We start from the raw sequence: 57,671 nt of genomic DNA on the forward strand, positions 1-57,671 counted from the left end.
TACACCAATCTGACATACTATAAAGCCGGTAGTAAAGTAAATGGTGAAGAACGTTTCAAAGCATATTTCTCAGTCAACGCAAATAAGCAGTTGGCTTTCGGTTTCAATATCGATTACTTATACGGACGAGGATATTACAACCATTCGAGTACCTCCTTTTTTAATGCCGCTCCTTTCATCAGCTATATGGGAGAGCGATATGAAGGAACACTGTTATACAGCTATAACTATCTGAAAAACAACGAAAATGGAGGAATCACGGACGACAACTACGTCAAAGATCCCGAAGCCGTATCCGGCGGGCAGCAAAGTTATGAGTCGATCAATATGCCAACGGTTATGAGTACGGCTACTTCCCGAAATTCAGATAGCTATGTTTTTCTGGCACAACGTTATAAGTTAGGTTTTCACCGCGATCTGCCACAAGAAGAAAACGACACGTTGCCACCTGTGCAGGAGTTTGTCCCCGTCACCAGCTTCATCCATACGATGCAGGTAGAATGGAGCAAGCATAAGTTTACTTCAGAAGACCAGTTGAAAGACTATTATCAAAATACATACATCAAGCCGGGCGTCCCTTATATCGTCGACGATTCCACCTCCTATATAGGAGTAAAAAACACATTGGGAATCTCCCTTCTCGAAGGTTTCAATAAATACGCCAAAGCCGGACTGACCGGTTTTATCTCACATAAATTAAGTAAATACGAACTGATGAATAAAGACTCGGTCAGCATAGATCGCTATACCGAGAATGAAGTCTTTGTAGGCGGTGAATTATCTAAACGGCAGGGCAGCATCCTTCATTATCATGCCATTGGCGAAGTGGGATTATTGGGAAAAGCCATCGGACAGTTTAATGTAAAAGGCGACCTCGATCTGAATTTCCGTTTGGGAAAAGACACGGTCAGTTTGATAGCACGCGCAACGGTAAGTAATACATTACCCTCATTTTATATGCGACATTACCACTCCAAGCATTTCTATTGGGATGATGATAATATGGATAAAGAATTCCGTACACGCATAGAAGGCGAACTGAACATCGAACATTGGAAAACAAACTTGAAAGCCGGTGTAGAAAACATTAAAAACTACACTTATTTCAACCAACAAGCCCTTCCGGAACAATTCGGAGGCAACATCCAAGTACTTTCGGCCACATTATCCCAAGACTTCAAACTTGGAATTCTTCATCTGGACAATGAAGTTACCTGGCAAAAATCGAGTAACAGCACAATCTTACCCTTACCGGATCTCTCGTTATACCACAACCTGTATATAGATTTCAAACTGGCGAAAAAAGTACTGAGTGTTCAATTGGGTGCTGATGCACGTTACTTTACCAAATACCATGCACCGGCTTATATGCCTGCTACGGGACAGTTCCACCTACAGCCAACCAATGATCAAGTGGAGATAGGCGGCTATCCCATTGTCAATGTATATGCCAATCTTCATCTGAAACGGACACGTTTCTTCGTTATGATGTATCACGTAAACGATGGATTGATCAATCGTCCGAATGCATTCTATGCACCTCACTATCCCATCAATCCCCGACTGCTGAAATTTGGTGTATCCTGGAATTTCTATGATTAATCCTACCATGCATCTATGAAGCCCATCCAAAGGAAATATCTGAAATATCTGCTTATTGCCATCGTCTGCTTCCTCGTATTTGCTTTCTGGCCTCAAAGAAAGGAAAAGGAAGAAGGACATCCGCGCGATTATGCGGAAATAGCGGCAGACGGTATTCTCCGCGCGGCAACAGAATACAATTCCATCAGCTTCTTCGTTGACGGCGATACGGTGAGCGGATTCCACTATGAACTGATAGAAGCCTTTGCCCGTGATAAAGGAATTCAGGCACAAGTCTCTCCGGTGATGAGTTTTGACCAACGTCTGAAAGGACTTGAAACCGGTAAATACGATGTAATAGCATATGGCATTCCAGCCACCAGCGAATTGAAAGACTCGCTGCTCCTCACCTCGCCCATAATCCTAAGTAAACAGGTATTGGTGCAGCGAAAAGCAACGTCCGAAAACGATTCGCTCTTTATCAGAAACCAACTCGATCTGGCAGGACGAACCTTGCATGTCGTAAAAGCCTCTCCATCCATCCTTCGTATCCGTAATTTGGGAGACGAGATCGGGGATACGATTTATATCAGTGAAATAGAAAAGTACGGTTCGGAACAACTGATTGCAATGGTAGCTCATGGAGACATCGATTACGCTGTCTGCGACGAGAGCATTGCACAAGCGGCCATAGATTCACTGCCCCAACTGGATATCAGTACAGACATCAGTTTCACGCAATTTTACTCTTGGGGGGTAAGCAAGCAATCGCCTGTCCTGCTGGATAGCCTGAACACATGGCTTACAAGTTTCCGCCAAGGAAAAGAGTATAAAGAAATATTGCATAAATATTATCCTGTTAAGTAGAGAGTAGTTTAGTAGTAAGTAGTTAAGTAGTAAGTAGTTAAGTAGTAAGCAGTTAAGTAGTAAGTAGTTAAGTAGTAAGTAGGAATGACTTGCGTGATGTGTTTCTCTTAATGACATACTATTGGACATGAATTATTCAGACTAAAATCAAAAGTACAAGTGTTTCGGTCAAAAACAGCACATTTATAAAAAGCGAAAAGCCCTATTTTTGCCAATATTAAATTCTGAATATGAAAGACCGGATGATCATGAAAAAGATTTGCCTTATCAGTTTACTTTTTATTCTATATGGCTGTGCCCACACCAATCCCCATCGCCAATCAACCCTGTCCGATGCCTTGTATGGTTTCGAAAATATACAAGATTCAGCCCGCACGAAGGTATGGTGGTTTCATGGAGAAACAGAAACTACCCGGGAAGGAATTACTGCCGACCTGGAAGCCTTTCGAAAAGCGGGTGTCGGTGGGGTCGTCTTCTATGATCAGGTACACTTAAAAAAGCCTGTGGCATTGGATGCCTTTTCCGATGAATGGTGGGCAATGCTCTATTATGCAGCCCGGGAAGCTGAAAGATTGGGGTTAACTTTTGAAACGCATATCTCCAACGGCTTCGTAGCAGGAGGTCCATGGATCACAAAAGAGTTAGGCATGCAGATGCTGACAGCATCCGATACACTGATTCAAGGCGGAAAAAACTTTTCGGGCAATCTCCCTCTTCCCGCAAATGCAAACGATTATTATCGTGATGTAGCCGTATTGGCATTCCCGGTTTCACGCGAGCAATGGTTAACCAGTGATGACATCAAGCCAACAGTAACATCGAACCTGACCGAACTTCCGGCAGCCGACCTCTTTTCCCCAAATGCCCCAGCAGTAGAGATACCGGCTCAACCCTCCGGAAAATCCGTTTTCGTAAACCTCGATTTCCATAAAGATTTTACAGCCCGTAGCATTACCTACCAAGTACGCCCCAGAGGAAAAGCAACCACAAGCGCCACTAATGTCCCCGCCCCTCCGGGAGATACGTTCGTAGGAACCGGTTACCGGGTATTACCGGATTTGGGTAGTCTGGAGGTGTCGGATGACGGTATTCATTATAGCACGGTATGTGCACTGAAACCCATTTACAGAGCCCACTCCCAGTGGAAACAAAAAACAATCGCATTTCCTCCCGCTACCGGACGATATTTTCGTCTGAACTTACACGATTGGTACATGGAAGACGACCGACGCCCCGGTATGCAATTAGGGAATGTCACCTTGTCTCCACAAGCAAAAGCCGACCAATGGGAAGAAAAGAACGGACTTTTTTCCGAATACATCGAAAAGGACAACACTCCGTCCTATACAACCAACGAAACGATACGCCCGGACCGGATAACGGACCTCAGCCACTTGTTGAAACCGGACGGATCCATCTCTTGGGATGTACCCGCAGGTGACTGGGTAATCATGCGGTTTGTGCATATTCCTACAGGAAGTAAAACGAAACACGGGCGTCCTAATCTGATGGGACTGGAATGTGACAAAATGTCCTCTTTGGCGGCCACCGTACAGTGGAACAACTATTTCAAGGTCATATCAGATTCATTGGCCAAACATCATTTGCCGTTACATGGCATGGCTATGGATAGCCATGAAGCCGGCTCGCAAAATTGGACTCCGGGCTTTGACAAAGAATTCCATAAAAGACGGGGATATGATCTAAAACATCTTCTACCAGCCATGATGGGGCACATAATCGGCACATCCGAAGAGACCAATGGAATATTATATGATGTCCGTCGCACCATAGCCGATCTGATTGCAGACAATTATTACGGGACACTAAATAAGCTCTGCCAAGAATCCGGTGTCAATTTTACAGCACAGGCCACCGGAAATGCACTTTGCATCGTAGCCGACCCTATCCAGGCAAAAGGAAAAGTAGACATTCCTCAAGGAGAATTCTGGGCCATACATCCGGATGGTAATTATGACATCAAGGAATCCTCCTCCGCAGCACATCTCTATGGAAAAAAAACTGCTTCTGCAGAAGCCTTCACGGATGCAAAGTTCAGCCACTCACTCGCCTATCTTAAAACATTGGCAGACTACGCTTATTGTTACGGCATCAATGAATTCGTCGTGTGTGCATCAGCTTATCAACCCTGGCTGGACAAAATTCCCGGAAACACAGGAGGAGGCCGTCACTATTGCCTGAACAGAAACAATACCTTTTGGGATTTCAGCAAACCTTTCTGGGATTATCAGGCACGTTGCGCCTATATCATGAGACAGGGGATGCCATTGATAGACCTCTGTGTCTATCTGGGAGAAAATGCGCCTGTGAAGATTCTCACACACCGTTTACCCGATATCCCCGGTGGCTTCGACTTTGATGCTTTCACTTCGGACGCCCTGTTTACGAGAATGTCGGCAAAAAACGGACAAATCGCATTACCGGATGGTATGAGTTACCGAATGATGATCCTTCCCGGAAATGGAGAAATCACTTTAGAAGCATTAAAGAAAATTGCGGATTTAGTCAATCAAGGAATATCGGTATATGGCACAAAAGCCAGATATTCAGAAACATTTGCAGACATCGGCAAGAAAAAAGAATACGAAGCGTTGGCCCATAAACTATGGGGAAAAGAAACACCTTCGTCCGGATATCGGCATTATGGTAAGGGAACTGTATACTGGGGAATGCCTTTGGAAGAAGCCGTCTATCAAGCAGGTCTACAACCCGACATTAAAATGGAGCATGCTTCCATCAAACAGAAAAAAGTGTGGTTTGCACATCGCCAACTAAAAGATGCGGACGTCTATTTCTTAAACAATCACAAAGATACGGCAGTCGACGATATATTCACCCTCCGTTCATCAGGCAAAATTGCCGAATTATGGAATCCCATGTCCGGCCAAAGATATACCCTGCCCACAAGTAGCGACAGACAAGGACATATCTCTGTTCGTTTGAAAATGGCCGCTTGGGAGTCCTATTTTCTGACACTATCAGATATCGGTTCCGGGAACCTTCCCCTTCTTCATTGGGACCGGCAGGAAACCGTAACTCCGGTTAGCGACGATTGGAGTATATACTTCGATCCGGCTATGGGCGGACCGGGAGAAGTAAAATTCGATTCACTATCAGATTGGGCTTTGCACCCCGATCCATCGATAAAATATTATTCCGGTACAGCCCTCTACCGGAAAACACTGAATCTGCAAAAAACAGAAAAAGATGAAAAAGCATTATTGCGTTTTTCGGAATTGGGATCAGTAGCCCGAGTTATCATAAACGGACAAGATATGGGTATCGTATGGTGTTCTCCCTGGGAAATAGATGTCACAAATGCTATCCATGACGGAGAAAATGAATTGGAAATCCATGTGGCCAATTCATTAATGAACAGAATGATTCTCGATTCTCAACTACCGGTTGAAAAACGCATTACCTATTCATATCCGGAGATAGCTTCTCCGAAAGACGCGCTAATACCGTCGGGCATCATCAAAGGAGTAGATATTATTTACAAAAAATGAATTGAATAGAAAATAGTCTTAATTCCACTTTTTATTCTTATTTTTGTGATTCTTAAAAACAAAATAGGTATATGAGTGAAAAGATTATTAAGTGGGGCTTCATCGGTTGCGGTGAAGTGACAAAGAAAAAAAGCGGCCCGGCATTTCAGAAGGTAGAGGGTTCGGAAGTCGTGGCCGTGATGAGCCGTGACGGTGCCAAGGCAAAAGCCTATGCAAAAGAGAGAGGTATCAAAAAATGGTATGACGATGCCCAAGAGCTTATCGACGATCCGGAAGTAAATGCTATCTACATCGCCACTCCTCCCTCATCACATGCTACCTATGCCATCATGGCCATGAAGGCTGGAAAACCGGCTTATATAGAAAAGCCGATGGCCGTTACCTACGAAGAGTGTACGCGTATCAACCGCATCTCGCGTGAAACCGGAGTACCTTGTTTTGTGGCATACTACCGCCGTTATCTCCCTTATTTCATCAAGGTAAAAGAATTGGTAGAAGAGGGTGCCATAGGTAACGTGATCAATGTACAGATTCGTTTCGCCCAGCCTCCCCGTGATCTGGATTATAACCGGGATAACTTGCCTTGGCGGGTTCAGGCGGATATTGCCGGAGGTGGATATTTCTATGACCTTGCCCCACACCAGATAGATTTGTTGCAGGAAATGTTCGGCTGTATCCTTGAAGCCAGTGGATATAAAAGCAATCGTGGCGGACTTTATCCGGCAGAAGATACATTGAGCGCTTGTTTCCAGTTCGATAACGGCCTTGTAGGTAGTGGCTCCTGGTGCTTTGTAGCACACGATTCCGCCAAGGAAGACCGCATCGAAATCATTGGTGACAAAGGCATGATCTGTTTTTCCGTATTCTCATTCGATCCCATCGCTTTGCATACCGAACGCGGACGCGAAGAATTCTACATTGAAAACCCGGAACATGTGCAACAACCGCTCATCCAAGCCGTAGTAGATCACTTATTAGGAAAATCAATCTGTACCTGCGACGGTGAAAGCGCTACGCTGACAAACTGGGTGATGGACAAGATATTGGGAAAGATATAAAAATTAATGATAAATACATTAGTGATAAGTGATAAGTGTCATGCCGGTATATCGTGCAATCTACTTATCACTAATTACTAATTCGCTAATCACCAATTCATTATTTCCCCTTTTTCCTCCTTTCTCAAAAAAAGTTCCATTCACATGTCACGTTTTCCCTACCTCTCCGTCTTATAGATGTAAATGGAACTCAAACAATTTAAAATAGACGTGCTACCCCTCCGCGATAAGTTATTAAACTATGCGCGGAAATTGACAGAAGATCCCTCCGATGCAGAAGATGCAGTGCAGGAAATCATGCTGAAGCTATGGAACATGCGGCAAAAGTTAGATGAATACCAAAGTATCGAAGCTTTGGCTATGACAATGACACATCATCTTTGTATGGATATCTGGCGAGCCAAACGACCGGATTCTCTTTCGCTGGAACAGGTACAAGCCCCCAGCCAGTCAGCCACACCGGAACGGCTACTCGAAGAGAAAGATGAATTCCGGCTGATGAGAGAAATCATCGACTCGCTGCCTACCCTGCAACGTACCATCATACAGATGAAAGACGTGCAAGAATACGAAACAGAAGAAATAGCCGAGATCACCGGATGCAGTGCCGAAGCCATCCGCAGCAATCTGTCAAGAGCACGGAAAAAAGTGAGAGACATTTACTTGCAAACCATTCAAGAAGAAAAAAGGAGAAGAAAGGTATGAATATAGAAGAGTTGTTAAACAAATATTTTGACGGTGACACCACTTGTGAAGAAGAACGGGAATTACGCCGCTTTTTCACTCAGGAGACCGTTCCGGAGCATCTGAAAGAGTACAGCCCATTGTTTGCCTTCCTTGATAAAGAAAACAAACAGGCAAAAGAGGCCTGTACCGATCATTCCTCTCTGACAGTCTCCTCACGAAAAACAGTTTTTCGCCGTCGACTGATATACTGCATGAGCGGAATAGCTGCCGGATTACTGCTTCTATTGGGCATTGCCGGCATTCATCGCCACTTCAACGCAATGCCGGATAGCTATGTCATCATCGACGGCAAATGCTACACCGACGAGAATCTGGTACGTGAACAGGCGATGACTGCCTTCCGGAATGTGAGTCTCGATGAAGACGAACTGCTGAACAGCCTTTTCGACGGAGAATAAAAGAACCTAAAAAATAAAGTAACCAACACATAGAAAGTATGAACACAGTTATTCGCACAATATTCATCATCCTGCTGCTCTCTGCCGCCACCGCAGAAATAAGGGCACAAGAGGGATTACACAGTGCTTCCATATTTCAGAAATATGGTAAACAGAAGGGCGTGACAATGGTGGAACTGTCTAAAGACATGCTGGACTCTTATCGTATAAACCTATACAAAAGTTTAGTATTCAAAGATGTAACGGAAGAACTGCCCTACATCCTCGACTGTCTGGAAAAAGACAGAAAAGAAGGAACCATGAAGAAATTGCAGGAAATTGTAGAAGACGGCAAACTGCTGACAGCCTATTACCAGTTGCCGCAACTAAAGAAAAACAACCAAACGCTCAACCGGTTCATCCTCTTCAAAGTGGGTAAGAAGAACAGCGCCACCTTTATTTATATCGAAGGCAATCTGAACTCGGACGAACTGGTCGCCCTCCTATTTCAAAGAAAAAATTAAAACTATAAAAATTAAAACTATAAAAACTAAAAAAAACATGAAACAAATTATCTTAGCATGCCTGATACTTTTCCCGCTAACGGGCGTCATGGCACAAGAAACGACAAGAAGACAAACCATTGTAAACACAAGCGGTGACTCGATTATCATCCGGAAAGGTGACGGTGATGTGAAAATCAAAGTTTACGAAGAAGTAACTACGGACGGAGATGCCAAACAGGAAGAAAAACTATTCGAAGGAGTCTACCTGACACGTATCGATACAGACCGCCCCAGCATATTGGACGCCCTGCCTTTTGCCCCTAAAAAGCGCAATCGCTTTGATCCGCACTCCAGTGGCCTCTATATGGGATTCAGCAGTCTTTCCAATGATTTCTACAGTTTCAGTGCATCCGACAGAGCATCACTGAATGCTTCCAAATCATGGGAAATAGGTGCAAACCTTTTCACCAGCTATCTTCCCCTCACGCACGACCGTCATTGGGGAATGACCTTCGGATTAGGCTGGGGGTACCGCTCTTTCCGCCTGGACGGTAACCAGGCTTTCCTAAAGACCGACGGTGCTACGCAAATCGTATCCGGCGATGATGAAACCAATTATAGCAAAAGCCGCCTGCGTTACTTTCATTTCCGCATCCCTATCTCCATCGAATGGCAGACCAGAATCAACGGACACCGCCCTATCTTCGTAGCTGCCGGTCCGGAAGTGGAAATACGCCACGGGATAAAGTCTATGGCAAAGGTAAACGGACATAAAGAAACGCTCGGTAAGGGTATGTATGTACATCCCGTCGGCATAAATCTGCTGGCACAAGCCGGATATGGCAATTTAGGCTTTTACTTGCGCTATTCCACATACGGCCTATTTGAAAAAGGAAAAGGGCCGGATGTATATCCATTGTCTTTCGGCGCATGCTGGTATTGGTGATGTTCCATTCTTCATAAATGAAAAAAGAGGAGGGTGTGTCAAAACTAAAATGACCACTCTAAAAAGTTATAGATTGTAACTAACAATTATAAAAGAGCCATATCAAACTCTGTTTTTGAGTAATGATATGGTTCTTTTCATCATTGATTTAGGGAGTCAAGTTTCAGATTAAAAGTTGTCCTTTCATCAAATTACGTTTTGACACACCCTCATCAATCACTAACTACTCTTCTTCGAAATCGAAGTCAAATTCGAAATCATCCAAGAATTCCGGAGTGGTAAATTCTTCTATGCTTCGGCGGTCTTTTTTAGTCGGACGTCCTGTACCGCGTGCGCGGTCTACAAATCCGCTTATCTTACTCATTTCCAATAGTTCGTATTGGTCGGGAGTCGTTACGTTTTCCATAACTTCCGGAACAAGTTTGGCACCCACTCGTTTTTCTATGGCCTGTAATACTTTGAATGAGTAAGTGATGGGTGGTTTCTTCACCTGAATCACGTCACCGGGTTTAATCATGCGCGCGGCTTTTACATAAGAACCGTTTATACTGATACGGCCTTTTTTGCATGCTTCGGCGGCAATTGTACGGGTTTTGAAAATACGTACGGCCCACATCCATTTATCTATTCTTGCTTCAGGCATGAGGTTATTTGTAATTAAATGATTAGTTACAGAGATTTATTTACTTTTTGTTGAATTGGTTCATCGTTATATTGATTCCCGCCAGACAGAAGCTTTTTATAATTTCACCGGCTGTTTCCAGACGTTCATCCATTGTTTTCCAATCTTCGTCTGTGAAGTGGCCGAGCACATAGTCTATCTGTCCGCCACGAGGAAAATCATTCCCTATTCCGAAGCGGAGACGTGCATAGTTTTGAGTTCCCAGTGTGGCGGCAATATGTTTCAGTCCGTTATGGCCGGCATCGCTGCCTTTTCCTTTCAGGCGAAGAGTACCGAAAGGTAATGCCAGGTCATCTACTACAATCAATACATTTTCTAATGGAATTTTCTCTTCCTGCATCCAGTATCGAACTGCCAATCCACTCAGATTCATAAATGTAGATGGCTTAAGGAGCAATAATTGCTGCCCTTTTATTGAGAAAGATGCTGTAGAACCGTAACGTCCGCTTGTAAAAGGAGTGTTATTCAACTTTGCCAAAGCGTCTACTACCATAAAACCTATATTATGGCGTGTATCACGATATTCGGGGCCGATGTTGCCCAATCCTACGATGAGATATTTCATAAGCGATTAATATGTATTGAGATGAAAAAGAAACGCAGACTAACACAGACCAAAATCTGTGATAATCTGCGTTCCGAAATATTCTGATAGAAGTATTCCTGTGATTATTTTCCTGCTGTAGCAGCTGCACCTCTTGCTGCACGAGTCAGTTTAACTGCACATACAACAGCGTCTTTTGCATTCAGCAATTCAAGACCTTCATACTTAAGCTCACCTACTTTTACTGTCTTACCAAGACCCAAGTGAGAGACATTTACTGTCAGTTTTTCCGGAATAATATTATAGAGAGCTTTCACTTTCAGTTTACGCATCTGCAGAACCAGTTTACCACCGGCTTTAACACCTTCTGCCAAGCCTTCCAATTGTACCGGAACTTCCATAACGATAGGTTTAGCTTCATCGATTTGATAGAAGTCAACGTGCAGGATAGTATCTTTTACCGGATGGAATTGGATATCTTTCAAGATAGCATTTACTTTTTTGCCATCGATAACCAAGTCTACTACATAAATATGCGGAGTATAAACCAAGTTGCGCAGACCTTCAACAGGTACTGTGAAATGGATATTTTCACCACCTCCGTAAAGTACACAAGGTACACCGTTGTCTTTACGAATAGCTTTCAAAGCTCTTGCTTGTTCAGAAGAGCGTTCTGCAATAGTTCTTGCAGTTCCTTTTACTTCAATTGATCTCATTTTTTTAATTTTTTGTGTTACTCTAAATTAAGTGATTTGAGTGCTTAATTCACCATCACACGATGTGGTATTCCACACGATGTTGCAAAAAAGCGGTGCAAAAGTACGCTTTCTTTCTGAAATATCAAAAAAATACTTATTCAAAATCAATATCTATCTTTATTTCATCGGCCGGCTGTGCCTCTTCTATGGCTACTTCTTCTCTGACTGCATGTCCTTGCTGGTCATTGATATATTCTATTGCTTGAGTGAGTCCGGTCATGAATTTATCGAAATCTTCCTTATATAAGAAGATTTTATGTTTTTCGAAACTGACTTGTGAATCGTCACCTTCACCCATAACCACTTTCTTGCTCTCAGTGATGGCAAGGAACATTTCATCTTTCCGGTTTTTCTTTACGTCAAGATAATAAATACGTTTACCGGCTTTGATGGATTTTGAGAATACAATCTCTTTGTCATTCATATCTGCGTTCATTTTCTTTTTTAAATCTTCCATATCATTAGGTCCGTTTATAATCGGCTTCAAAATTGGAACTTTTTTTTTAACTGTCAAAAGAAAAAGGGCAGAGAATGAAATACTGCATTAAAAAATGTGATTTATTTGCAGAAACTCATTAAAAATATCTACTTTTGCAATTCGTTAATAACAGTATTATTAAAGATTATGATTAACAGAGTTCTTATTCGTCTAAAAATCATACAAATAGTGTATGCTTACTATCAGAACGGCAGCAAAAATTTAGACTCAGCGGAGAAAGAGTTGTTCTTTAGCCTGTCAAAGGCTTATGACCTCTATAACTATTTGTTGATGCTTATGATTGCATTGACGGACTACGCACAAAAACGCATTGACACAGCTAAAGCCAAACTGAAACCTACAAAGGAAGAGTTGTATCCGAACATGAAGTTTGTGGAAAACAAATTTATTGCACAACTTGAAGTGAATAAACAATTGACGGAATTCGTTGCCAACCAGAAAAGGACATGGGCGAATGATCAGGATTTTGTCAAAGAGCTTTATGATAAAATTGTGGAGTCGGATATTTATAAGGAATATATGGCTTCAACTGACAATTCTTACGAGGCAGACCGTGAGTTGTGGCGGAAACTTTATAAGATGTTTGTATTCAACAATGATTCTTTGGATCAGGTATTGGAAGATCAAAGTTTGTATTGGAACGACGATAAAGAGATTGTAGATACATTTGTGTTGAAAACAATCAAACGCTTTGAGGAAAAACAAGGGGCCAACCAACCGTTGCTTCCCGAATTTAAAGATGATGAAGATCAGGAGTTTGCACGTCGTCTTTTCCGTCGTACGATATTGAATGCCGACTATTATCGCCACCTTATCAGTGAAAACACCAAAAACTGGGATTTGGACCGTGTAGCATTTATGGATGTAATTATTATGCAGACGGCTTTGGCAGAAATTCTAAGTTTTCCGAACATTCCGGTCAGTGTTTCGTTAAATGAATATGTAGAAATTGCTAAGCTTTACAGTACGGCTAAGAGTGGTAGTTTCATCAATGGAACATTGGATGGAATTGTTAATCAATTAAAAAAAGAAGGTAAGTTGACAAAAAACTGATACCTTTGCTCTTATAGATTAAAAAACTAAAACGAAATTATTTATGAATTTATTGACTGTATTACTGCAAGCTCCTGCTGCAGGTCCCGACGGAAGCCTGATGTGGATTATGCTGATAGCAATGTTTGTTATCATGTATTTCTTTATGATTCGTCCGCAGAATAAAAAACAAAAGGAAATTGCTAACTTTCGTAAATCTCTTCAAGTAAACCAGAAAGTTATTACTGCTGGGGGAATACATGGAGTGATCAAAGAAATTAACGACGATCATATCGTACTTGAAATTGCATCTAATGTAAAGATTAAGATAGATAAGAATTCTATTTTTGCAGATGCATCTGCTGCAAGCCAGCAACCTGCTAAATAAGTTATAATATAAATAAGCCTATGTTCGAACGTAGGGACATAAAGTCTATTTATTTAGAACTATCTGAAAAGATTAAGAATTTTCTGCTTAGTGATAAGAGCAGAGAATTCTTAATCTTTTTGTTTTTTTTCTTTATTGCCGGAGGATTCTGGCTTTTGCAAACATTAAATAGCGATTATGAAGCCGAGTTTTCTATTCCTGTCCGCTTGAAAGGGGTTCCCAATAATGTAGTTATAACCTCGGAACCGTTTTCGGAACTGCGTGTTAAAGTAAAGGATAGAGGAACTGTCTTGCTGAATTATATGCTCGGGAAGAGTTTCTTTCCGGTGAATCTTGACTTTGCTGATTATAGCGGACGGGATAATCATGTGAGGATATATGCTTCAGAGTTTGAGAAAAAGATCATGAGCCAGCTTAATGTGTCTACTCGTTTGCTGTCGGTGAAACCGGATACGTTGGAGTATATTTATTCTACCGGAAAGTCTAAACAGGTGCCGGTGAAGATGCGGGGAACGGTAACTGCAAGCCGTCAATATTATATTTCCGATACGATTTATTCTCCTGATTCTGTGCTGGTTTATGCACCTGCCAATATTCTCGATACGATAACGACTGCATACACGCAAAAGGTCGAATTGAATGATATCGCAGATACGCTGACTTATCATGTTCCTCTCGTAGGAGTAAAGGGGGCCAAGTTTGTGCCAGGTGCGGTAGATTTAACTTTACCGGTAGATATTTATACGGAAAAAACGGTTGAAGTGCCTTTGCATGGAGTCAATTTCCCGGCAGATAAAGTTTTGCGTACTTTCCCGTCGAAGGTGCAGATTACCTTTAAGATCGGTTTGGGGAGGTTTGATAAAGTCGATGCCGGTAATTTCATGATAAATGTATCTTATGAAGAATTACTGAAGTTAGGATCGAATAAATATACCGTGAAGCTCAAGTCTGTTCCACGGGACGTAAGTCACATTATTCGTATTGTACCCGAAAAAGTAGATTTTCTGATTGAACAAGTATCTCCCAATGAGTATTAAAATCGGTATAACAGGTGGAATTGGCAGCGGAAAGAGTGTCGTTTCGCAATTGCTGGAAGTGATGGGGATTCCTGTTTATATAGCTGATGTCGAGTCTAAACGTTTGACAAATACTGATCCGTATATAAAGAAAGAACTCTCTTCTTTACTGGGAGAAAAGGTATTTGCAGGCGGTGCTTTAAATAAACCGCTTTTGGCTTCCTATCTTTTCGGACATCCGGATCATGCCAGGCAAATTAATGGAATTATTCATCCGCGGGTGAAAGAGGATTTCCGTAAGTGGGTGGAGAAACGGGCACTGTTTCCTATAGTGGGAATGGAGTCGGCGATTTTGATAGAATCGGGATTTACAGGTGAGGTAGATGTGATAGTAATGGTTTATGCTCCATTAGAGATACGGATACAGAGGGCGATATGCCGGGATAACTCTTCGCGTGAACTTATAGTGAAACGTATTGAGAGTCAGATGAGCGATGAGGAAAAGCGTAAGCAGGCTGATTTTGTAATTGTGAATGATGATGACATGCCGCTCATCCCGCAGGTTTTGGAATTAATCTCTTTGCTATCTAAAAAAACGGATTACCTTTCAGAAAAATAGCTACTGTCTCAGCAATAAAAATAAGCGAGCTTATTTTGTATTGTCTTCGGCTTACACTATCTTTGCCAACCGAAAAAATAATCAATAATAAAAAACTGAATATATTATGTTGAAGACTATTTTGTCAATTTCCGGCAGGCCGGGATTATATAAGCTCATTTCACAGGGAAAGAATATGCTGATTGTAGAATCTATCAGTGCTGAAAAGAAACGTTTTCCGGCTTATGGCAACGAGAAGATTATTTCATTGGCAGATATTGCAATGTATACGAATGATGCTGAGGTGCCTTTGCGTGATGTGCTTGAATCAATCAAGGAGAAAGAGAACGCAGCAGTTGCTTCTATCGATCCGAAGAAAGCAACTGCTGAAGAACTGCGTTCTTATCTGGCAGAAGTATTGCCGGATTTTGATCGGGACAGAGTTTACGTGAACGATATCAAGAAGTTGATTTTATGGTATAATATTCTTGTTACCAACGGAATTACAGAATTTAAAGAAACAGAAGCAAAAGAAGAGACGGAAGAATAAGCCGGATTGTAAAGTGTTGAAATATAGGAGCGTGATAAATGTCATTGAGGATGTTTATCACGCTTTTTGTTTTTTTATTGGTAAGTTCAAAACAAAAGAAAATACTCTCTGTTCTCTCTGTACTATGTATTTGCAGGAATATTTTGGGCTTTCTTTTGTAAGATTCAATGCTTTTTTACTTATCTTTGTTGCAATCCTTCGGCATCTGAAGTGTCAGGCGATAGGATAAAATAACAAATTAGAACAAAGGCGTTTACGATATTATTCTGTACTTGAAATCTGGACAATTTCACTATTCAGGAATAATGCTAACAAGCGCTCATGCTCTGCTGTATATGAAAATATATAGTACTGGGCGTGGGTTGTTGTACATTATTTGAATAGTGGCAGTCCAGAGCCTCAAGTACGATAATGGCAACAGTTCCCACGCTTTTTTATACATAAAGATCTCTTAAGGGGCTGAGAGGTGGACAAATAAAGTATGAATAAACGGTTTAATAAAACATTCGAACTCCTGCTGGACACCGAAAAAGGAGTTTTGCAACTAAATGGTCTGTTTGTAGATACAATGGTTTATTTGTATGACGATCATGGAAATTTGCAAGCGAAAGAACAATGCCCGCAGCAATCTTTGATGATGCAACTTCCGAAACATGGTGCATATGTACTTGTACTGCTTCATCCTGTCTGTGAGGTGGCTGTACGAAGATTTATATATTGAGTGTTTTATACGGAAAATGCCGGTATGCTCGGTGGCATATCGGCATTTGATAGTGAATTTACTTCTTGTTTAGTTACGGAAAGATAATCCGTCTCCGGCCACATCGACTATGATCGCTTTGCTGCGGTCCACTTCCTGCGCAAGTAACTTTTTGGACAGGTCGTTTAGCAGATAGCGTTGGATGGCTCTTTTTACAGGTCGTGCACCAAATTCGGGATCATAACCGGCTTGTGCTATGAAATTGATGGCATTGTCTGTAAGTTGCAGTTCTACCCCGTTTTCTGCAAGCATCTTCTGAACACCTTTAATCTGTAACAGAACGATTTGTTTAATCTCTTTTTCTGTCAAAGGCAGGAACATTATGGTTTCGTCAATACGGTTCAGGAATTCCGGACGGATTGTCTTTTTCAACATGTTCATTACCTCCTTTTTAGTCTCTTCAACTACCTCTTCCTTATTGGAACCATTCAGTTTTTCCATCTGGCTTTGTATATAGGAACTACCCATATTGGAAGTCATGATGATAATGGTATTTTTGAAGTTGACCACGCGTCCTTTATTATCCGTCAGTCGCCCGTCATCCAGCACTTGTAGCAGAATGTTGAATACATCCGGGTGGGCTTTCTCAATTTCGTCGAACAATACCACGGAGTATGGTTTACGTCGGATCGCTTCCGTCAATTGTCCGCCTTCATCATATCCTACGTATCCTGGAGGGGCTCCGACCAAACGGGAAACGCTATGTTTCTCCTGATACTCGCTCATGTCGATACGGGTCATCATCGTCTCGTCGTCAAACAGGAATTCTGCGAGTGCTTTTGCCAATTCTGTTTTACCTACACCGGTGGTACCGAGAAATATGAATGAACCTATCGGACGTTTCGGGTCTTGTAATCCTGCACGGCTACGACGTACGGCATCAGCAACGGCAGCAATAGCTTCATCCTGACCAATCACACGTTCGTGAAGTTCATCCTCGAGATGGAGCAACTTGTCTTTTTCGCTTTGGAGCATTTTGCTTACCGGAATACCGGTCCAGCGGGATACTACATCGGCGATGTCTTCGGCATCCACCTCTTCCTTGATCATAGCCGAATCGCCTTGCATCAGCTTCAATTCTTCCTGTATCTCTGTGATTTCCTTGTCCAATGCTTGTAGCTTTCCATAACGGATTTCCGCTACTTTTCCATAATCTCCTTCACGTTCTGCCTTTTCTGCCTCGAACTTCAAGTTTTCTATTTCTACTTTATTCTGCTGGATTTTATCCATCAGTGATTTTTCATTTTGCCATTTGGCCTTGTAAGATTTCTCCTGTTCCTTCAATTCGGCGATTTCTTTGCCTATCGTATCCAGTTTCGGTTGATCTTTTTCACGTTTGATAGCTTCACGCTCGATCTCTAATTGTTTGATTTTGCGTGATATCTCATCCAGATCTTCCGGGACGGAATCTACTTCCATACGGAGTTTGGCGGCAGCTTCATCCATCAGGTCGATCGCTTTATCGGGTAAGAAACGATCGGTGATATACCGGTTGCTTAATTCCACGGCAGCAATGATGGCATCGTCTTTGATACGTACATGGTGGTGGTTTTCATAACGCTCCTTCAATCCACGTAGGATGGAAATGGTACTGAGTGTGTCCGGTTCATCCACTTGTACGATCTGGAAACGACGTTCCAATGCCTTATCCTTTTCAAAATATTTTTGATACTCATCGAGGGTGGTGGCACCGATTGCCCGTAATTCACCGCGTGCTAAAGCCGGTTTAAGAATATTGGCGGCATCCATTGCCCCTTCTCCTTTACCTGCTCCGACTAACGTGTGAATTTCATCAATAAACAGGATGATATTTCCATCGGATTTCATCACTTCATTGACTACCGACTTCAGCCGTTCTTCGAATTCACCTTTATATTTTGCACCTGCTACCAATGCACCCATATCCAGTGAGTACACTTGCTTGTCACGCAGGTTTTCGGGTACGTCACCTCTTAATATACGATGGGCCAACCCTTCTACAATAGCTGTCTTACCGGTACCCGGTTCACCTATAAGTATGGGGTTGTTTTTGGTACGGCGACTTAATATCTGAAGCACACGCCGTATCTCTTCATCACGTCCGATAACGGGATCGAGCTTACCGCTACGGGCTGCTTCGTTCAGGTTAATGGCATATTTTTCAAGTGATTGATAAGTATCTTCACTTGATTGTGAGGTCACCTTTTCGCCTTTACGCAATTCGTTGATGGCACTGCGTAATTCTTTTTCTGTCATTCCTGCATCTTTCAGAATGGTGGCAACGGTACTTTTTACAGTCAGTAACGCCAATAATAAATGTTCGAGTGAAACGAATTCATCGCCCATTTCTTTTGAATATTGTGTTGCTTTCTGAAGCACATCATTCGATTCTCTGCTCAAATAAGGTTCTCCACCGGATACTTTCGGTAATGAATCTATCTGTTTGTCGACAACCAGCGCAATTTGTTGTCCGTTCACTCCTAACTTCTGGAAAATGAAGTTGGTTACGTTTTCACCGACTTTCATTACCCCTGCCAGTAAGTGAGCCGGTTCAATGGCCTGCTGCCCCCGGGCTTTTACCAAGTTTACGGCTTCTTGCACCGCTTCCTGGGATTTAATGGTAAAGTTGTTAAAGTTCATATCTTATAATCTCCTTTCTTATTTTCACGTTTTCAATAACACTAAAGGGGGCGCAAAAGATTTGCCAATACATATAATATGCCATTTTTTCAGTAAAATTATATAATTAGTTGACAAAATGTCTGCTTTATATCCATAGGGTATATAGAGCTTTTGAGGGGGATAATTGTCTCTGTACTATCTTTATGATTGGGACATGGAGATATGATTATTTATACAGTCGGGGCATACTGCCTAAACTTTTAGAAGATTGATGATGCGTGTATAAAAGCTTTATTGTATCTTTATCCCTCAATATACGGATTTTATAATGGAATAATTTTTATGGATAAAAAGATAAAATTGCCTGAGATTGTTATGCTGATTGATGCCGCATTCTTGAATTATGTAGTTTCGGATTTAAAAAGCTATTTTGAGAAAATTCTGAATCGGCCTTTACGGGAAATTGATTTATCATTGTTGACTACTTATCTGGCGTTGGATGCCGGCATTAGTGAGGGGGATAACAAGGCACAGTTGCTGTTTGTGTATGATAAAGATTCTTCTAAGTTGCTGTTTTGCAAACCGGCAGATCTGAAAGAAGAACTGAACGGGGTTGCTTTTTCAAGCCAGTTCGGTGAATTTTCTTTCGCCGGGGTTCCTTGTGAAGAAATGGTGACCCGCGAAGAACTGTTTCTTGATTTGTTGGGAATAGTATCGGATTCGGCAGATGTGAAGAAACTTATTGTGATTTCTTTTAATGAAGAATATGGAGATAAGGTGAGAATCGCCTTGAATGCCGTGAAGGAAAAAGAGGTTATTCAGTTCCGTATGAGTGAACCTGACGGAGTGGTGGAGTATCATTGGGAAATGCTGGCATTCCCGTTAATGCAGGCTTTGGGTATCAAAGGGGATGAATTATAAGAGAATCGCTTCTTGTGGTTCGTCCTGTTATTAATCGTTAATCATTATTCATATGTCCGATTTCCGTTTAAAAGTATTTCAAAGCGTAGCAAAGAATCTCAGTTTTACAAAAGCCTCGCAAGAGCTTTTTGTCAGCCAACCGGCTATAACCAAACATATTCAAGAATTGGAAGCCTGTTATCAGGCGAGACTTTTTGACCGTCAGGGAAATAAAATATCTCTCACAGAAGCCGGAAAATTGTTATTGGAACATAGTGAACGTATTCTTGATGCTTACAAACGTCTGGAATATGAAATGCATCTTTTGCACGGCGATTATATCGGTGAGTTGAAACTTGGTGCCAGTACCACGATAGCCCAATACGTGCTGCCACCTTTATTAGGAAATTTTATCCGTAAATTTCCACAGGTGAATCTGTCTCTCTTGAACGGTAATTCCCGTGAAATAGAGACTGCATTGCAGGAACACCGGATTGATTTGGGATTGGTGGAAGGGATTTTTCGCTTGCCCAATTTGAAATATACTACCTTCCTTGATGATGAGTTAGTAGCCATCGTACATGCTCAAAGCAAACTTTCCTTGCCGGATGAAATAACTCCCGAAGACTTGCAGCATATTCCTCTTGTCCTTCGTGAACGTGGTTCGGGTACTCTCGACGTGTTTGAACGTGCACTGCTCCAACATAGCATTAAACTCTCTTCCCTCAATGTGTTGATGTATCTCGGCAGTACAGAGAGTATAAAATTATTTCTGGAAAACACGGATTGTATGGGTATTGTATCTATACGTTCTATTTATAAAGAATTGGCTTCCGGTAATTTCCGTGTCGTTGAGATAAAAGAGATGCAGATGTTACGTGAGTTTTGCTTTGTTCATCAGCAAGGGCAGGAGGGAGGATTACCACAGGTGTTTATGCAGTTTGCTATGCACTATAACCAAAGGTTATAGTGCATAAATAGAAACAATTGGTGCATGCCATAAAGTAACCGTATCTTTGCACTCGAAAAAATAATTAAACAATAAAGATATGGTGTCAGCTATTACAAGAACATTAAAGACGAATAATAAAATTGTCTATGTATCCTTACTTTCGATTTTAACTTTTTTCTTATTATTGGATTATATTCCGGGCATGCAAGCTTTTTCGGCATGGGTTACTCCTCCTTTGGCTTTGTTTTTAGGATTGGCTTTTGCATTGGTTTGCGGGCAGGCACATCCGAAATTTAATAAGAAGACTTCTAAATATTTGTTGCAATATTCCGTAGTAGGTTTGGGGTTTGGTATGAATCTCCATTCAGCACTTGCCTCCGGTAAAGAAGGTATGGAATTTACCGTTATCTCAGTAATAGGAACTTTGGTGATTGGCTGGTTTATCGGACGTAAATTATTGAAGGTAGACCGTAATACTTCTTATTTAATCAGTTCGGGTACTGCTATTTGCGGTGGTAGCGCTATTGCTGCGGTAGGGCCGGTAGTGAAAGCTAATGATAGCGAAATGTCTGTTGCTTTAGCCACTATTTTTATTTTGAATGCTATTGCATTGTTCATTTTCCCGGTAATAGGCCATGCTTTGGGTATGAGTCAACATGAATTCGGGACATGGGCTGCCATTGCCATTCATGATACGAGTTCGGTGGTAGGAGCCGGTGCGGCATATGGAGAGGAAGCCTTGAAAGTGGCGACTACCATTAAGTTGACACGTGCCCTTTGGATTATTCCAATGGCATTTGCCACTTCGTTTATTTTCAAAAGTAAAGGGCAGAAGATTAGCATTCCTTGGTTTATTTTCTTTTTTGTATTGGCTATGATTGTGAATACTTATCTATTGGGAAGTGTTCCGGAGGTGGGTGCCGCTATTAATGGCCTGGCACGCAAAACTCTGACTATAACCATGTTTTTTATTGGTGCTTCCTTGTCTATTGATGTTGTGAAATCAGTTGGCCTTAAACCTTTGGTCCAGGGAGTATTGCTATGGGTGGTTATCAGCTGTAGTACATTAGCCTACATTTATTGGTTCTAAAAATCATACAGTTGTATTCATTTATATAGCATAGATTCCGATAGGAATAATTAAAAACCGAATAAGGTTTTGTATGTTCTACAGACATGCGAAACCTTATTCGGTTTTATATGTTTGGGGAGAATAAGTCTTATTTTGTTCCGATGAATTGGAACGAAGAGTTTCAAACGCTTGAAACCAATCGTTCCGGTTAGAAGAATCAAACAGTTTCAATAAGAAGAATCAAATCGTTTCAGTATACTGAAAAATCAATATTCTTAGAAGATAATGTACGATAATCCCATCTCTTCTGTCTCTTTTTGAAGTTTTTTCATTTCCTTCTTTAAATCTTTCAGTTCAGTGATGCCTTCTATCTTTTTTAGTTCGCCGAGGGCTATGCTGATTTCTTTGAATGCATTATTGATTTCATGGGTGGGAATGCTGAAGTAGGTATTGTCACTTGTCTTTTGCGATTTCATGATATTCTGAATATCTTTTATGGTCATGTCGCCTACTAACCGGACGTATTTTAACGTAGCGGCACCATCGACTACCATAATGAGATCCTGTACGGTTTCCCCCTTACGCTTTACATAAAAAGCCATACGCGAAACGATGCCTTTTTGTTTCATCAGCAATTCATATTTTTGTGCACGCACTACGCTTTCAATATCCCGCCGCATTTCTCTTTTTATACCATTATCCATTGTGGAGAGTATTTGTACCAACTCTAATTGTTTGGCAAGTTTCCCGACATTGACGTCTTTGGTATATAGTTCCGGATTCATTTCTATCATCGCTTTGGAGATGTAAACCGATGACACGTTGTTCATGTCACTGTATTTGGCAAACAGGCCTTGTGCCTGACAAAGCAGTGGCAGTAGTAATAATACGCCTGCAAGGAATAATCTGTTCGTTTTCATAATCATTAATGCTGTTCTATTGTAATTGTAGATCCTTTTTTATCTCTCTGTTTGTTCTTCTGATATCTTTTTGAGTGTCTATCATTTCATCTACTCCATTGTTCAATCCCATAGAAACTTCCATTAAGGTGGCCTGTAGTACTTCGTAAGCCACTTCCGGATCCGTAAAGGTTTCTTTAGGTCTATCCATTGTGTCGCTTATGTTGCTGATACTGTACCCGAGTCCGAACAACAATACTATGCTGGCAGCTATTCCACCAACCCAGCGCCAATTGCGCTTTGATTTATTTTTACGGAAAAAGTGTATTTCCTCTTGTTCTTTCGTGTCGATCATCCGGCTTAATTTGTCTTCCAGCGCTGCGGGTACTTCCACGGGTACATCTTTATGAAAGCAAAGAAATAATCTCTTATCTTTTTCCAGATGTTCAGGGACATTCTGTGTTTCGAAGTATTTCTTCAACTTTTCTTCTTGGTTCTCGCTGGTATTTCCTTCGTAAAATTCGGCCAGTAACCTTTCAATTTCTTCGACTCTCATAGTTGTTCAGTTTATTAAATTGTTCACGAATTCTTTTTCTTGCTCTTGATAGTAGCACACGTATATTTATGGAATTTAGCCCGGTAATATGTTCTATTTCTTCATACGAGCATTCTTTTACATCTCTGAGTATGACCACTTTTTGTTGTTGCTCGGGCAGTTGCGCTATGATGTTTTTTACTTGCCGGACTTCATCCCGGGTTTCCATATCATCTGCCGGACAGGTATAATGGATACCGTTTAACTCTACTGTTTGTTTATTGGCAGTATATTTTCCTGAGCGTAAAAGATCAAAACACATATTTTTAACGAGTGTCACGCTGAATGCTTCCGGATTACTGATGATTGCCAATCCTTCCCGTTTATCCCATAGCTTTAAGTAAGCTTCCTGTACCAGATCTTCGGCATCGGCTTCATTTTCCAATAGCCGGTAGGCTATGTGGTAAAGTTTGCGGTGAAAAGGTAGAAATTCTTTTTTAAAACTCTCAGCGTCCATGGGCTTTTTAGTAGCAATGTGTTTATACCAGTAAGACGTAATCCGGTAGATGTTGTTACAAAGAAAAGAAAAATATTCTATAAATAAAAAATAAAGCTGCGCTGATAACGGAATATAAACCGGTATACAGCACAGCCTTAACTCTTTTAATTTCTATAATTTACTTGTGTTCTTTCAGCTTTTCAAATATCAATGCTTCCAGTTCTTCAGCCAGTTCCGGATTATCAGCAATGCATTGTTTGGCTGCATCACGTCCTTGTCCGAGTTTGGTATCATTATAGCTGTACCATGAACCGCTTTTTTTGATGATACCCATCTCTGCTCCCAGATCAATGATCTCGCCGGAATGAGAGATGCCTTCACCGAACATGATATCAAATTCTGCTTTACGGAAAGGAGGTGCTACTTTGTTTTTTACAACCTTTACTTTAGTTTGCTTACCGATAACTTCTTCTCCATCTTTAATTTGTTGTGAACCACGAATATCCAGACGTACGGAAGCATAGAATTTCAGTGCATTACCACCGGTTGTTGTTTCCGGATTACCGAACATTACACCGATTTTCTCACGTAACTGGTTGATAAAGATACAAGTTGTGCGGGTTTTACTTACGGCAGAAGTCAGTTTGCGTAATGCTTGCGACATAAGGCGGGCTTGTAAACCGACTTTGTTATCACCCATATCACCTTCAATTTCTGCTTTAGGAGTCAGAGCAGCTACCGAGTCTACTACGATAATGTCGATTGCAGAAGAGCGGATTAGTTGTTCGGCTATTTCCAATGCTTGTTCTCCATTGTCCGGCTGAGAAATGAAAAGATTGTCTACATCTACGCCTAACTTGGCTGCATAAAAACGGTCGAAAGCGTGTTCTGCATCGATAAATGCTGCGATACCTCCTGCTTTCTGTGCTTCAGCAATGGCGTGGATAGCCAGAGTCGTTTTACCGGAAGATTCCGGACCGTAGATTTCAATTATTCTTCCACGGGGGAAGCCACCTACGCCTAATGCCGCATTCAGCCCGATAGAGCCGGTGGGGATCACATCTACCTGTTCAACAACTTCGTCACCCATTTTCATGATAGAACCTTTACCGAAGCTCTTTTCTATCTTGTCCATGGCAGCCTGTAAGGCTTTTAATTTTTCGCTTGATGCCATATTATTATCTGTTTCAAAATTAAGTTCATCTTTTTTTGCCATTTTTCTATTTACAATTTACTTGTTTACGATGTATGGTTAATGCTTTTTTTATTTATTGTAGAATTTGTGCAGCATGTTCTTTGGTTTTAACCTCTTTCGGGGTAATGATCCGTTCTATGATTCCTTCTTCGTTAATAAGGAAAGTAGTACGGAATGTCCCCATGTATGCACGTCCGTACAGTTTCTTTTCTCCCCATACTCCAAATTGTTCTACTAATTTCTTGTCCGTATCGGCAATCAGTGTAAAAGGGAGATTATTTTTCGCAATAAACTTTTGATGTGACTTCTCGTCATCTACACTTACGCCGATAACTTCATAACCGGCCTTACGCAGTTCCGAATAGTTATCACGTAAGCTACAAGCTTGTGCGGTACATCCGGAGGTATTATCTTTAGGATAGAAATACAACACGACTTTCTTTCCTTTATAGCTGCTCAGGCGTATTTCTTCGCCATTTTCGTTTACTCCTAATAATTCGGGAGCTTTATCTCCTACCTTTAATCCCATAATTATAATAAGGTTTATTTTACTGAATAGTTCATCTTTCTCGTCACATGTTTGGGTTTATCCAGTTTATTCTCTGTTCTGGAAAATAACTTTTGCAATATATACTTCCCCATTCGTTTTCGCCGGCAGTAAGATTCGAAAGTCTCTGTATGATAATCGAAATCTTCATTCCAACACGAGCGAGCCGATACATAACAGTAAGTCAGTTCTTCAAACGTTTTATCTTTATCCGGTGTTTCCTGTTCCAGTATTTGTAGGTTCTTATGCTCAGGAGCCATGCAGATGATTCCTTTTCGTTTACATTCTTCTACTAACGGATTGACTACACTGTCGAGCAATTCGGATATTTTCTGAAGGCTGAAGTTCTGATACTCGCTATTGCCTATTTCCTGTACAGGACGCAGTTGCAGGATGTTCAGAGGGATGTCTCCGAATACTTTCCAAAAATCTTTCAACTCTTCGGTGTTATCCTCATTCATCGTATAGTTAATGCGAATTCTGAAGTCCGGGTATTGTTTTTTAACCTCTTTCAAATTATCCAGCAGTTGCAGAAAAAGATCATATTTGCCGTTCGTCATTAAATGTTCGTACGTTTCTTTACGGATACCGTGTGTAGAAAGCGTAATTTCGTCCAGACCGGCTTCTGCCATGCTGAGTAATTGTTCCTTTGTCAACAGATTACCGTTGGTTGTGAGCGATATGTATGGCACATTGTATTGTTTGCCTAAACGAACGATACCAGTCAGATTTTTGTAAAGACTGGGTTCGGCACCACATCCTATCTGCAACTTTAACGCGCGGTGAAAAAGAGCTTTGGCAATGGTCTCCATGTCCTGTTCGGAGAGTATGCCATGCATTTCTTTTCTTTTTTCCTCATCGCTGAAATAACACATTTTACAACGGAAGTTACAACTTAATACCGGATCCAGATATATTCCTATATATCTTCTTCGGGCCGTATGCATTACATACAATCCGAGGAGTCTTGCTTTGGGACTTTTCAGTTTACCGAATAGTTTTAATAATCGATAGAAATCCATTCTTATAGTTCTAAGTCACCATCAAACACTTCATGCCAAGGCAGTCCCTGTTTGTTTAGTTGTTCCATAAACGGATCCGGATTAAACTCTTCCACATTGTTTACGCCCGGACGTTTCCATTCACCTTTGAAGAACATCATGGCACCGATCATGGCCGGCACACCGGTAGTATAACTTACTCCCTGCATTCCCGTCTCTTTGTAGGCTTCTTGATGACTGCAGTTATTATATACGTAGTAAGTTCGTTCTTTTCCATCCTTTAAACCACGGATACGACAACCGATGGAAGTTTCTCCTTCGTAGTTCTCACCTAAATCTTGTGGGTTAGGCAAAACGGCTTTGAGGAATTGTAGCGGAATGATTTCTACGCCATTGTAATTAATCGGATCGATACGGGCCATACCTATGTTTTGGATTACACGCAGGTGCGTCAGATATTCCTGTCCGAAAGTCATCCAGAATCGGGCGCGTTTGATACTGGGGAAATGTTTTACCAATGATTCGAGCTCTTCGTGATAGAGCAAATATGAATCACGCGGACCGATGTTCGGATAAGTCAGGTCTTTGTGAATTTCCAACGGGCCGGTGGTTACCCATTTGCCGTTTTCATAATAACGGCCATTCTGAGTAATTTCGCGAATATTGATTTCCGGATTGAAATTGGTGGCGAATGCCTTGTGGTGATTACCGGCATTACAGTCAACGATATCCAGATATTGTATTTCATCAAAGTAGTGTTTTGCCGCATAGGCTGTATAAATACCACTTACCCCCGGATCGAAACCGCAACCGAGAATAGCTGTCAATCCGGCTTCCTTAAAACGTTCGTGATAAGCCCATTGCCAACTGTATTCAAAATGAGCCTCGTCTTTAGGCTCATAATTGGCTGTGTCCAGATAGTTTACTCCGGCTTTAAGGCAGGCCTCCATGATGGTGAGATCTTGATAGGGGAGGGCAACATTGATTACCATTTCCGGTTTGAAGTCATTGAACAAAGCTACCAGTTCATCTACGTTGTCTGCGTCTACTTTAGCCGTTTTTATATCGGGATTGCCAATTGCTTTTACTATATCGTCACATTTGGATTTAGTACGGCTGGCAATCATGATGTCAGTAAATACATCGGCATTTTGTGCCACTTTGTGTGCAACAACGGTACCTACACCGCCCGCACCGATAATAAGAACTCTACCCATTTCTTTAATTAAGAATTTAAAATTAAGAATTTAAGAATTGTTTATGGAACAAATATACGGCATTATTTTCAGAAAACCGTTCCTACTTTCCTTATTTATTTATAACGAAGTAACCGTCCGCTTTCGAATTCCAGCATTTTCCGTGCATACAGCCAAGTCTCGAACCGGGTGTCTTGTTTGAATTCTATCTGGATGGGATTGCCGAGTGCCAGACGGCATTCATCGGTTGTCATTCCCTCTTGCACTTCGCCTTGAGAAATGAGCTTCCAGTTCTCCTCTGTGGTATGTGGATACTGTTTACGGATATCTCCAAAAGCCAGTAGATCTTCTATATAGTTTTCATTTTTGGTAATAATGTCATATTTCAAATCAACTTCAAGTTCAAAAATACTTCCGTTTACATCTTCAAGAGTTAATTTTGCTTTTGTCTCAGGGAGTTTTATCTCAATATCTTTTATATGCAGTGAAGTGTAACGTAATAAGCGTACTTGATTTTCTGTTTTCCTTCCGTCTACATTTATAAAACATTTCACACTCATTGTCTGTTTGGGATAAACAGCCATACCCGTGTATTTGTTTTTTAAGTTCTCTGCCGTTAGTGTTTGTCGGTTATTGAAAGAAAATGCATTCGGAAAATATTTCATTTTCTTCTCTGCCTGAAAGTCGGATTTATCCATTCCGGAGTTTGTTCTCGACAGGGCTACTTCAGTATAGTATGAATTGCCTGCCGTGTCTTCGAAAATCACTTTTACGGGATATGATTTACTTCCGACTCCGATATTTGTAATGGTTACTTTCTCATCTTTGGGGATGGTTATTGTTTTATAACCGGCATAACTGTTACTGTAATCTACCCGTGCAGTAGTAAAGTTTGTGTAAACAACTTTTCCGATAAGTAAATTTCGTGCAGTGTCTACGTCAGGTAGATATACCAGTCCGTTAATACTGGCATGAGGATTCCGCTCACAGATGTCATCAAGTCTCTGCCCCTTAAATTCATAATAGTATTTATTCCCTTCACAGCTAAAGATAAAACGGGTGGAATAATTGGTGCCTACATGAGTCTCTTTTGCTTTTTCTTCGATACCTTGAAACTCAAAGAATCTGTGTTTAAGTTTGCTGCTGTCCACCTCTTTTCCGGTTTCATAAGAATTGAAGATAGGTACAAACAGATCGTTGCCATCGGGGATAAACATGAATTTCAATCCCGGTGTCCATTTGCATAAGGTTATTAACGGAAAATTACTTTCAACAAACCGCTCTTCTTCGCTCATATTACTGTCTGTCTGTTGAAAGGTTTTCACAATGTAATCATTTTGAGCAGTAATGGTTATCATTCCCGGAATGATAAAAAGTAAGATAAATATGGTTTCTTTCATCTTTAATTAGGCGTTAATGAACTATTGAATGGCTCGGACTGTTGATATTTGTTAGACAAATGTATGAACTTTATGTTATTTTCAATATATTTGCACCGATATTTAACTTAAACGTTATTGAATAATGAGAAAAGTAATTGTTTCTATTTTTATTGCAAGTGCAGCACTTGTAATGTTTTCTTGCCGTTCTTCAAAAGAGGCCCTCTCTTTGTCTTCTATGAACGGTGAATGGAATATTATTGAAATAAACGGTTCGGCTGTCGTGCCGGGTCAGGGTCAGCAACTTCCTTTTATAGGCTTTGATACCACTACTGGAAAAGTGTACGGATATAGTGGCTGTAATCGTATTATCGGTTCGGTTGATGTGAATGCCAAACCTGGTACCATTGATTTGGGGGCATTGGGGAGTACTCGTATGGCCTGTCCGGATATGACTTTGGAACAGAATGTATTGGGTGCCTTGGCACAGGTGAAAGGATATAAAAAAATGGGAAAAGAGAATATGGCTCTTTGTAATGCTTCCAATCGTCCGGTTGTTATCCTTGCAAAGAAAGCTGCCGATGTGAAGGTTGCGGATTTGCAGGGAGAGTGGAAAATTACGGATGTGAATGGTGAAGCCGTTCCTACAGGAATGGAAAAACAGCCTTTTATTGCTTTTGACGTAAAAGAGCAGAGAGTGCATGGTAATGCAGGATGTAACCTGATAAACGGCGGTTTTAAAACAGAAGAAGGAAATGCTCTTTCGATCTCTTTTCCGGGTATGGCGTCTACCATGATGGCCTGTCCCGATATGGAAACAGAAGGAAAAATCATGGGTGCACTGAATGAAGTGAAATCTTTTGGTAAGCTTGCCGGTGGCGGTATCGGACTGTATGATGCAAATGGAACATTGGTACTGGTACTTGTCAAGAAGTAGTCAATACTATATATAGAAATAATCTTGCTCTACACAAGTGGAGAGAAGAGATAGACCCGGATATGCAATGCATGTGTATCCGGGTCTGTTGATTTACAGACTTGGATGTATTATGTACTTATGGCTCTATCCTTAATTATAAAATGTAGGGCTTGTTTGAATTTTCCTCTCAAAATAATGCTGGGCAAAATTTAAACAGGCTCTATAATTCCCATTAAAAAATGTACGGTCCGCCAGTATGGCAGTTGGGAGAGAAAGGCTGTTTGTTATATCTTCCCGTGAAGAAACATAATTTTATTTTTCCGTATCGAACCAGAGTCAGTTACATTTGTTGTATGAGTCAACTGCGGGTTATGTTTGCATCTATTGCACAAGCTATGTAGTTAAAAACTGTCTTTTTGGCAGAAAATATGTCACTGACTAATGTAATTTCCTTTTGGCATACGGTTTGTTTTTAGATTGTCGTCCGTTTGGAAGATACCCTTAGAAATAAGGAATAAGACAACAGCCGGACAAAAGGAAATTTGAATAATAATAATATAAAAGTATAAAGATTATGGGAAAAATTATTGGTATTGACTTAGGAACTACAAACTCATGTGTTTCCGTATTTGAAGGAAACGAACCGGTAGTAATAGCAAATAGTGAAGGTAAACGTACCACTCCTTCTATCGTTGCATTCGTGGACGGTGGCGAACGTAAAGTAGGTGATCCTGCTAAACGTCAGGCTATCACAAACCCGAAACGTACGATTTTTTCTATCAAACGTTTCATGGGTGAAAATTGGGATCAAGTACAGAAAGAGGTAGCTCGCGTTCCATATAAAGTGGTAAAAGGCGATAATAACACGCCGCGTGTCGACATCGACGGTCGTCTTTACACTCCTCAAGAAATATCTGCAATGATTTTGCAGAAAATGAAAAAGACTGCTGAAGATTATCTGGGACAGGAAGTAACGGAAGCCGTTATCACAGTTCCTGCCTATTTCTCGGATTCACAACGTCAGGCTACAAAAGAAGCTGGTCAGATTGCCGGATTGGAAGTAAAACGTATCGTAAACGAACCGACGGCTGCTGCGTTGGCCTATGGTCTTGACAAGGCTCACAAAGATATGAAGATTGCCGTATTCGACCTTGGTGGAGGTACATTTGATATTTCTATCCTTGAGTTCGGTGGCGGTGTGTTCGAAGTACTTTCTACAAACGGTGACACTCACTTGGGTGGTGATGATTTCGACCAAGTAATCATTAATTGGTTGGTTGAAGAATTCAAGAAAGACGAAGGTGCCGATCTTACTCAAGATCCGATGGCTTTGCAACGTCTGAAAGAAGCTGCAGAAAAGGCAAAGATCGAATTGTCTTCTTCTACAAGTACAGAAATCAACTTACCGTACATTATGCCGGTAGGAGGTGTGCCTAAGCATTTGGTTAAGACTTTGACTCGTGCAAAATTCGAATCTTTGGCTCATAGCTTGATTCAGGCTTGTCTTGAACCTTGCAAGAAAGCTATGCAGGATGCCGGTTTGAATAATGCTGATATTGACGAAGTAATCCTTGTTGGTGGTTCTTCACGTATACCGGCTGTTCAGAAGTTAGTTGAAGACTTCTTCGGCAAAGCTCCTTCTAAGGGTGTTAACCCGGATGAAGTAGTAGCGGTAGGTGCTGCTGTGCAAGGTGCTGTTTTAACAGATGAGATTAAGGGTGTGGTGTTGTTGGACGTTACTCCGTTGTCAATGGGTATCGAAACCTTAGGTGGTGTAATGACTAAATTGATTGACGCTAATACAACGATTCCTGCACGTAAGAGCGAAACTTTCTCTACGGCTGCCGATAACCAGACTGAAGTGACCATTCATGTATTGCAAGGCGAACGTCCGATGGCTGCGCAGAATAAATCTATCGGTCAGTTTAACTTGACAGGTATTGCTCCGGCTCGTCGTGGTGTTCCTCAGATTGAAGTTACATTCGATATCGATGCCAACGGTATTCTGAAGGTATCTGCTAAAGATAAGGCTACAGGTAAAGAACAAGCTATCCGTATCGAAGCTTCCAGTGGTTTGAGCAAAGAAGAAATTGAAAAGATGAAAGCTGAAGCCGAAGCAAACGCTGAAGCTGATAAGAAAGAACGTGAAAAGATCGACAAGTTAAATCAGGCTGACAGTATGATTTTCTCAACTGAAAATCAACTGAAAGAATTAGGTGACAAGTTGCCTGCTGATAAGAAAGCTCCGATCGAAGCTGCTTTGCAGAAACTGAAGGATGCTCACAAGGCTCAGGATTTGGCAACTATTGACAGTGCTATGGCCGAATTGAATACTGCATTCCAAGCTGCAAGTGCAGAGATGTACGCTCAGGGCGGTGCCCAAGGTGGTGCACAAGCCGGTCCTGATATGAATGCCGGACAAGCCGGTGGTGGTCAGTCCAACGGTGGACAGGACGAACATATTCAGGATGCGGATTTTGAGGAAGTGAAATAAGCACATAGAGAAATAAGAATACAATATCAAATGGAAAGCGTGTAGCTCAATGAGTTACACGCTTTTCTTGTTTTTGGCCGTACACAATAATATTGCTATCTTTGCGTTATTATTATAAACATCTGTACCTTATTTGTACCTGTAAGAAAAAGTAGATATGATGAGAAGAATAGATATTAAGAACTACAAAATGAATGAATTATGGCAGTAGCAAAGTATAAGATAGTACGGAAATGTCCTGTGTGCGGAGAAGAGTTCTTCGCAAGGACTTTGGAGTCCTGGTATTGTTCACCCAAATGCTCCAAGGTGGCGTGGAAGCGTAAGCATGATGAAGAAAAACGCCAACTTGAACTGGACAAGATTGTAAGCAATATGCCCAAGTCTAAAGAGTATATCAGCATAACGGAAGCGTATGCTATGTTTGGTGCAAGCCGCTCAACCATTTATAGGCTCATCTACATGAAAAAGATTTCCTTCATTGAGCCAGAGAAAGGAATACGACTTGTATGCAAAGGAGAACTAATGAATCTGTTTCCGTTAAGACAGTCTCCGCTTGACACCAAGCCAAGGAAACCAGTTACCATGTACCGCATGGAACCAGAGGATTGCTATACAATAGGTGAGATTTCCAAGAAATTTCATCTGGATGACAGCACCGTGTATGCTCATATACGAAAATACTCAATACCGACCCGGCAAATCGGTAATTATGTGTATGCTCACAAGGAATCAATAGACAAACTTTATAAAGATATAAAACCATTATGAAAAGATTAGATTATACTAAAGTCTCCGTCAAATTAAAGAAAAGTGAGTGGAGAGATGAGTGGTTCATCTATCTTGAAGCTTATCCTGTTTATGAGACGGGAAATGACAAACCCAAACGAGTGCGTGAATATCTCAGGAGGTCTATTACTACCCCTATATGGGATAAACGACGAAGCGAGCGAGCCGTTGCTGGTAGAATAAAGTACAAGCCCAAGCGAGATGACAATGGCGTTATTCAGTGTAAATCCAAGCAAGATATGGAAACTTGCCTTTATGCGGATGGCGTTCGAGTCCTGCGTCAAAAAGAGTACGACAACATGGCTCTCTTTACTGACCAGCAAATGGAAATGGCAGAACAAAGCGAACGCTCAAAATGCAATGTTCTGGAGTATATTGAGAAGTTAATCAAAGAAAGAGAGGAAACTGCGTCAGAATCGATAGTTGTCAACTGGCGCAGATTGCACACACTGTTGTCAATGTTTGCCAAGTGTGACTACATACAGTTCTCGCAGATTGACATGAAGTATATTGAGGCATTCCGTTCCTTCTTGATAAAGGCACCGCAGGGTGGTTCTAAGAAAGGAACTATTTCAAGGAATACGGCATCGACGTACTTCTCTATCTTCAAGGCGGCACTCAAACAAGCTTTCGTGGATGGCTATCTGAATTGTGATATTGCTGCCAAGGCTAAAAATATCATGTTTCAGAGTGCTCGAAGAGAGTATCTGTCACTGGAAGAACTTAATATATTGGCAAAGACTCCGTGTGATGATATACTAAAACGGGCAGCCTTGTTCTCTGCACTGACAGGAATGCGACATAGCGATATTCAAAAGCTTAAATGGTCAGAGGTTGAAGAATACAATGGTGGGTACCGTCTCAATTTCACTCAGCAGAAGACTAAGGGCGTTGAATACATGCCTATATCGCCACAGGCATACAAGCTTTGCGGTGAGCGCAAGAAAGACGGAGAACTGTTGGTGTTTGCCGGACTGCCTGACCCTTCATGGATATCTAGGCCTTTGGAACGGTGGGTAAAAGCATCAGGGATTACCAAGCACATCACCTTTCATTGCTTCCGCCACACCTATGCAACGTTACAATTGGCTAACGGTACAGACATATATACCGTAAGCAAAATGTTAGGGCATACCAATGTAAAAACCACGCAAATCTACGCAAAAGTAATTGACAAGAAGAAAGATGAAGCTACAGAAGCTTTTAAGTTGGACATAGATGAATAGTGATTATCATTTGTAAGCACTTAGTATAGAAGACCACTTGTATCAATAAGTCCTTTATTGTACAGGTGGTTTTTAGTGCCTTTCATTTTCAACATTCTATGTAATGATGCTATTGTTTTGGCACTTTAACCTTTCGTGGAAACCAAACATTTATAACAATAAACAGATAAAAATGAAAAAAGACAGCCTTTTTTGGCTTCTCTCTTTTTGAAGAGAGCAAGCGTGTCCACAAACATGTGGAGTGTACAGAAGACTTCTACAGAGAACTGTATGAGTTGTTTGAGATCGCAAGAAGTTGGTATCTTCAAGCTGAAAAGAATCATATGAAGACAGAGTACTTCATAGAACTATTTGAGCGCAGTCACCAATATATTGACTGTGATTGTGCACGTTGTAAGAACTCGCGACAGATGGCAATTGGCATTATTGGTACTTTGTTTAGAGACTCTAAGTGTGTGTCAATAATCAAGAAAAAAGAAGATTATTCCAAGCAGGAACTTATTGAGTTGTTTCTTCAACATGTGGGTACTGGTCTGCCAATCCTTACCCGAAAGAAATCGTCCATCCTCACTTTGGGATGCCAATTGTCAGACAGACAGATGGATTTGTTGGTAGAACTTGTCCAAAGTCACGACATATTTGATTTTGCCGACAACAGTGATGTGCGTAGCGAGTTGTGTCGCCTATTCAAGTGCGACTTGGACGCATCTATCCGTGTAAAGAATGTACGTAATGTAGCCGTACTGTTTGACGCTATGGCTCAATACCATTTGATAAACAATAATTGGCAATATGTCATGGGAGAAGGTCGCTTCTTAACCAGTATCAAAAAGGATGGAACAGAGAAATTCATAACTTCAAGTTGTCTTTCCTCTTCTCTTTCAAGGATAAGAAGAAACGTTTCCATGACAGCAAGTCAATATGCCATCTGCAAATCCATCGAACAGATATTAAGAGAGGAATAAATCACAATAATTCTGCTAAATGAAAGTAAAAACGTGATAGTTTGGTTGATACTGCCTTACTATCACGTTACTTTTTCTATTTAGTGACAGTCTCCCCATAACTTTGCATCAAAAATCATAAAAAATAATTAGCATGGAAGAAAATAGTATAAGATTTGAAGATATTCCCAACGCTATAACGGGGGTACTGAAAAAGCTGTCATCATTAGAAGACAAGATTGATGGTATATATGAACTTGTTCAATCAGAAAAAGAAGAAACATGGTTTACGGTTGCTGAATTATGTGCTTATCTCCCAACACATCCGGTAGAGCATACCATATATTGCTGGACAAGCAATCGGGAAATACCGTTTCACAAGAGAGGCAAACGCATCATGTTCCTCAAATCTGAGATAGATGAATGGCTTCAAGGAACCAAGGGCAAATCGAAGAACGAGATTCAAAGAGAAGCAGAGGAATATGTACTATCTACACAAAGAAAGAATAGACGGCTAATATAACCGTGCTACTGTCTGTAAACAATTTAATTAAGGTACGTGACACATGAATGAAAGACATTTTAGACTCTATGAGCGAATTGTCGCAATAGAAGACAGTTTGGAGGCTTTGGGACCTATTGACAAACTAATAGAGCGAATCGAGGAATTGGAGAAGATGGTCAAGCAGACCAAAACCGTCTTGGGGTTTGACGAAGCATGTAAGTATATTGGTGTTTCTGAAAGCCTGCTATACAAACTTACAGCCGCAAAAGAAGTTCCACACTATAAGCCAAGGGGAAAAATGCTGTATTTTAATAGAGAAGAAATCGACAAGTGGCTGCTCCAAAACAAACAAGAGGTCATTGGAATGGTAACGAAAATAGAAATTGATAATCCGAAAGAATGAAAATGGAAGAAAATAACAAACATGTACAGCCTAACTCAAAAGAGGAAGGAGTACAGCGTCTCAATCGCATATTGAGCGAATCGTTGATAAAGGCAACAGATACTTATAAAACACCTCCTCAGATTATATGGGTTGATAATTCCAGCATAGCCACATTGGGCAACTTCAGTGCTTCTACTGGTAAGGCAAAGGCGAAAAAGACCTTCAACGTGTCTGCCTTGGTAGCCGCTTCCCTCGCCAACGGCAAGGTACTGAACTATCGCGCCAGTCTGCCAGAGGGGAAACGCAAGATACTGTATGTAGATACGGAGCAGAGCCGCTATCACTGCCATAATGTGCTGGAGCGCATCCTGAAGCTCGCTGGTCTACCTACAAGCATCGACAACGAGAACCTTGACTTTATCTGTCTGAGAGAGTACACGCCCTCCGTCAGGATAGAGGTCATAGACTATGCGCTTGCCCAAGACCAAAGCTATGGACTGGTCATCATCGACGGAATCAGAGACCTGCTTCTCGACATCAACAATGCGGGAGAATCGGTCGAGGTCATCAACAAGATGATGGAATGGTCATCAAAGTATGACCTGCACATCCATTGCGTATTGCATCAGAACAAGGGCGACAATAACGTGCGCGGGCATATCGGTACGGAGATGAACAACAAGGCAGAGACGGTGCTTGTCATCACCAAGAGCACCACCAATCCCGACATCAGCGAGGTGAAGGCGATGCACATCCGTGAGAAGGAGTTCAAGCCGTTTGCCTTTACAGTCAATGAGGAAGGGTTGCCAGAGATTGTCGAGCACACGCCGGAGAAGGAAGAAGGTGACAAGCAACCGTCAAGGTTTACTTACCAAGACTTGACATCCGAACAGCATAACGAGGCGCTGACGGCTGCATTCAAGGAGAAACCTATCAAAGGATTCGATCGCATGGTGGAGGAATTAACGCAAGCCTATGCAGACATTGGCTTTAAGCGTGGCAGAAGCGTCATCATCAAAATGCTGAAATACCTGATTAACGAGCAAAAGCTCATAGTGAAGCGGGATAATCATTACTATTTCGGATATACACCTGCCGAGATTGACCTGTTCCATGAAGAGGAATAAAAACAGTTCAGAAACCAGTTTAGTTTACGTCCGTACCTATATATAAGAAATAAGGCCAAAGTAAACCGAAATCGGAGGCTGAATTGGGAAGCGGAAAAGTAGTTTAGCAAATGGTTTAGTTTACGGGTGTGCCTATATAGGAGAAAGGGTAAAGTAAACTGTTTCCATGGACAAAGTAAAACCGAACAAATGAAAGTACAATGAATATTGAACAATCGAAGAAACTGAGCATTATAGACTTCTTAGACAAGGAGAATGTAACGCTGAAAAAGAAGAAGGGCAATGCCTACTGGTATCTGTCACCCTTCAGGGACGAGAAGACCGCATCGTTCAAGGTCAGCAAGAAGGAGAACCTGTGGTACGACTACGCCATTAAGGAGGGCGGTGACCTTGTGGAGCTGGTAAAGCGTATGTATAACAAACAATCCGTTTCCGATGCCCTTGCCTACCTTGCGTCCAAGAGTATTGCCACTGTGGATAAGGCAATCGAGACCGCTATCGCAGCCAAGGAATACACGACAACCAAGATGAACGATGTGAAGCTGCTCCCACTGAGCAACCATTCTCTGCTGTCCTATTTCAGTAGCCGACGGATAGACATCACCATTGGCAGGATGTATTGCAGGGAGATACACTACAAGGTTGAGCAAAAACATTACTATGGCATTGCCTTTGGCAATCTGAGTGAAGGACATGAGGTGCGCAATCCCTATTTCAAGGGCTGCATCGGGCATAAGGACATCACCCTGCTTGCCCATACGTTCAACGAGTGGCAAAACGGTTGTCTGGTCTTTGAGGGCTTCATGGACTTCCTTGCTTATATGACCCTCGTTAAACAGCAAGACCGATGGTTTGTCGTTGAAAGCCCTTGCGACTATATGATACTGAACTCAGTCGCCAACCTCAAACAGGCATTGCATTACCTTGACCGTTACACCCACATCCATTGCTTCCTCGACAACGACCAGGCAGGACGCAAGACGGTTGAGAGCATCAGCAATGTATTCGAGTACAGGGTGACGGACGAGTCCTTCAGATATGCCGACTACAAGGATGTCAACGACTATCTGATGAGGAAGAAACGAACGGCATCTGAATGACATTATAAAGACGAAAACACCATCATTTGATGCAAAAATGGCTCAAATGCATTGAAATTACATATCAAATCTGCACTTTTTCGCCCAAACATGCTTGATTCTCAATTATTATCCTTATTTTTGCATCGTTTTAATACATTATTAAAATGTAGCAGAATGGAATTGAAAAAAGAAATAAGGATATTGGGCAGACGCTTTGAGGTGGAACCTCGTGCCAAGGAAAGCCTGAAAGGCATCACGGTTGGCGAGAAACTCTCATACCGTTTCTATGATGGCACATACCAAGGCACGCCCCTGCTGTTCGTTGAGCCCAAGAAGGGCAATCCCTCTCCACGGACTTGCGCCATCACGGGCAAGCGGTTGACCGAAGCCCTGGGACTGCCTGCGGTGTTTATCCTTGCGCCCGGACCCACCTACGAGCGACACAGACTGGCAGACAAAGGAGTCTTCTTTGTCATGTCCGAGGAATATGCCCATCTGCCAGGCATCATAGCATTGGAGAAGACAAGCAACAGGAAGATTGCCGAAGTATTGACCCCTGTGGCGCAATACATACTACTCTATCACCTACAGGTGGGCAGTATTGAAGGAATGTCGCCAAGGGATATTGCACCGTTGCTTCCATATTCTTACGAAAGCGTCACGTTGGGTGTCACCTGTCTTGAAGATGTAGGACTGTGTCAAAAGATTCAGAACGGACAGCGCAGCAAGGTGGTACACTTCGAGTTGAAGGGCAAGGAACTGTGGGACAAGGCTCAGAACGTCTTGCTGTCACCTGTGGAGAACCGCATCTTTTGCGATGACATACGCTTGGATGCGGAATACCCCGTATGCGGCATCAATGCCCTGGCACATTATTCCATGCTTAATCGTGACCGGGAAGAGATGATAATGATGACAAGCAAGGAATATCGTGCCGTCAAGTCGGCTGATGTCATGGAGAATCCCAACATCTATGACGGCAACTATATCATAGAGGTATGGAAATACCCTGTTGTCAGCAAAATGGGCGACAAAAGCCAGTGGGTTGATCGCCTTTCCCTTGTCCTTTCGTTGAGAGATGATGATGATCCGAGAGTAGAAAAAGAAGTAGAACGAATAATCAGTGAACAGAAATGGAAGGATTAGTCAAGTTCCGTGAAGCATTTGCGGAATACTCAGAAAACTATGTGGTGATAGGCGGAGCAGCCTGTGACATCACCATGACCAATACCGTGGTGCGTCCACGCGCCACACACGACATCGACATGATAGTCATCGTAGAGAACATGACCGAGGCTTTCGCCAATCGCTTCTGGCAGTTTGTGCGGGAGGCTGGCTATCGACCTGAAAAGAGGAAACAGGAGGCTGGTGAGCCACCAAGGTATGAAATGTATCGTTTCCTTGATGGTAAAGACGGCTATCCCGAGATGATAGAACTGCTGTCACGCCACCCCGACGTGCTTGGAGAGCCAAAGGGATTTGTCATAGAACCTATCCCGACCGATGAAGATGTGTCGAGTCTTAGTGCCATCATCATGGACGATGATTACTATCACTTTACTATCGCACACAGCCAACTGACTGATGGCATACGCCATGCCAATTCCGCTGCCTTGATAGCACTGAAGGCAAGAGCCTACCTAAATCTCATGGCAGACAAGCGGGACGGCAAGCATGTGAACACCAAAGACATCAAGAAGCACCGTTCGGACATCCTGAAAAATGTGGTCATAATGACTGAGGACAACATTGAGGCTCCTGCTTCAATAGTGGCATGTATAAGGGAGTTTGTCGCCTCCATCAGAGCCGACTGGTCAACTCTCGCAGAACCATTGTCAAAGTCACTCGGTCAAGACGAGGCATTTGTGACCGGACTGTTAGATCAACTGGATGAATTGTTTATAGAAGCATGACCAATATGAAGATACAATACGCATCCGACCTGCATCTGGAGTTTGCCGACAATTGGCGGTATCTGAAAGCCCACCCCTTGGAGGTGACGGGCGACATACTGCTGCTTGCCGGCGACATCGGCTATCTCGGCGATGACAACTACTCCAAGCATCCCTTTTGGGACTGGGCATCGGAGAACTACAAGGAGGTGCATTGCTGCATGGGCAACCATGAGTTCTACAAATATTATGATGTGGCGACACTGCCCGACGGCTATCTCTTGGAGGTACGTCCCAATGTATTCAGCCACTACAACGGTATTGCGAGGATTGGCGACACCGACATCATCCTCTCCACCCTTTGGTCGAGGATTCCTTTGGAGGACGCTTACTTCACCGAGCAAGTGATAAGCGACTTCCGCCGTATATTATATAAAGGTGAGCTGATGACCCATGCCCAATTCAATGCTGAGCATGAACGTTGCCTCACCTTTATCAAGGATGCAGTGGCATATTCGCAAGCAGCCCATAAGATTGTTGTCACCCATCATGTACCATCGTTCCGTATGCTCCACCCAAAGTTTCAAGGCAGCAAGGCAAACGTGGCGTTCACCGTAGAGTTGGAGGACTATATCACCGATAGCGGCATAGACTATTGGATATACGGACATTCGCACACCAACATCGATGCCAGGATAGGCAACACCCAATGCTTGTCCAACCAGTTGGGCTATGTTTTCTCTAACGAACATCAGGACTTCTCCCATGGCAAGTACCTGACCATATAGCCATCCACATTTTTTTCATCCACCCTCTTTACAAGCTCTTCCCTATCGGAAGGGCTTTTTTTGTGCCTTTCGAGTTTGATTTTTGAGTATGATTGCGAGTGTAATCAAAATTAGAGTTAAGATTTGGCTCCGCGGAAAGTCATTTCGGTTTAAGATTGAAGAAAAGGTAGTTCCTTTGCATCGGCAATAAGCCAAACCATAGTAAAATCAAACTTGAAAATATGAAGTCATTTGTAATATTCGCCATTGTCGTGACCATAATCTATGTCATCTACTATACGGTCATCATCGTGCAGGATCTGTACGGAAAGCCCAAGGACGAGAAGTCACAGGGCGAGTCGTTTGATGTCAGTGACATGACCGACGAGGAAGAGTCGATAGCGGTCAGCGAGAGCGACGGTGGTTTCAGCGTAGGCGACAACCAATATGAGACAGCCTACGAGGAGAAGCAGCTTGCAGAGCCTACAGAGGAGGCAGCCGCCACTGCGGAAGAGAGCAAGCCTCATGTGCTTGAAAAGATACAAAGCGCAATCGAGAAGAAGATGGAGGAAGTGAATACCACCTATTCCGACCCCATGTATTCGGAAGAATTGAACAACACCATCATCGCCCGCGGTCTTCGTCACAATGGACGTGACATGGTCAAGGTGGAATCACTCAATAATGAGATATGATGTCAAAAACAAGAAGTGCATTTCTATCATTATATGCCGCTTTAACCCCAGCTCTGGCCAGTGCTAAGTGTGGCAACGTGGACTACAGCTGGGGAGCGGACGCACTTGCGAGTGCCCATGACTATGCCGTGACGATGATGCTCTATATCGTTTATCTGTGCTATGCAGTGGCGGGCATCGTGGTCATAGTCAGCGCCTTGCAGATATATATAAAGATGAATACGGGCGAAGAAGGAGTGAAGAAGAACATCATGATGCTGGTGGGAGCCTGCCTGTTCCTCATAGGAGCGACCATCGTCTTCCCCGCTTTCTTCGGTTATCAGATTTGAGATACAGGTGATACGAGATAAGATAACTCAAAGTGTAACAAATTAAAAGGTAAAAAGAATGTTTGAAAGGATTAACAAGAAGGTGAAGGGATTCTTCTCTTCACAGCGCATGAAAACGCTCGCCCTGATGTTGCTTGTCGGCACCACCGCAGCAATGGCACAGAACGCAGCCGGCGACTACTCGGCAGGAACGACCGCGCTTACCACAGTGACGGAGGAGATTGCCAAGTATGTACCTATCGTGGTGAAGCTCTGCTATGCCATTGCAGGTGTCGTTGCAATTGTCGGAGCCATAAGCGTTTACATCGCCATGAACAACGAGGAACAGGACGTGAAAAAGAAGATCATGATGGTCGTCGGCGCATGTATTTTCCTCATTGCAGCAGCCCAGGCACTGCCTCTGTTCTTCGGCATTGGAGGTTAAACGCAGCGTGAGATTGTGAGTATGTAGAACGTTAAAACACTGACAGTTATGGCAGATACAAAGCAAGAGCGTTTTCCGGATTATCCCATTTTCAAGGGACTGCAACGTCCATTGGAGTTCTTCGGGTTGCAGGGACGCTACATCTACTGGGCGGCAGCCACCGCAGGAGGAGCCGTTGCGGGTTTCATCCTCGGCTACTGCATCTTCGGTTTCGTGGCAGGACTCGTGCTGCTAGTCCTCGCCGTAGCTGTCGGTGGCGTTCTCATCGTCATGAAGCAGCGCAAGGGCTTGCACAGCAAGAAGAGTGACAACGGCATATTCATCTATGCCTATTCAAAGAAAGTGTAAAACAAAAAAGAGAATCCATTATGTCCAAGTGGAAAGCTATCAATGATTGTAAGTGAATGGAGGTGGGGGCATCACGCATGAGGGTGCGCCCGCCTTTTTGCGATTAAAAAAGAAAAAGAACAATGACCCTATACATCATACTCATATTCTCAGCCATCTGCGTGGGCATGGCCATCAGTGTCAAGGCATTCGGCACGGGAGGGAAGCGCAAGCGCATCTTCCAGGACATCTACTTCTCCATCGAGGAAGTGGATGGCATCGGCGTGCTCTATACCAAGACGGGCGAATACTCCGCTGTTCTGAAGATGGAGAACCCTGTGCAGAAGTATTCCGCCAACATCGAGGCCTACTATGAGTTCACCCACCTCTTCGCCGCCCTTGCCCAGACCTTGGGCGAAGGCTATGCGCTGCACAAGCAGGACGTGTTTGTGAGGAAGGCATTCAAGGAAGAGAACGGTGGAAATCATGAGTTCCTGAGCGAGAGTTACTTCCGCTATTTCAACGGCAGACCCTTTACCGACAGCGTCTGCTACCTCACCATCACACAGGAGAACAAGAAGAGCCGTCTGATGTCGTTCGACAACAAGAAATGGCGTGACTTCTTGGTGAAGATACGCAAGGTGCACGACCAGCTGAGGGATGCCGGCGTGAAGTCCCGATTCCTCGGCAAAACGGAAGCCTGCGAGTATGTGGACCGTTTCTTCTCCATGAACTTCCGTGACAAGGTGGTGTCGATGACCAACTTCAAGGTCGATGACGAGACCATCGGCATGGGGGACCGTAGCTGCAAGGTGTATAGCCTTGTGGATGTGGATTATGCCAACTTGCCGTCGGTCATCCGTCCCTACGCAAATATCGAGGTGAACAACACCAGTATGCCCGTTGATCTCGTGAGCATCGTCGATAGCGTGCCCGGAGCCGACTGCGTGGTGTTCAACCAGATGGTGTTCGTGCCCAACCAGAAGCGTGAGCTTGCCCTACTCGACAAGAAGAAAAACCGCCATGCCTCCATGCCCAACCCCAGCAACCTGATGGCTGTAGAGGACATCAAGCGTGTGCAGGAGGTGATAGCCCGTGAGAGCAAGCAGCTCGTCTATACCCACTACAACCTCGTGGTGGCAGTGAGCGGCGACACCGACATACAGAAATGCACCAACCATCTCGAAAACTCCTTCTCGCGCATGGGCATCCACATCAGCAAGCGGGCCTACAACCAGTTGGAGCTGTTCGTCAACTCTTTCCCCGGCAACTGCTATGGCATGAATGCCGACTACGACCGATTCCTCACCCTCGGCGATGCCGCCACCTGTCTGATGTACAAGGAGCGCATCGTGCATAATGAGGACACCCCGCTGAAGATATACTATACCGACCGCCAAGGTGTGCCCGTAGCCATCGACATCACAGGAAAGGAGGGAAAGGAGAAGCTGACCGACAACTCGAACTTTTTTTGTTTGGGTCCTTCGGGCAGCGGCAAGTCGTTCCACATGAACAGCGTGGTGCGTCAGTTGTGGGAGCAGAACACCGACATCGTCATGGTCGATACGGGTAACTCGTATGAGGGACTCTGCGAGTATGTGGGCGGCAAGTACATCGCCTATACGGAGGACAAGCCCATCACCATGAACCCCTTCAACATCAGCAAGCGGGAGCTGAACATTGAGAAGATAGACTTCCTGAAGAACCTGATACTGCTGATATGGAAAGGCTCGGAGACGCAGATACCCGAACTGGAGTTCCGTGTCGTGGAGCAGTTGGTGACGGAGTATTACGATTTCTATTTCAACGGTGTGCAGCCCTATCCTTCCTCACAGAAGGAGACACTGAGAAAAAACCTCTCCACCATGGAGAAGCGGCGCGGCACGGAGCTGACGCAGATACACGACAAGGTGGAGAAACTCATCAAGGGACTGGAGGAACGGCGCATGGCATTGAGCGTGAAGACCCTCTCCTTCGACTCATTCTATGAGTTCGCCTGTGAGCGTCTCGACCAGATCTGCATCGAGAACAACATCACCACCATCGACTGCGACAACTTCGCCTATATGCTCCAAAACTTCTACCGTGGCGGCAAGTACGACAAGATTCTCAACGAGAACGTGGATAGCACCTTGTTCGACGAGACCTTCATCGTCTTCGAGGTGGATGCCATCAAGGAGAACAAGCAGCTCTTCCCCATCGTGACGCTCATCATCATGGACGTGTTCCTGCAGAAGATGCGCCTGAAGAAGAACCGCAAGTGCCTTGTCATCGAGGAGGCATGGAAAGCCATCGCCTCGCCGCTGATGGCCGAGTACATCAAGTACCTATACAAGACAGCCCGAAAGTTCTGGGCGAGCGTGGGCGTAGTGACACAGGAGATACAGGACATCATCGGCAGTCCCATCGTGAAGGAAGCCATCATCAACAACTCCGACGTGGTGATGCTGCTCGACCAAAGCAAATTTCGTGAGCGATTCGACGAGATCAAGGCGATATTAGGATTGACGGATGTGGATTGCAAGAAGATATTCACTGTCAACCGCTTGGATAACAAGGAGGGAAGAAGTTTCTTCCGTGAGGTGTTTATCCGACGTGGATCGACGAGCGGAGTGTATGGTGTGGAGGAGCCGCACGAGTGCTATATGACCTACACCACCGAGCGAGCTGAGAAGGAGGCATTGAAACTCTATAAGCATGAACTGAAGTGCAGACATCAGGAGGCTATCGAGCGGTATTGCAGAGATTGGGATGCCAGTGGCATCGGGAAGTCGTTGGCATTTGCGCAGAAGGTCAATGAGGCGGGGCATGTGCTCAATTTGACGGACGATGGAGCCACTCGCCGCTGACACGGCGAGCACGGGGGCTGATTGATGGAAACGGAAATCCCGGAATAGACGTAAAGCCCAGATGCCCGAAAGCAAAACTTTCGGGAACGGTGGCTGGGTAGTATTTACGATTAGTAGTGAATACTACCAATAGTAAATACTACAAGTAGTAAAGTAGTGGAATAGTAGAAACTGAAAGTAGTAAAAACGTAAAGTAGTGAAGCAATGAGACGTTTATACCTTATTATAATATATATGTGTCTTACACTTGTCGTGGGAAGGGTTCATGCGCAGTATTACAGCGTGAACTACGACAAGCAGATCGTTGCCGCCATGGCTGCCGCATTCGGTGCTGGAGCTATGGCAGAGAGCTATTATAACGAGCAGGTGGGCGAAATCTTGAAGCACTACAATGCCGCAGAGGTTGCCACTGCCGGCATCTTCGCTGCCAAGTTCTTGGAGCGCAAGGCATTCACCGACCTCGGCATTTGGAGCAGTAGCACGGAGAACTACTATTACCGCCGCATCCACAATATGGTGGCGAACAAGATTATGCCCAAGATATGGACGGTGGCAGGAATGATGCTGAAAAGTCCGCAGACCGCCCTCTACTGGGGCAGTTACCTGATGAAGATATGCGCCGACACAAAGTCGCTGTGTATGCAGTTTGAGAGTGTCGTGACCAACAGTAGCTTGACCTTTGCCGACATTCAGTTCTTGGAAATCAACCAAGAGATAGCCGCCATCCTCAAACTCTCGGAGATAGGCAATGTAGATTGGCAGCAGCTGTTGGATGACATCGCCAGTGTGCCCGGCAACTTCACCGTGGAGAACCTCACCGCCGACATCGAGACGCTTTACAATATGGGAGCATCGTTGGCGACGGCAGGTATCAACGGGGCATCAGGCGCACTCTTGCAGCAGAGTGCCTTCAACGACCTTTTCAATGGCAAGGTGAGTAAAATCATCGACATCTATGACAACTACCATGACCTCTATGAACAGGCAGAGAACGGCATCGGCAGCACACTCCTTAGTCTGGTGGGTGGCGAGGACAACGTGGCAGCCCTCTTCGACCTCTCCAACTACAACATCACCTCGTGGATGACAGACTATCTGAGCGAGACGCAGGGCAACTACTATACACAGCGTTGGTACATTGCCCGACGAGACCAAGGCAGCGTAAGCCTCTGTGACTACTATCCGCCGACCGATGACAACAGTATTCTGAACGGTGACCATTGGTATCGTATCAACACCTCCGACCCCAACTTCTACCCTAACAGCACGCAGCGAGAGCAGATACTGGCCAACTCGGAGAACCATGCCGGATGGAGCCGCAGCCGTGTGCAGCAGCTCAACGCCCAGAGCGACGGCTTCACCTATACGATGAACTATTGGATGTCGTCGTACATCATCAGCCGTGGCGGCAAGCAGACCAAGAAGGCCTACGCCTACGAGATACACGTTACCAAGAGCTGGAACAACGTGGAAGAGGTGTATGAGGATGTCTTCGACTCCTACAGCATGGACTTGAATACCTTCAAGCGTCAGTTGCAGGCACGTCTCTCGGAGTATAACGACAACGAGGAGGGCTATGTCTATTACATCGGCAGTGACGCACGCCGTTACTATCAAGCCACCGATGCCGCCAAACTGAAGGGCGTGGAGAGCGTGACCATCAGCGTCACCTGTTCGGACGGTGTCACCCTCGGACAGGGCAGCACGCAGTACAAGTGCCGTGAGTGCGGCGGTTCGCTCAATGCCCACAGCAAGGAATGCGCCATGAGGACAAGCGTATCAGAAAATAATCTCGACCTATCGGAACTGGACGAGAAGGAACGTGAGGCGAATAGCAAGATAGCCCTGTTGGAGGCGCAGATAAGCCAGTTGGAGACAGAGAACAGGAACCTGCTCACGCAGATAGCCAATGCCTCTGTGGAGGAAGCCCCTGCCTTGCGGCAGCAACATAATGTCAACAAGACGAAGATAGACAACCTGAAGAAGGAATTGGCGACATGGCAGCAGCAGTTGGCAGACATACAGAATGCCAAGAGCGAGGCGGCTAACGACAATGCCACCTCCACCGATGACTACTACCGCATCCCTGCCATCATGCAGGATGTGAAGTCAGCCTACAATCTCACGTGGCAAGGTGCCGGTTCGTGGAACGGCTACACCTACGTCCGAACTGCCACCATGCCCAACATCAACGGCATTATCACCTTCAAGGCGACACTGTCCATTGCAAGGAAGCCCAAGTACTTCCTTGGCATCAAGATACACCGTGCGATACTGCAAATATCGTGGGAGCTGACCTCGGAATACACCGACACACAGGTGGTGGATGTGCTGACCCTTGACCCGAATGCCTCTGACGAGGAGAAGACGAGGCAGGTGAACAGCCGTATCTCGGAGATAGCCCAGGAGTTCCCGTCGTGCAGCATCACCACAGAATATGCCAAGAGCGAGGCAACCCAGACCGCCGACAATGACGATGTAATACACCTGCTCTGGTCGAGCGACCGTCTGGAGATAGCCCGTGAAGTAGATAGCCGTATCACCAAGATTTACGCCGACTTGGTATCATTAGAAAAAATGATGCACTACAAGCGCAGCATCATTGACGTGCTGAAGGACATTCTTCCTTCAATCGACGCAGACCAAGGTCGCAGAAGGACACTCATTGAAGAGTGCTACGAGCGATGGAGAGAGAATGCAGACCCTAACAGAGGGAATGGTGAAGATAACGAGAACGAAAACTGAGGGAGGAACGGAGAATGAGACATACCATCATCATAGCTCTCCTGCTGATTACCCTCTTCCCCAATACAGCCTTGGCGCAATGGGGATTCGATGCGGTATCGGTGGAAGCATACATCAACGACCACAAGAAGCAGCGCAGCCTCTTGCTGGCACGCAGCACTTTGGAGTACAGCAATCAACTGCTGCATGAATACAGCAGTGAAGAGGTGGGCAAATACAAGGAACTGAATGTGGATTTGGACAAATACACCCGGGCCTTCGACATCATCGATGTGATGTACCAGTCGTTGCGCACGGTGCTGAACGTGAAGAGCACCTACCAGACGGTGAGCGACCGCATCAGTGACTACAAGAACCTGTTGGAGGACTTCAATGATAAGGTCATCAAGCGGAAACACATCGAACTGGCTGACACGATGCTCATCAGCATCAACAAGAAAGCCATCGACAACATATACAACGAAGGAAGCCAACTCTACCATAGCGTCAACGACCTCGTGTTGTATGCCACAGGAGCGGCAGCCTGTTCAACTTCCGACCTGCTGATGGTGTTGGACAATATCAACAATTCGTTGGACCTGATAGAAAAACATCTGAACCAAGCCTACTTCCAGACATGGCGGTATGTGCAGCTGCGCATGGGCTATTGGAAGGAGAAGGTGTATCGGACGAGGACGAAGGAAGAGATACTGGAAGATGCCTTCAGCCGATGGAAAGTGGCAGGAAAACTTGACTATTGACGGATTGTAAACAAAAGAAGAACGGACATGAAGAAGACAATGATACTCATCATGGCGGTAGCAACCACCATCAAAGCCACAGCCCAGAGCGTGACCTACAACCACGACTCCTCCAAGCAGAACCAGATAACGGTGATGGAGACAGGTGGCGGTTCTCTCACCCCTGAGTTCTATTATTGGCTGTTACATAACAACTATAAGAAGACAGCGGCAGAGAAGAACAAGTTAGGTTTCCGCACTCTTGCCGGCATCAACCTCTACAACCAAGTAGATGATGCGGAGAAGATAGACTCTGCCCTCACCAAGCGTGCTGAGGTGGAAGCCTTGAACGTAGCCGACCGACAGATAGACCTCGCCTGGCTTGCCGAAAGCAGCAAGATCAACGGTCAGTTGGACAAGATGAAGGCGAACATAGACCATATCATCCCTACAGGAGGCACCATCAACGACAAGCGTCGGTGGGAGGAACTGTACAATATGTACCAGTGTGCCGTGAAAGCCACCAAGGATGCCTATATGCCCAATGCACAGAGAAAGCGGCAGTATCTTAGCATCTATGCCGACCTGACGACACAGAACGAGACACTACTGAAATACCTTGTGCAGCTCAACACCCAAAGCCAGACTACCGCCCTCTTGGCAGCCACCAACGACCGTGTAGTACATAAAGGCAGCATCATCAGCGATGCCAAGAGCCGTTGGCAGGAAAACATGAAGGGCGTGAGGAGCTCGACAGGCACTGACGGCGATGATGCCAACAGCGGTGAGGGTGAAGAAAGTGTGAACAGATAGAAATAAGGGAAGAGAAGAAATAATCACAAAACAGCATAGAGATATGAACGATATTCAGATTTTCAACAACGAGGAATTTGGAGCAGTCCGAACCACAGGAACACCAGAGCAACCCTTGTTCTGTTTGGCTGATGTGGCAAGAGTTCTTGGACTAAAAACCAGCAAGTTGGTACAACGACTTTCGGATGATGTACTTTCAAAGTACCCCATCTCGGATAGTCTTGGAAGAGAACAGGTTACAAACTTTATCAATGAAGACGGACTGTATGATGTCATCCTTGACAGTCGCAAACCCGAAGCCAAACGTTTCCGCAAGTGGGTGACATCGGAGGTGCTCCCCTCTATCCGCAAGCATGGTGCCTATATGACACAGCAGACCATCGAGAAGGCATTGGCAGAGCCAGACTTCCTGATACGGTTAGCAGTCAATCTGAAGGAAGAACGACAAAAGCGTCTGCTTGTCGAACAGGAGTGTGAACACCAAAGGACACGCATCGTTGAGTTGGGATCCAAGGTGGATGACCTGCAACAGGAGGTGACGGAGATGAAGGACAAGGTGAGTTACCTTGACATCATCCTTGCCACGAAGAGCAGTGTCCTGGTCACACAGATAGCACAGGACTATGGCGAGTCGTCCATCCGCTTCAACCGACGTCTGAAGGAGATGAACATCCAGTATCAGCGTGGCAAGCAGTGGATTCTGTATGCCGACTACAAGGACTGCGGTTATGTGACCAGCGAGACCTACCTCATTAAACACAAGGACGGTACGGAGGATGTGCGCATGAACACCAAATGGACACAGAAAGGTCGCCGCTTCCTCTATGAGAAACTGAAGAGCGTGGGAGTCATTCCTGTTATCGAAAGAACATAAAATAAAGAAATAGCTATGGAATCAATATCAAAAATACAGTTACGTCTCTATGCCGCCAAGAGGAAAAACGGCAAGTGGCAGTTGGAGATGTCAAGGATGCCGAAGCGAATCAGCGTTATCGGCAGGACACCCATCGTTGATGAGCATTATATGCCATCTGATTTAGAGGTAGTTTCAATGTCAAAGCTTCACAAATATGTCGGAAGTTACTACGGCAAGATTGTGAAGACCCTCAAAGAGGAAGGCATCATCACCAAGGAATATGGAATGTGGAAACTGCGTGAAGACCTTCAGGACAAGGGCATTGCGGTATATGTCACAGGCAGGATGCGCTGCTTCTACCACTTCTATCTGTCATGGACACCGAAAGGCATAGAGTTTATCAAAGAGATTATCAACAATAGAACCAGGCACTGATGGCAGACAACATACTCAGCGATTTCGGCATCAACATCCTCGAAGAGGAGATTGACGATGTGATATTCCAGACCAACGAGTTCCTGACCGATGCCACCTTCACAGGCTCACAAGGGCCGTTCTGGTGGATCCTCCAAATGTGTATGGCATTGGCGGCACTGTTCTCTATCATCGTGGCGGCAAGCATGGCCTACAAGATGATGGTGAAGAACGAACCGTTGGACGTGATGAAACTGTTCAAGCCCTTGGTGGTGAGCATCATCCTCTGTTGGTGGTACCCACCTGCTGACACAGGCATGACCAACAGCGGCAGCAGCTGGTGCGTATTGGATTTTCTATCCTATATTCCCAATTGCATCGGCAGTTACACCCACGACCTCTATGAGGCAGAGGCGACCCAAATTTCCGACAAGTTTGAGGAGGTGCAGCAGTTGGTATATGTCAGGGACTCGATGTACACTGACCTCCAGGCACAGGCAGACGTGGCGCATAAGGGCACATCAGACCCCAACCTGATAGAGGCGACGATGGAGCAGACGGGCGTGGACGAAGTGACCAACATGGAGAAGGATGCCAGCAAACTGTGGTTCACCTCACTGACGGCAGGGGCCGTGGTGGGCATCGACAAGATAGTGATGCTGATAGCCCTGATCGTGTTCCGCATCGGTTGGTGGGCGACGATATACTGTCAGCAGATATTGCTCGGAATGCTCACTATATTCGGTCCAATACAATGGGCATTTTCGTTGCTGCCCAAGTGGGAAGGAGCGTGGGCGAAGTGGCTAACCCGTTATTTGACAGTTCATTTCTACGGAGCCATGCTCTACTTCGTCGGTTTCTACGTCCTGTTGCTGTTTGATATTGTGCTCTGCATACAGGTAGAGAACCTGACGGCCATCACCGCCAGTGAGCAGACGATGGCAGCCTATCTGCAAAACTCGTTCTTCTCGGCAGGCTATCTGATGGCAGCGAGCATCGTGGCGTTGAAATGCCTGAACCTCGTGCCCGACCTTGCGGCATGGATGATACCAGAGGGCGACACCGCCTTCTCAACCCGAAACTTCGGCGAGGGCGTGGCACAACAAGCCAAGATGACGGCTACGGGAACCATGGCGACCGTGATGAGATAACATGTGAGTGTGCGGTGAGTCACCGCACCTCCTATTGAAACAAATAAAAGTAACCATCAAGAAAAATGAAAGCAAAAAATGAAATTGAGCGTTGGCTCAAAGATGAGAAATTCATGGCGTTTGCCAACAAGCGTGCAAAGGAAGAGTTTTTCAATTCCGAAAACAACTACATCGACCCACAGTATGAGGAGATGGCAGAAGGCTTTGAGGATAACGACGAGTATGTAGTGCCTATGGTAGATTACCTGAGTTATCGCTTGCATCGTGCCAAAATCTACAGAAATCGACGGAGACGTGAACGTGACATCTGGTGGGTGTGGATCCAACTGAAATACGAAGGCATCTACGTAGAGGCTTGCATCAAGTATTACGCCAAACTGGTGGAAGAAGTTGAGAAGGACATATACACCATCCTGCACCGTGAATATGTGAGAATGAAGAGAAATCAGACCTCAAACAAGCAGTAACGTATGGTAATCAAGAACTTAGAAAACAAAATCAAGCTGGTTGGCATCATCTGCTCTGCGTTCCTCATGGGCTGCATCATCATCTCGGTGTCGAGCATCTGGACGGCGCGCTGCATGGTGACGGACGCGCAGCAAAAGGTGTATGTATTGGACGGCAACGTGCCCATACTGGTGAACCGCACCACGATGGAGGAAACGCTGGATGTGGAGGCAAAGAGCCATATCGAGATGTTCCACCATTACTTCTTTACGCTTGCTCCCGATGACAAGTACATCCGCTATTCGATGGAGAAGGCGATGTATTTGGTCGATGAAACTGGTTTGGCGCAGTACAATACGCTGAAGGAAAAGGGCTTTTACAACAATATCATGGGTACGAGTGCCGTGTTCAGCATCTTTTGCGACAGCATCAAGTTCAACAAGGAGAAGATGGAGTTCACCTACTACGGTAGGCAAAGGATAGAGCGAAGGAGCAATATTCTGATGCGTGAATTGGTGACGGCGGGACAGGTGAAGCGCGTGCCGAGGACGGAGAACAATCCTCATGGACTGCTCATCACGAACTGGAGAACCTTGCTCAACAAGGATATTGAGCAGAAGTCGAAGTCAAACTTCTAATATCCTAGCGGTATGAGTGTAAAAGGAATCAGACGGATGCTTGTGGGCGAGGATATGCCCGACAAGAACGACCCCAAGTACAAGAAGCGGTATGAGAAGGAGGTGGCGGCAGGGCGCAAGTTTGCCAAGACCGCGAGGATAGACCGTGCGGCGGCTAAGGTGCAAGGCTTTGCCAATGCCCACAAGACGCTGTTTCTCGTCATCGTCTTCGGCTTTGTCGCCACGTGCTTCGGCATCAACATCTACAGGATGGTGCGGTATTACGGTCATCGGACGGAGGCTGCAAGTGCCATCGAGCGGCAGGAAGGGCGCATGAAGCAGATGATGAATGCAGCCCATTGCATCACTCCTCCCGTGACGCATCGAACCAACGAGGAGAATCGAGACAAGTCAGTAACATCAAAATCAGACAGCGATGAGAATAACAGATAAGATAAACTTCCGTCAGCCGAAGTACATGCTGCCAGCCATCGTGTACATCCCGTTGATTGCCACAGGCTATTTTGTCTTTGACATGTTCAATACGGAGGTGGCGGAAACGCAGGACAAGAACCTGCAGACCACCGAGTTTCTGAACCCCAACCTGCCCGGAGCGCAGATTAAGAATGGTGACGGCATCGGTGGCAAGTATGAGAACATGGCGAAGTCGTATGGTCGCATAGCAGACTATTCGGCTGTTGATAACATTGAGCGTGACAACGAAGAAGAGAAAGAAGCGTATGAATCCAAGTACACAGAAGAAGACCTTGCGGAACTCGTCCGTCAGGCAGAAGAGAAGGACGATGCAGCCGAAGTGGCCGATGCCAAGGCGCGAGAAGCGGAAGCACTCGAAGCACTCAACAAGGCACTCGCCGAAGCGAGGCTGAGAGGACAGGCGGCAGTTGCCCCCGTGGCCCAGGATACCACACAGGCTGGGCCTCCCAAGGAGCAGATTGAGGTGAAAGGTCAGATTGCCGAGGACAGCAAGGCGGTGAAGGCACTGGACGAGGAGGACAAGGCACAGGAGGTGGTGAAGAAGGTGAAGGTGACTTCGGACTATTTCAACACCCTGACGCAGAACGAGCATGAGCCAAAGCTCATCAAGGCCATCATTGACGAGGACGTGAAGGCTACGGACGGGTCGAGGGTGCGGCTGAGACTGTTGGACGATATTGAGATTGGTGAGACCGTGGTGAAGAAAGGGTCGTACCTCTATGCCACCATGAGCGGTTTCGGTTCGCAGCGAGTGAAGGGTAGCATCAACTCCATCCTTGTGGATGACGAGCTGATAAAGGTTTCGCTTTCGCTTTATGACACGGACGGACTGGAGGGACTGTATGTCCCCGGCAGCCAGTTCCGTGAGACCACGAAAGATGTGGCGAGCGGTGCTATGCAGAGCAACATGAACATCGACCAGAGTGGAGCGAACAACAGTTTCTCGCAATGGGGAATGCAAGCCGTGACCAATGCCTACCAGAAGACAAGCAATGCCATCAGCAAGGCTATCAAGAAGAACAAAGTGAAGCTGAAGTATGGGACGTTTGTTTACCTTGTAAATGGGAAAGAGAAAAGGAAATAGACACTGCCCGACAACGGAATTGTCGGGAACGGTGGCTCATAGAGTATAAACATCAAAAAATCAACTAATATGAATTGTTTTCAGAAAATGAATGTCTGTGCATTGCTTTCGCTGAGCGTGCTTTCAGCCAAGGCGCAGACCACCTACATGGAGATGGAGCAGCTGACGGTCAACGACCAAGTGACCACCGTCATCACCGCCTCCGAACCCATCCGCTTTGTCGATATATCCACAGACAAGGTGGTGGGCGACCAACCCATCAACAACACCATCCGCCTGAAGCCGAAGGACAACGTGTATGCCGACGGTGAGGTGTTGGCGATAGTGACAATCGTGACGGAACGCTACCGCACGCAGTATGCACTGCTCTATACCACGAGGATGCAGGAGGCAGTAACCGATAAGGAAATAGAATGCTCGGAGCGCAATGCCTACAACAATCCCGCTGTAAGCCTGTCCACTGCCGACATGACCAAGTATGCACGTCAGATATGGTCATCGTCTGCCAAATACCGCAACGTGGCGACGAAGATGCACCGCATGGTAATGCGCCTGAACAACATCTACAGCGTGGGCGAATATTTCTTCATCGACTTCTCCGTGGAGAACAAGACCAACATCCGCTTCGACATCGACGAGATGCGCATCAAACTATCGGACAAGAAGCAGAGCAAGGCTACCAATGCGCAGATAGTGGAACTGACCCCATCTCTTGTGTTGGACGATGCGAAGACCTTCAAGTATGGCTATCGCAACGTGATTGTGGTGAAGAAGATGACCTTCCCCAACGACAAGGTGCTGACCATCGAGCTGTCGGAAAAACAGATAAGTGGACGCACCATCTCGCTCAGCATCGACTATGAGGATGTGCTGTCTGCCGATTCGTTTAACCATATACTGTTGGAGGAGGAATAATGAGAATTAGGAATGAGGAATTAGGAGTGAGGAATTGGCTTGTGCATACCTTACTCGTTGTCATCTGTTTTATGGCAAGCATGACTCCGGCAATGGCGCAGCAGAATAGCGACCGCATATCCTTGGGGTTCGGATGCCTGTATGAGCGAGGACTGGACGTGACGCTGTCCTACGAGTATGAGACGAAGTACCACAATGCGTGGGAGTATTTTGCAAACGGATATATCAAGTGGAACGAGTGCGCATCGTGCGGTCATGTCTGTCCTGAGAGTTTTTGGAACAACTACCGCAGTTATGGTTTCGGCTTTGCCTATAAGCCCTGTGTGGCAAGAGGACGCAACCACCATGGCAACATGCGCATAGGAGCATCGGCAGGTAGCGATACTGACAGGTTCTTGGGTGGCATCCACCTCGGCTATGAGCAAAACTATACACTCAGACACGGCTGGAAGCTCTTCTGGCAGGTGAAGACCGATGTGATGATCAAGGGTGAAGACCTGTTCAGAACGGGTATTGTCCTGGGTGTGAAACTTCCTGTAAAATGACTATGCGTATGAAGAAACTGTTTTCAATCTTGGCAGTTGCGGCAACGGTGTTGCTGACTGCCTGTGACGAGCATCAGGACTTTCCCGACACAGCCATGAAGGTCACCCATATCTTGACCACTGACGGCAAGGTGATGCCCTACGAAACCTACGAGCAATCGTGCAAGCAAGCCATTGCAGTGGTGTTCAACGTCAATCAGAGGGAAGAAATGGAGGGAAACGGATATGCCGTCTATCTGTGGGACATCGCTCCCGAAGCCTTTGCTGACAGTATCGGTGTGGAACAGGACACATCCTGTGACCTCACCGCCTACGACGGCAACAAGAACACTTTTGCCCTTTATGGCACGACCGATGTGAAGTCGCCTTTGGCTGAGCGTGTCTTCGACATGTGGCGTTACGGGCAAAGTGCCTATATCCCCAGTGTGGCACAGATGCGTCTGCTCTATCATGCCAAGGACATCATCAACCCATACATCCTGAAATGCGGCGGCACACCTATCCCCGATGAGGATGATGACTGTTGGTATTGGACTTCAACGGAGGTAGAAGGACAAGCGACCGCCAAGGCATGGCTTTACTCACTGGGAAGCGGTGCCATACAGGAGACTCCCAAGTGGCAGCCGCATAAGGCGAGACCCATCATCACGATTATGGATTAGCCCATATACAGACATCGAGTATCACCCGTATCATCATCAAAGTACAACAATTAAAAAAGAAAAAGCATGAAAAAGAATTTGTTTCTAATGTTGGGACTTGGAGCCATGCTCCTCACGTCCTGTGACCAAGACATCGTCAATGAGATTTACCTGCCCGGTGGCGGAGGTTCTGTGGTCGTGACCGACAGCACATCAACCAAGCAGCTTCAGGTATTCACCAATCTGGAGATGCTGCAACCTGC

General features: G+C 44.5%; 61 protein-coding genes (1 of these 61 cut by a window edge). 48 read left to right on the forward strand and 13 right to left on the reverse strand.

Annotation, left to right across the window (positions count from 1 at the left end):
• The 8 genes from QVP90_RS02485 to QVP90_RS02520 all read left to right on the forward strand — a co-directional run.
• Positions 1 to 1,602 (forward strand): putative porin (locus tag QVP90_RS02485; RefSeq protein ID WP_288203821.1); only part of this gene is annotated, 1,602 nt, incomplete at its 5' end.
• A gap of 15 nt (positions 1,603 to 1,617) precedes the next feature.
• Positions 1,618 to 2,448 carry a transporter substrate-binding domain-containing protein gene (locus tag QVP90_RS02490; RefSeq protein ID WP_005923694.1) on the forward strand — a complete coding sequence of 277 codons (831 nt, stop codon included), beginning with the start codon at positions 1,618 to 1,620 and terminating at the stop codon, positions 2,446 to 2,448.
• 230 nt (positions 2,449 to 2,678) lie between these two features.
• Entirely contained in the window at positions 2,679 to 5,978 is a 3,300-nt protein-coding gene (locus QVP90_RS02495; protein ID WP_021935578.1) for a glycosyl hydrolase, read from the forward strand.
• A 71-nt stretch (positions 5,979 to 6,049) separates the two neighbouring features.
• Entirely contained in the window at positions 6,050 to 7,036 is a 987-nt protein-coding gene (locus QVP90_RS02500; protein WP_005923699.1) for a Gfo/Idh/MocA family protein, read from the forward strand.
• A gap of 183 nt (positions 7,037 to 7,219) precedes the next feature.
• Positions 7,220 to 7,741: an RNA polymerase sigma factor gene (locus tag QVP90_RS02505; protein ID WP_005923701.1), complete on the forward strand. Its 522-nt coding sequence runs from the start codon at positions 7,220 to 7,222 to the stop codon at positions 7,739 to 7,741.
• Complete coding sequence (locus QVP90_RS02510) at positions 7,738 to 8,181, forward strand: hypothetical protein (protein WP_005923703.1); 444 nt, start codon at positions 7,738 to 7,740, stop codon at positions 8,179 to 8,181. The genes QVP90_RS02505 and QVP90_RS02510 overlap by 4 nt, the downstream gene beginning before the upstream one ends.
• Before the next feature lie 38 nt (positions 8,182 to 8,219).
• Positions 8,220 to 8,684, forward strand: a complete 465-nt coding sequence (locus tag QVP90_RS02515; protein WP_021935579.1) for a hypothetical protein — start codon at positions 8,220 to 8,222, stop codon at positions 8,682 to 8,684.
• A 37-nt stretch (positions 8,685 to 8,721) separates the two neighbouring features.
• Entirely contained in the window at positions 8,722 to 9,612 is an 891-nt protein-coding gene (locus QVP90_RS02520; protein WP_005923708.1) for a hypothetical protein, read from the forward strand.
• A 223-nt stretch (positions 9,613 to 9,835) separates the two neighbouring features.
• Here the strand turns inward: QVP90_RS02520 and QVP90_RS02525 are convergent, their stop codons facing one another.
• From QVP90_RS02525 to QVP90_RS02540, 4 genes are all read right to left on the reverse strand, one after another.
• The gene (locus tag QVP90_RS02525; RefSeq protein WP_005924386.1) at positions 9,836 to 10,255 is read right to left on the reverse strand and encodes an RNA-binding S4 domain-containing protein; all 420 of its coding nucleotides are present in this window, start codon (positions 10,253 to 10,255) and stop codon (positions 9,836 to 9,838) included.
• 40 nt (positions 10,256 to 10,295) lie between these two features.
• A complete protein-coding gene (gene pth / locus QVP90_RS02530; protein WP_005924383.1) occupies positions 10,296 to 10,859 on the reverse strand; it encodes an aminoacyl-tRNA hydrolase in 564 nt (187 codons plus the stop codon).
• Positions 10,860 to 10,963: 104 nt separating this feature from the next.
• Positions 10,964 to 11,554: a 50S ribosomal protein L25/general stress protein Ctc gene (locus tag QVP90_RS02535; protein ID WP_021935580.1), complete on the reverse strand. Its 591-nt coding sequence runs from the start codon at positions 11,552 to 11,554 to the stop codon at positions 10,964 to 10,966.
• Positions 11,555 to 11,690: 136 nt separating this feature from the next.
• Positions 11,691 to 12,053, reverse strand: coding sequence for a PUR family DNA/RNA-binding protein (locus QVP90_RS02540; RefSeq protein WP_021935581.1), 363 nt, complete (start codon positions 12,051 to 12,053; stop codon positions 11,691 to 11,693).
• A gap of 168 nt (positions 12,054 to 12,221) precedes the next feature.
• On the opposite strand from QVP90_RS02540, the gene nusB reads away from it, so the two are divergent.
• The 6 genes from nusB (at position 12,222) to QVP90_RS02570 (ending at position 16,400) form a co-directional block, all read left to right on the forward strand.
• The gene (gene nusB, locus QVP90_RS02545; protein WP_025819647.1) at positions 12,222 to 13,148 is read left to right on the forward strand and encodes a transcription antitermination factor NusB; all 927 of its coding nucleotides are present in this window, start codon (positions 12,222 to 12,224) and stop codon (positions 13,146 to 13,148) included.
• A gap of 43 nt (positions 13,149 to 13,191) precedes the next feature.
• On the forward strand, positions 13,192 to 13,515 hold the full coding sequence (gene yajC / locus QVP90_RS02550) for a preprotein translocase subunit YajC (protein WP_005924373.1): 324 nt from the start codon (positions 13,192 to 13,194) through the stop codon (positions 13,513 to 13,515).
• Between the two features lie 20 nt (positions 13,516 to 13,535).
• Positions 13,536 to 14,552 carry a CdaR family protein gene (locus QVP90_RS02555; protein WP_021935583.1) on the forward strand — a complete coding sequence of 339 codons (1,017 nt, stop codon included), beginning with the start codon at positions 13,536 to 13,538 and terminating at the stop codon, positions 14,550 to 14,552.
• Positions 14,542 to 15,150, forward strand: a complete 609-nt coding sequence (gene coaE / locus QVP90_RS02560; RefSeq protein WP_021935584.1) for a dephospho-CoA kinase — start codon at positions 14,542 to 14,544, stop codon at positions 15,148 to 15,150. Before QVP90_RS02555 ends, coaE begins: the two co-directional genes overlap by 11 nt.
• A 106-nt stretch (positions 15,151 to 15,256) precedes the next feature.
• Positions 15,257 to 15,679, forward strand: a complete 423-nt coding sequence (locus tag QVP90_RS02565; protein WP_021935585.1) for a DUF5606 family protein — start codon at positions 15,257 to 15,259, stop codon at positions 15,677 to 15,679.
• 481 nt (positions 15,680 to 16,160) lie between these two features.
• Positions 16,161 to 16,400 carry a hypothetical protein gene (locus tag QVP90_RS02570; protein ID WP_021935586.1) on the forward strand — a complete coding sequence of 80 codons (240 nt, stop codon included), beginning with the start codon at positions 16,161 to 16,163 and terminating at the stop codon, positions 16,398 to 16,400.
• A 69-nt stretch (positions 16,401 to 16,469) separates the two neighbouring features.
• Here the strand turns inward: QVP90_RS02570 and clpB are convergent, their stop codons facing one another.
• Entirely contained in the window at positions 16,470 to 19,058 is a 2,589-nt protein-coding gene (gene clpB / locus QVP90_RS02575; protein WP_005924359.1) for an ATP-dependent chaperone ClpB, read from the reverse strand.
• Between the two features lie 324 nt (positions 19,059 to 19,382).
• Here clpB and QVP90_RS02580 point away from each other — a divergent pair, with 324 nt between their 5' ends.
• The 3 genes from QVP90_RS02580 to QVP90_RS02590 all read left to right on the forward strand — a co-directional run bounded on the left by QVP90_RS02580 (position 19,383) and on the right by QVP90_RS02590 (position 21,982).
• Positions 19,383 to 19,961 (forward strand): DUF6621 family protein, encoded by a 579-nt coding sequence (locus QVP90_RS02580; protein ID WP_021935587.1) that lies wholly within the window; start codon positions 19,383 to 19,385, stop codon positions 19,959 to 19,961.
• 52 nt (positions 19,962 to 20,013) lie between these two features.
• On the forward strand, positions 20,014 to 20,910 hold the full coding sequence (locus QVP90_RS02585) for a LysR family transcriptional regulator (protein WP_005924353.1): 897 nt from the start codon (positions 20,014 to 20,016) through the stop codon (positions 20,908 to 20,910).
• A 79-nt stretch (positions 20,911 to 20,989) separates the two neighbouring features.
• Positions 20,990 to 21,982 (forward strand): YeiH family protein, encoded by a 993-nt coding sequence (locus QVP90_RS02590; RefSeq protein ID WP_005924350.1) that lies wholly within the window; start codon positions 20,990 to 20,992, stop codon positions 21,980 to 21,982.
• Positions 21,983 to 22,239: 257 nt separating this feature from the next.
• Here QVP90_RS02590 and QVP90_RS02595 read toward each other — a convergent pair whose 3' ends face one another.
• The 8 genes from QVP90_RS02595 to QVP90_RS02630 all read right to left on the reverse strand — a co-directional run bounded on the left by QVP90_RS02595 (position 22,240) and on the right by QVP90_RS02630 (position 29,236).
• On the reverse strand, positions 22,240 to 22,884 hold the full coding sequence (locus QVP90_RS02595) for a DUF4252 domain-containing protein (RefSeq protein ID WP_025819642.1): 645 nt from the start codon (positions 22,882 to 22,884) through the stop codon (positions 22,240 to 22,242).
• 16 nt (positions 22,885 to 22,900) lie between these two features.
• Positions 22,901 to 23,419 carry a hypothetical protein gene (locus QVP90_RS02600; RefSeq protein WP_021935588.1) on the reverse strand — a complete coding sequence of 173 codons (519 nt, stop codon included), beginning with the start codon at positions 23,417 to 23,419 and terminating at the stop codon, positions 22,901 to 22,903.
• A complete protein-coding gene (locus QVP90_RS02605) occupies positions 23,400 to 23,915 on the reverse strand; it encodes an RNA polymerase sigma factor (RefSeq protein WP_007478282.1) in 516 nt (171 codons plus the stop codon). The genes QVP90_RS02600 and QVP90_RS02605 overlap by 20 nt, the downstream gene beginning before the upstream one ends.
• A 160-nt stretch (positions 23,916 to 24,075) precedes the next feature.
• Entirely contained in the window at positions 24,076 to 25,113 is a 1,038-nt protein-coding gene (gene recA, locus QVP90_RS02610) for a recombinase RecA (RefSeq protein WP_005924339.1), read from the reverse strand.
• Between the two features lie 52 nt (positions 25,114 to 25,165).
• A complete protein-coding gene (bcp, locus tag QVP90_RS02615) occupies positions 25,166 to 25,621 on the reverse strand; it encodes a thioredoxin-dependent thiol peroxidase (RefSeq protein WP_005924336.1) in 456 nt (151 codons plus the stop codon).
• A 14-nt stretch (positions 25,622 to 25,635) separates the two neighbouring features.
• Positions 25,636 to 26,661 carry a radical SAM protein gene (locus QVP90_RS02620; protein ID WP_021935589.1) on the reverse strand — a complete coding sequence of 342 codons (1,026 nt, stop codon included), beginning with the start codon at positions 26,659 to 26,661 and terminating at the stop codon, positions 25,636 to 25,638.
• 2 nt (positions 26,662 to 26,663) lie between these two features.
• On the reverse strand, positions 26,664 to 27,857 hold the full coding sequence (locus QVP90_RS02625; protein ID WP_005924331.1) for a saccharopine dehydrogenase family protein: 1,194 nt from the start codon (positions 27,855 to 27,857) through the stop codon (positions 26,664 to 26,666).
• A gap of 95 nt (positions 27,858 to 27,952) precedes the next feature.
• Positions 27,953 to 29,236: a hypothetical protein gene (locus QVP90_RS02630; protein WP_021935590.1), complete on the reverse strand. Its 1,284-nt coding sequence runs from the start codon at positions 29,234 to 29,236 to the stop codon at positions 27,953 to 27,955.
• 124 nt (positions 29,237 to 29,360) lie between these two features.
• On the opposite strand from QVP90_RS02630, the gene QVP90_RS02635 reads away from it, so the two are divergent.
• The 31 genes from QVP90_RS02635 to QVP90_RS02785 all read left to right on the forward strand — a co-directional run.
• The gene (locus tag QVP90_RS02635) at positions 29,361 to 30,152 is read left to right on the forward strand and encodes an META domain-containing protein (RefSeq protein WP_005924326.1); all 792 of its coding nucleotides are present in this window, start codon (positions 29,361 to 29,363) and stop codon (positions 30,150 to 30,152) included.
• Between the two features lie 556 nt (positions 30,153 to 30,708).
• On the forward strand, positions 30,709 to 32,628 hold the full coding sequence (dnaK, locus tag QVP90_RS02640) for a molecular chaperone DnaK (RefSeq protein WP_007478276.1): 1,920 nt from the start codon (positions 30,709 to 30,711) through the stop codon (positions 32,626 to 32,628).
• Positions 32,629 to 32,829: 201 nt separating this feature from the next.
• Positions 32,830 to 33,396 (forward strand): hypothetical protein, encoded by a 567-nt coding sequence (locus tag QVP90_RS02645; RefSeq protein WP_005812876.1) that lies wholly within the window; start codon positions 32,830 to 32,832, stop codon positions 33,394 to 33,396.
• Positions 33,393 to 34,640: a site-specific integrase gene (locus QVP90_RS02650; protein ID WP_005812874.1), complete on the forward strand. Its 1,248-nt coding sequence runs from the start codon at positions 33,393 to 33,395 to the stop codon at positions 34,638 to 34,640. Before QVP90_RS02645 ends, QVP90_RS02650 begins: the two co-directional genes overlap by 4 nt.
• Positions 34,641 to 34,963: 323 nt before the next feature.
• Positions 34,964 to 35,605, forward strand: coding sequence for a hypothetical protein (locus tag QVP90_RS02655; RefSeq protein ID WP_005812872.1), 642 nt, complete (start codon positions 34,964 to 34,966; stop codon positions 35,603 to 35,605).
• Between the two features lie 133 nt (positions 35,606 to 35,738).
• Positions 35,739 to 36,107 carry a helix-turn-helix domain-containing protein gene (locus tag QVP90_RS02660; RefSeq protein WP_004320284.1) on the forward strand — a complete coding sequence of 123 codons (369 nt, stop codon included), beginning with the start codon at positions 35,739 to 35,741 and terminating at the stop codon, positions 36,105 to 36,107.
• Positions 36,108 to 36,150: 43 nt separating this feature from the next.
• A complete protein-coding gene (locus QVP90_RS02665; RefSeq protein ID WP_005812869.1) occupies positions 36,151 to 36,492 on the forward strand; it encodes a helix-turn-helix transcriptional regulator in 342 nt (113 codons plus the stop codon).
• Positions 36,493 to 36,494: 2 nt separating this feature from the next.
• A complete protein-coding gene (locus QVP90_RS02670; RefSeq protein WP_005812867.1) occupies positions 36,495 to 37,601 on the forward strand; it encodes an AAA family ATPase in 1,107 nt (368 codons plus the stop codon).
• Positions 37,602 to 37,801: 200 nt separating this feature from the next.
• Complete coding sequence (locus tag QVP90_RS02675; RefSeq protein ID WP_005812865.1) at positions 37,802 to 38,701, forward strand: toprim domain-containing protein; 900 nt, start codon at positions 37,802 to 37,804, stop codon at positions 38,699 to 38,701.
• 90 nt (positions 38,702 to 38,791) lie between these two features.
• Positions 38,792 to 39,829, forward strand: a complete 1,038-nt coding sequence (locus tag QVP90_RS02680; protein ID WP_234188915.1) for a hypothetical protein — start codon at positions 38,792 to 38,794, stop codon at positions 39,827 to 39,829.
• Positions 39,817 to 40,596: a hypothetical protein gene (locus tag QVP90_RS02685; RefSeq protein WP_005812861.1), complete on the forward strand. Its 780-nt coding sequence runs from the start codon at positions 39,817 to 39,819 to the stop codon at positions 40,594 to 40,596. The genes QVP90_RS02680 and QVP90_RS02685 overlap by 13 nt, the downstream gene beginning before the upstream one ends.
• Positions 40,593 to 41,363, forward strand: coding sequence for a metallophosphoesterase (locus tag QVP90_RS02690; RefSeq protein ID WP_007837351.1), 771 nt, complete (start codon positions 40,593 to 40,595; stop codon positions 41,361 to 41,363). Before QVP90_RS02685 ends, QVP90_RS02690 begins: the two co-directional genes overlap by 4 nt.
• Before the next feature lie 221 nt (positions 41,364 to 41,584).
• Positions 41,585 to 42,037, forward strand: a complete 453-nt coding sequence (locus QVP90_RS02695; RefSeq protein ID WP_005812857.1) for a hypothetical protein — start codon at positions 41,585 to 41,587, stop codon at positions 42,035 to 42,037.
• Entirely contained in the window at positions 42,034 to 42,366 is a 333-nt protein-coding gene (locus QVP90_RS02700; RefSeq protein WP_005812854.1) for a DUF4134 domain-containing protein, read from the forward strand. The genes QVP90_RS02695 and QVP90_RS02700 overlap by 4 nt, the downstream gene beginning before the upstream one ends.
• Before the next feature lie 58 nt (positions 42,367 to 42,424).
• Positions 42,425 to 42,790: a DUF4134 domain-containing protein gene (locus tag QVP90_RS02705; RefSeq protein WP_007837354.1), complete on the forward strand. Its 366-nt coding sequence runs from the start codon at positions 42,425 to 42,427 to the stop codon at positions 42,788 to 42,790.
• A 48-nt stretch (positions 42,791 to 42,838) separates the two neighbouring features.
• Positions 42,839 to 43,138 carry a DUF4133 domain-containing protein gene (locus tag QVP90_RS02710; protein WP_005816074.1) on the forward strand — a complete coding sequence of 100 codons (300 nt, stop codon included), beginning with the start codon at positions 42,839 to 42,841 and terminating at the stop codon, positions 43,136 to 43,138.
• Positions 43,139 to 43,260: 122 nt separating this feature from the next.
• Positions 43,261 to 45,966 carry a TraG family conjugative transposon ATPase gene (locus QVP90_RS02715; protein ID WP_008021336.1) on the forward strand — a complete coding sequence of 902 codons (2,706 nt, stop codon included), beginning with the start codon at positions 43,261 to 43,263 and terminating at the stop codon, positions 45,964 to 45,966.
• Between the two features lie 204 nt (positions 45,967 to 46,170).
• A complete protein-coding gene (locus tag QVP90_RS02720) occupies positions 46,171 to 48,711 on the forward strand; it encodes a hypothetical protein (RefSeq protein ID WP_005816117.1) in 2,541 nt (846 codons plus the stop codon).
• Between the two features lie 14 nt (positions 48,712 to 48,725).
• A complete protein-coding gene (locus tag QVP90_RS02725) occupies positions 48,726 to 49,451 on the forward strand; it encodes a hypothetical protein (RefSeq protein ID WP_005816118.1) in 726 nt (241 codons plus the stop codon).
• A gap of 27 nt (positions 49,452 to 49,478) precedes the next feature.
• On the forward strand, positions 49,479 to 50,243 hold the full coding sequence (locus QVP90_RS02730) for a DUF5045 domain-containing protein (RefSeq protein WP_005816119.1): 765 nt from the start codon (positions 49,479 to 49,481) through the stop codon (positions 50,241 to 50,243).
• A 43-nt stretch (positions 50,244 to 50,286) separates the two neighbouring features.
• The gene (locus QVP90_RS02735; RefSeq protein ID WP_005816120.1) at positions 50,287 to 51,117 is read left to right on the forward strand and encodes a phage antirepressor; all 831 of its coding nucleotides are present in this window, start codon (positions 50,287 to 50,289) and stop codon (positions 51,115 to 51,117) included.
• A 15-nt stretch (positions 51,118 to 51,132) separates the two neighbouring features.
• Positions 51,133 to 51,534 (forward strand): hypothetical protein, encoded by a 402-nt coding sequence (locus tag QVP90_RS02740; protein ID WP_005816121.1) that lies wholly within the window; start codon positions 51,133 to 51,135, stop codon positions 51,532 to 51,534.
• Complete coding sequence (locus tag QVP90_RS02745) at positions 51,534 to 52,664, forward strand: hypothetical protein (RefSeq protein WP_005816122.1); 1,131 nt, start codon at positions 51,534 to 51,536, stop codon at positions 52,662 to 52,664. Before QVP90_RS02740 ends, QVP90_RS02745 begins: the two co-directional genes overlap by 1 nt.
• A gap of 65 nt (positions 52,665 to 52,729) precedes the next feature.
• Positions 52,730 to 53,131 carry a hypothetical protein gene (locus QVP90_RS02750; protein WP_005816123.1) on the forward strand — a complete coding sequence of 134 codons (402 nt, stop codon included), beginning with the start codon at positions 52,730 to 52,732 and terminating at the stop codon, positions 53,129 to 53,131.
• A gap of 3 nt (positions 53,132 to 53,134) precedes the next feature.
• Positions 53,135 to 53,749: a conjugative transposon protein TraK gene (gene traK / locus QVP90_RS02755; protein WP_005816126.1), complete on the forward strand. Its 615-nt coding sequence runs from the start codon at positions 53,135 to 53,137 to the stop codon at positions 53,747 to 53,749.
• A 12-nt stretch (positions 53,750 to 53,761) separates the two neighbouring features.
• A complete protein-coding gene (locus QVP90_RS02760) occupies positions 53,762 to 54,181 on the forward strand; it encodes a hypothetical protein (protein ID WP_005816127.1) in 420 nt (139 codons plus the stop codon).
• Positions 54,165 to 55,307 (forward strand): conjugative transposon protein TraM, encoded by a 1,143-nt coding sequence (traM, locus tag QVP90_RS02765; RefSeq protein ID WP_005816128.1) that lies wholly within the window; start codon positions 54,165 to 54,167, stop codon positions 55,305 to 55,307. The genes QVP90_RS02760 and traM overlap by 17 nt, the downstream gene beginning before the upstream one ends.
• A 69-nt stretch (positions 55,308 to 55,376) precedes the next feature.
• Positions 55,377 to 56,222: a conjugative transposon protein TraN gene (traN, locus tag QVP90_RS02770; protein WP_005816133.1), complete on the forward strand. Its 846-nt coding sequence runs from the start codon at positions 55,377 to 55,379 to the stop codon at positions 56,220 to 56,222.
• Between the two features lie 71 nt (positions 56,223 to 56,293).
• Positions 56,294 to 56,767 (forward strand): hypothetical protein, encoded by a 474-nt coding sequence (locus QVP90_RS02775; protein ID WP_425285375.1) that lies wholly within the window; start codon positions 56,294 to 56,296, stop codon positions 56,765 to 56,767.
• Positions 56,768 to 56,775: 8 nt separating this feature from the next.
• Positions 56,776 to 57,429, forward strand: coding sequence for a hypothetical protein (locus QVP90_RS02780; protein WP_005816136.1), 654 nt, complete (start codon positions 56,776 to 56,778; stop codon positions 57,427 to 57,429).
• A 105-nt stretch (positions 57,430 to 57,534) separates the two neighbouring features.
• Positions 57,535 to 57,671, forward strand: partial view of a fimbrillin family protein gene (locus QVP90_RS02785; protein WP_225483410.1) — the 5' end (the start) only. It continues 733 nt past the right edge of the window; only the first 137 of its 870 coding nucleotides appear in the window; it begins with the start codon at positions 57,535 to 57,537; its stop codon lies off the right edge, out of view.

It is taken from the genome of Bacteroides sp. CAG:189 (assembly GCF_000432295.1).
Lineage (GTDB): Bacteria > Bacteroidota > Bacteroidia > Bacteroidales > Bacteroidaceae > Bacteroides > Bacteroides salyersiae.

Coding starts and splice junctions, on each gene's coding strand:
- QVP90_RS02725 (WP_005816118.1), top strand. CDS start 48,726: ATGAGACATACCATCATCATAGCTCTCCTGCTGATTACCCTCTTCCCC.
- QVP90_RS02540 (WP_021935581.1), bottom strand. CDS start 12,053: ATGGAAGATTTAAAAAAGAAAATGAACGCAGATATGAATGACAAAGAG.
- QVP90_RS02780 (WP_005816136.1), top strand. CDS start 56,776: ATGAAGAAACTGTTTTCAATCTTGGCAGTTGCGGCAACGGTGTTGCTG.
- bcp (WP_005924336.1), bottom strand. CDS start 25,621: ATGGGATTAAAGGTAGGAGATAAAGCTCCCGAATTATTAGGAGTAAAC.
- QVP90_RS02650 (WP_005812874.1), top strand. CDS start 33,393: ATGAAAAGATTAGATTATACTAAAGTCTCCGTCAAATTAAAGAAAAGT.
- QVP90_RS02670 (WP_005812867.1), top strand. CDS start 36,495: ATGGAAGAAAATAACAAACATGTACAGCCTAACTCAAAAGAGGAAGGA.
- QVP90_RS02665 (WP_005812869.1), top strand. CDS start 36,151: ATGAATGAAAGACATTTTAGACTCTATGAGCGAATTGTCGCAATAGAA.
- QVP90_RS02525 (WP_005924386.1), bottom strand. CDS start 10,255: ATGCCTGAAGCAAGAATAGATAAATGGATGTGGGCCGTACGTATTTTC.
- dnaK (WP_007478276.1), top strand. CDS start 30,709: ATGGGAAAAATTATTGGTATTGACTTAGGAACTACAAACTCATGTGTT.
- QVP90_RS02595 (WP_025819642.1), bottom strand. CDS start 22,884: ATGAAAACGAACAGATTATTCCTTGCAGGCGTATTATTACTACTGCCA.
- QVP90_RS02520 (WP_005923708.1), top strand. CDS start 8,722: ATGAAACAAATTATCTTAGCATGCCTGATACTTTTCCCGCTAACGGGC.
- traK (WP_005816126.1), top strand. CDS start 53,135: ATGGTAATCAAGAACTTAGAAAACAAAATCAAGCTGGTTGGCATCATC.
- QVP90_RS02750 (WP_005816123.1), top strand. CDS start 52,730: ATGAAAGCAAAAAATGAAATTGAGCGTTGGCTCAAAGATGAGAAATTC.
- QVP90_RS02490 (WP_005923694.1), top strand. CDS start 1,618: ATGAAGCCCATCCAAAGGAAATATCTGAAATATCTGCTTATTGCCATC.
- QVP90_RS02685 (WP_005812861.1), top strand. CDS start 39,817: ATGGAAGGATTAGTCAAGTTCCGTGAAGCATTTGCGGAATACTCAGAA.
- QVP90_RS02605 (WP_007478282.1), bottom strand. CDS start 23,915: ATGGACGCTGAGAGTTTTAAAAAAGAATTTCTACCTTTTCACCGCAAA.
- QVP90_RS02585 (WP_005924353.1), top strand. CDS start 20,014: ATGTCCGATTTCCGTTTAAAAGTATTTCAAAGCGTAGCAAAGAATCTC.
- QVP90_RS02645 (WP_005812876.1), top strand. CDS start 32,830: ATGGCAGTAGCAAAGTATAAGATAGTACGGAAATGTCCTGTGTGCGGA.
- yajC (WP_005924373.1), top strand. CDS start 13,192: ATGAATTTATTGACTGTATTACTGCAAGCTCCTGCTGCAGGTCCCGAC.
- QVP90_RS02715 (WP_008021336.1), top strand. CDS start 43,261: ATGACCCTATACATCATACTCATATTCTCAGCCATCTGCGTGGGCATG.
- QVP90_RS02710 (WP_005816074.1), top strand. CDS start 42,839: ATGGCAGATACAAAGCAAGAGCGTTTTCCGGATTATCCCATTTTCAAG.
- QVP90_RS02695 (WP_005812857.1), top strand. CDS start 41,585: ATGAAGTCATTTGTAATATTCGCCATTGTCGTGACCATAATCTATGTC.
- QVP90_RS02500 (WP_005923699.1), top strand. CDS start 6,050: ATGAGTGAAAAGATTATTAAGTGGGGCTTCATCGGTTGCGGTGAAGTG.
- QVP90_RS02600 (WP_021935588.1), bottom strand. CDS start 23,419: ATGAGAGTCGAAGAAATTGAAAGGTTACTGGCCGAATTTTACGAAGGA.
- QVP90_RS02570 (WP_021935586.1), top strand. CDS start 16,161: ATGAATAAACGGTTTAATAAAACATTCGAACTCCTGCTGGACACCGAA.
- QVP90_RS02655 (WP_005812872.1), top strand. CDS start 34,964: ATGAAGACAGAGTACTTCATAGAACTATTTGAGCGCAGTCACCAATAT.
- QVP90_RS02505 (WP_005923701.1), top strand. CDS start 7,220: ATGGAACTCAAACAATTTAAAATAGACGTGCTACCCCTCCGCGATAAG.
- QVP90_RS02625 (WP_005924331.1), bottom strand. CDS start 27,857: ATGGGTAGAGTTCTTATTATCGGTGCGGGCGGTGTAGGTACCGTTGTT.
- QVP90_RS02630 (WP_021935590.1), bottom strand. CDS start 29,236: ATGAAAGAAACCATATTTATCTTACTTTTTATCATTCCGGGAATGATA.
- QVP90_RS02745 (WP_005816122.1), top strand. CDS start 51,534: ATGGCAGACAACATACTCAGCGATTTCGGCATCAACATCCTCGAAGAG.
- QVP90_RS02635 (WP_005924326.1), top strand. CDS start 29,361: ATGAGAAAAGTAATTGTTTCTATTTTTATTGCAAGTGCAGCACTTGTA.
- traN (WP_005816133.1), top strand. CDS start 55,377: ATGAATTGTTTTCAGAAAATGAATGTCTGTGCATTGCTTTCGCTGAGC.
- QVP90_RS02580 (WP_021935587.1), top strand. CDS start 19,383: ATGGATAAAAAGATAAAATTGCCTGAGATTGTTATGCTGATTGATGCC.
- QVP90_RS02565 (WP_021935585.1), top strand. CDS start 15,257: ATGTTGAAGACTATTTTGTCAATTTCCGGCAGGCCGGGATTATATAAG.
- traM (WP_005816128.1), top strand. CDS start 54,165: ATGAGAATAACAGATAAGATAAACTTCCGTCAGCCGAAGTACATGCTG.
- QVP90_RS02555 (WP_021935583.1), top strand. CDS start 13,536: ATGTTCGAACGTAGGGACATAAAGTCTATTTATTTAGAACTATCTGAA.
- QVP90_RS02495 (WP_021935578.1), top strand. CDS start 2,679: ATGAAAGACCGGATGATCATGAAAAAGATTTGCCTTATCAGTTTACTT.
- QVP90_RS02660 (WP_004320284.1), top strand. CDS start 35,739: ATGGAAGAAAATAGTATAAGATTTGAAGATATTCCCAACGCTATAACG.
- QVP90_RS02775 (WP_425285375.1), top strand. CDS start 56,294: ATGGCAAGCATGACTCCGGCAATGGCGCAGCAGAATAGCGACCGCATA.
- nusB (WP_025819647.1), top strand. CDS start 12,222: ATGATTAACAGAGTTCTTATTCGTCTAAAAATCATACAAATAGTGTAT.
- QVP90_RS02535 (WP_021935580.1), bottom strand. CDS start 11,554: ATGAGATCAATTGAAGTAAAAGGAACTGCAAGAACTATTGCAGAACGC.
- QVP90_RS02510 (WP_005923703.1), top strand. CDS start 7,738: ATGAATATAGAAGAGTTGTTAAACAAATATTTTGACGGTGACACCACT.
- clpB (WP_005924359.1), bottom strand. CDS start 19,058: ATGAACTTTAACAACTTTACCATTAAATCCCAGGAAGCGGTGCAAGAA.
- coaE (WP_021935584.1), top strand. CDS start 14,542: ATGAGTATTAAAATCGGTATAACAGGTGGAATTGGCAGCGGAAAGAGT.
- QVP90_RS02620 (WP_021935589.1), bottom strand. CDS start 26,661: ATGGATTTCTATCGATTATTAAAACTATTCGGTAAACTGAAAAGTCCC.
- pth (WP_005924383.1), bottom strand. CDS start 10,859: ATGAAATATCTCATCGTAGGATTGGGCAACATCGGCCCCGAATATCGT.
- QVP90_RS02730 (WP_005816119.1), top strand. CDS start 49,479: ATGAAGAAGACAATGATACTCATCATGGCGGTAGCAACCACCATCAAA.
- QVP90_RS02735 (WP_005816120.1), top strand. CDS start 50,287: ATGAACGATATTCAGATTTTCAACAACGAGGAATTTGGAGCAGTCCGA.
- QVP90_RS02675 (WP_005812865.1), top strand. CDS start 37,802: ATGAATATTGAACAATCGAAGAAACTGAGCATTATAGACTTCTTAGAC.
- recA (WP_005924339.1), bottom strand. CDS start 25,113: ATGGCAAAAAAAGATGAACTTAATTTTGAAACAGATAATAATATGGCA.
- QVP90_RS02690 (WP_007837351.1), top strand. CDS start 40,593: ATGACCAATATGAAGATACAATACGCATCCGACCTGCATCTGGAGTTT.
- QVP90_RS02700 (WP_005812854.1), top strand. CDS start 42,034: ATGATGTCAAAAACAAGAAGTGCATTTCTATCATTATATGCCGCTTTA.
- QVP90_RS02760 (WP_005816127.1), top strand. CDS start 53,762: ATGAGTGTAAAAGGAATCAGACGGATGCTTGTGGGCGAGGATATGCCC.
- QVP90_RS02720 (WP_005816117.1), top strand. CDS start 46,171: ATGAGACGTTTATACCTTATTATAATATATATGTGTCTTACACTTGTC.
- QVP90_RS02740 (WP_005816121.1), top strand. CDS start 51,133: ATGGAATCAATATCAAAAATACAGTTACGTCTCTATGCCGCCAAGAGG.
- QVP90_RS02680 (WP_234188915.1), top strand. CDS start 38,792: ATGCTTGATTCTCAATTATTATCCTTATTTTTGCATCGTTTTAATACA.
- QVP90_RS02515 (WP_021935579.1), top strand. CDS start 8,220: ATGAACACAGTTATTCGCACAATATTCATCATCCTGCTGCTCTCTGCC.
- QVP90_RS02590 (WP_005924350.1), top strand. CDS start 20,990: ATGGTGTCAGCTATTACAAGAACATTAAAGACGAATAATAAAATTGTC.
- QVP90_RS02705 (WP_007837354.1), top strand. CDS start 42,425: ATGTTTGAAAGGATTAACAAGAAGGTGAAGGGATTCTTCTCTTCACAG.